Source organism: Pseudomonas soli (genome assembly GCF_900110655.1).
Taxonomy (GTDB): domain Bacteria; phylum Pseudomonadota; class Gammaproteobacteria; order Pseudomonadales; family Pseudomonadaceae; genus Aquipseudomonas; species Aquipseudomonas soli.
The window spans coordinates 224,857-282,527 of the sequence record NZ_FOEQ01000002.1 but is presented as its reverse complement, the minus strand read 5'-3'; the positions used below and the strand labels follow the sequence as shown (position 1 = coordinate 282,527).

40 protein-coding genes and 1 tRNA gene (2 of these 41 only partly in view) are annotated in these 57,671 nt (G+C 64.9%); 16 read left to right on the top strand and 25 right to left on the bottom strand.

Annotation, left to right across the window (positions count from 1 at the left end):
- A protein-coding gene (locus BMY03_RS05865; protein WP_094010516.1) for an ABC transporter ATP-binding protein/permease crosses the window boundary here: on the top strand, window positions 1–856 show its final stretch. Its footprint begins 956 nt before the window's first position; the window shows 856 of its 1,812 coding nt (coding positions 957–1,812); its start codon lies beyond the left edge, outside the window; the stop codon is at window positions 854–856.
- Window positions 857–898: 42 nt separating this feature from the next.
- On the opposite strand, the gene zapE is transcribed toward BMY03_RS05865, so the two are convergent.
- Complete coding sequence (gene zapE / locus BMY03_RS05860; RefSeq protein ID WP_094010515.1) at window positions 899–1,972, bottom strand: cell division protein ZapE; 1,074 nt, start codon at window positions 1,970–1,972, stop codon at window positions 899–901.
- Between the two features lie 106 nt (window positions 1,973–2,078).
- Window positions 2,079–2,321, bottom strand: a complete 243-nt coding sequence (locus BMY03_RS05855; RefSeq protein ID WP_023630739.1) for a hypothetical protein — start codon at window positions 2,319–2,321, stop codon at window positions 2,079–2,081.
- A 346-nt stretch (window positions 2,322–2,667) separates the two neighbouring features.
- On the opposite strand from BMY03_RS05855, the gene BMY03_RS05850 reads away from it, so the two are divergent.
- Window positions 2,668–2,742: transfer RNA gene (locus BMY03_RS05850), tRNA-Gln, on the top strand.
- 53 nt (window positions 2,743–2,795) lie between these two features.
- Here the strand turns inward: BMY03_RS05850 and BMY03_RS05845 are convergent.
- The 3 genes from BMY03_RS05845 to BMY03_RS05835 are packed head-to-tail and all read right to left on the bottom strand — an operon-like array spanning window position 2,796 to window position 7,919.
- The gene (locus tag BMY03_RS05845; RefSeq protein WP_023630738.1) at window positions 2,796–5,180 is read right to left on the bottom strand and encodes a response regulator; all 2,385 of its coding nucleotides are present in this window, start codon (window positions 5,178–5,180) and stop codon (window positions 2,796–2,798) included.
- Between the two features lie 11 nt (window positions 5,181–5,191).
- Complete coding sequence (locus BMY03_RS05840) at window positions 5,192–5,653, bottom strand: response regulator (protein WP_023630737.1); 462 nt, start codon at window positions 5,651–5,653, stop codon at window positions 5,192–5,194.
- Window positions 5,654–5,669: 16 nt separating this feature from the next.
- Window positions 5,670–7,919 (bottom strand): ATP-binding protein, encoded by a 2,250-nt coding sequence (locus BMY03_RS05835; protein WP_425311892.1) that lies wholly within the window; start codon window positions 7,917–7,919, stop codon window positions 5,670–5,672.
- Window positions 7,920–8,243: 324 nt separating this feature from the next.
- Between BMY03_RS05835 and BMY03_RS05830 the strand changes: the two genes are divergently transcribed.
- The 7 genes from BMY03_RS05830 (at window position 8,244) to BMY03_RS05800 (ending at window position 14,565) form a co-directional block, all read left to right on the top strand.
- Window positions 8,244–8,771 carry a Csu type fimbrial protein gene (locus tag BMY03_RS05830; protein ID WP_094010513.1) on the top strand — a complete coding sequence of 176 codons (528 nt, stop codon included), beginning with the start codon at window positions 8,244–8,246 and terminating at the stop codon, window positions 8,769–8,771.
- A 24-nt stretch (window positions 8,772–8,795) separates the two neighbouring features.
- Window positions 8,796–9,329, top strand: a complete 534-nt coding sequence (locus BMY03_RS05825) for a Csu type fimbrial protein (RefSeq protein ID WP_038707477.1) — start codon at window positions 8,796–8,798, stop codon at window positions 9,327–9,329.
- Between the two features lie 17 nt (window positions 9,330–9,346).
- Window positions 9,347–9,880 (top strand): Csu type fimbrial protein, encoded by a 534-nt coding sequence (locus tag BMY03_RS05820; protein WP_023632357.1) that lies wholly within the window; start codon window positions 9,347–9,349, stop codon window positions 9,878–9,880.
- Between the two features lie 3 nt (window positions 9,881–9,883).
- Window positions 9,884–10,387 carry a Csu type fimbrial protein gene (locus tag BMY03_RS05815; protein WP_023632358.1) on the top strand — a complete coding sequence of 168 codons (504 nt, stop codon included), beginning with the start codon at window positions 9,884–9,886 and terminating at the stop codon, window positions 10,385–10,387.
- Between the two features lie 34 nt (window positions 10,388–10,421).
- Window positions 10,422–11,198 carry a fimbrial biogenesis chaperone gene (locus tag BMY03_RS05810; protein WP_038705773.1) on the top strand — a complete coding sequence of 259 codons (777 nt, stop codon included), beginning with the start codon at window positions 10,422–10,424 and terminating at the stop codon, window positions 11,196–11,198.
- Between the two features lie 68 nt (window positions 11,199–11,266).
- Window positions 11,267–13,600, top strand: coding sequence for a fimbria/pilus outer membrane usher protein (locus tag BMY03_RS05805; protein ID WP_177182893.1), 2,334 nt, complete (start codon window positions 11,267–11,269; stop codon window positions 13,598–13,600).
- Window positions 13,597–14,565 carry a Csu type fimbrial protein gene (locus tag BMY03_RS05800; RefSeq protein WP_094010511.1) on the top strand — a complete coding sequence of 323 codons (969 nt, stop codon included), beginning with the start codon at window positions 13,597–13,599 and terminating at the stop codon, window positions 14,563–14,565. The genes BMY03_RS05805 and BMY03_RS05800 overlap by 4 nt, the downstream gene beginning before the upstream one ends.
- A 13-nt stretch (window positions 14,566–14,578) precedes the next feature.
- On the opposite strand, the gene BMY03_RS05795 is transcribed toward BMY03_RS05800, so the two are convergent.
- From BMY03_RS05795 to BMY03_RS05785, 3 genes are all read right to left on the bottom strand, one after another.
- Entirely contained in the window at window positions 14,579–15,727 is a 1,149-nt protein-coding gene (locus BMY03_RS05795) for a M14 family metallopeptidase (protein WP_023632070.1), read from the bottom strand.
- Between the two features lie 103 nt (window positions 15,728–15,830).
- On the bottom strand, window positions 15,831–16,346 hold the full coding sequence (locus BMY03_RS05790; RefSeq protein WP_094010749.1) for a DUF4880 domain-containing protein: 516 nt from the start codon (window positions 16,344–16,346) through the stop codon (window positions 15,831–15,833).
- A gap of 432 nt (window positions 16,347–16,778) precedes the next feature.
- Window positions 16,779–17,093: a DUF6124 family protein gene (locus BMY03_RS05785; RefSeq protein ID WP_023632873.1), complete on the bottom strand. Its 315-nt coding sequence runs from the start codon at window positions 17,091–17,093 to the stop codon at window positions 16,779–16,781.
- 89 nt (window positions 17,094–17,182) lie between these two features.
- On the opposite strand from BMY03_RS05785, the gene BMY03_RS05780 reads away from it, so the two are divergent.
- Window positions 17,183–17,890, top strand: a complete 708-nt coding sequence (locus BMY03_RS05780; protein WP_031316878.1) for a S24 family peptidase — start codon at window positions 17,183–17,185, stop codon at window positions 17,888–17,890.
- A 133-nt stretch (window positions 17,891–18,023) separates the two neighbouring features.
- On the opposite strand, the gene BMY03_RS05775 is transcribed toward BMY03_RS05780, so the two are convergent.
- Genes BMY03_RS05775 through BMY03_RS05760 form a run of 4 tightly spaced genes read right to left on the bottom strand, consistent with a single transcriptional unit; the run spans window position 18,024 to window position 23,579 of the window.
- Window positions 18,024–19,979, bottom strand: coding sequence for an acetyl/propionyl/methylcrotonyl-CoA carboxylase subunit alpha (locus tag BMY03_RS05775; protein WP_094010510.1), 1,956 nt, complete (start codon window positions 19,977–19,979; stop codon window positions 18,024–18,026).
- Complete coding sequence (locus BMY03_RS05770) at window positions 19,976–20,785, bottom strand: gamma-carboxygeranoyl-CoA hydratase (RefSeq protein ID WP_094010509.1); 810 nt, start codon at window positions 20,783–20,785, stop codon at window positions 19,976–19,978. Before BMY03_RS05770 ends, BMY03_RS05775 begins: the two co-directional genes overlap by 4 nt.
- 3 nt (window positions 20,786–20,788) lie before the next feature.
- Window positions 20,789–22,396: a carboxyl transferase domain-containing protein gene (locus tag BMY03_RS05765; protein ID WP_094010508.1), complete on the bottom strand. Its 1,608-nt coding sequence runs from the start codon at window positions 22,394–22,396 to the stop codon at window positions 20,789–20,791.
- A gap of 19 nt (window positions 22,397–22,415) precedes the next feature.
- Window positions 22,416–23,579 carry an isovaleryl-CoA dehydrogenase gene (locus tag BMY03_RS05760; protein ID WP_023631987.1) on the bottom strand — a complete coding sequence of 388 codons (1,164 nt, stop codon included), beginning with the start codon at window positions 23,577–23,579 and terminating at the stop codon, window positions 22,416–22,418.
- A 279-nt stretch (window positions 23,580–23,858) separates the two neighbouring features.
- Between BMY03_RS05760 and BMY03_RS05755 the strand changes: the two genes are divergently transcribed.
- Window positions 23,859–25,532 (top strand): AMP-binding protein, encoded by a 1,674-nt coding sequence (locus BMY03_RS05755; protein ID WP_094010507.1) that lies wholly within the window; start codon window positions 23,859–23,861, stop codon window positions 25,530–25,532.
- 84 nt (window positions 25,533–25,616) lie between these two features.
- Here the strand turns inward: BMY03_RS05755 and BMY03_RS05750 are convergent, their stop codons facing one another.
- The 4 genes from BMY03_RS05750 to BMY03_RS26310 form a co-directional block, all read right to left on the bottom strand.
- The gene (locus BMY03_RS05750) at window positions 25,617–25,820 is read right to left on the bottom strand and encodes a cold shock domain-containing protein (RefSeq protein WP_158659538.1); all 204 of its coding nucleotides are present in this window, start codon (window positions 25,818–25,820) and stop codon (window positions 25,617–25,619) included.
- A gap of 97 nt (window positions 25,821–25,917) precedes the next feature.
- Window positions 25,918–34,053, bottom strand: coding sequence for an RHS repeat-associated core domain-containing protein (locus BMY03_RS05745; RefSeq protein ID WP_177182886.1), 8,136 nt, complete (start codon window positions 34,051–34,053; stop codon window positions 25,918–25,920).
- Window positions 34,054–34,150: 97 nt separating this feature from the next.
- Window positions 34,151–34,417 (bottom strand): acyl carrier protein, encoded by a 267-nt coding sequence (locus BMY03_RS05740; RefSeq protein WP_094010504.1) that lies wholly within the window; start codon window positions 34,415–34,417, stop codon window positions 34,151–34,153.
- Window positions 34,418–34,578: 161 nt separating this feature from the next.
- Window positions 34,579–34,740, bottom strand: a complete 162-nt coding sequence (locus BMY03_RS26310; RefSeq protein ID WP_167388392.1) for a hypothetical protein — start codon at window positions 34,738–34,740, stop codon at window positions 34,579–34,581.
- Window positions 34,741–34,878: 138 nt separating this feature from the next.
- Here BMY03_RS26310 and BMY03_RS05735 point away from each other — a divergent pair, with 138 nt between their 5' ends.
- The 3 genes from BMY03_RS05735 to glgB are packed head-to-tail and all read left to right on the top strand — an operon-like array spanning window position 34,879 to window position 42,474.
- Entirely contained in the window at window positions 34,879–36,897 is a 2,019-nt protein-coding gene (locus tag BMY03_RS05735) for an alpha-1,4-glucan--maltose-1-phosphate maltosyltransferase (RefSeq protein WP_094010503.1), read from the top strand.
- Window positions 36,898–36,945: 48 nt separating this feature from the next.
- Entirely contained in the window at window positions 36,946–40,263 is a 3,318-nt protein-coding gene (treS, locus tag BMY03_RS05730) for a maltose alpha-D-glucosyltransferase (RefSeq protein WP_094010502.1), read from the top strand.
- The gene (glgB, locus tag BMY03_RS05725; protein ID WP_094010501.1) at window positions 40,264–42,474 is read left to right on the top strand and encodes a 1,4-alpha-glucan branching protein GlgB; all 2,211 of its coding nucleotides are present in this window, start codon (window positions 40,264–40,266) and stop codon (window positions 42,472–42,474) included.
- A 100-nt stretch (window positions 42,475–42,574) separates the two neighbouring features.
- On the opposite strand, the gene BMY03_RS05720 is transcribed toward glgB, so the two are convergent.
- From BMY03_RS05720 to BMY03_RS26305, 9 genes are all read right to left on the bottom strand, one after another.
- Entirely contained in the window at window positions 42,575–43,651 is a 1,077-nt protein-coding gene (locus tag BMY03_RS05720; protein WP_094010500.1) for an autotransporter domain-containing protein, read from the bottom strand.
- Window positions 43,652–43,971: 320 nt separating this feature from the next.
- Window positions 43,972–44,766 carry an endonuclease/exonuclease/phosphatase family protein gene (locus tag BMY03_RS05715; RefSeq protein ID WP_094010499.1) on the bottom strand — a complete coding sequence of 265 codons (795 nt, stop codon included), beginning with the start codon at window positions 44,764–44,766 and terminating at the stop codon, window positions 43,972–43,974.
- Window positions 44,767–44,852: 86 nt separating this feature from the next.
- The gene (gene glgX / locus BMY03_RS05710; protein WP_023632104.1) at window positions 44,853–47,006 is read right to left on the bottom strand and encodes a glycogen debranching protein GlgX; all 2,154 of its coding nucleotides are present in this window, start codon (window positions 47,004–47,006) and stop codon (window positions 44,853–44,855) included.
- A 155-nt stretch (window positions 47,007–47,161) separates the two neighbouring features.
- A complete protein-coding gene (locus BMY03_RS05705; RefSeq protein WP_038705784.1) occupies window positions 47,162–47,431 on the bottom strand; it encodes a DUF2934 domain-containing protein in 270 nt (89 codons plus the stop codon).
- Between the two features lie 17 nt (window positions 47,432–47,448).
- Window positions 47,449–50,223, bottom strand: coding sequence for a malto-oligosyltrehalose synthase (locus tag BMY03_RS05700; protein ID WP_094010498.1), 2,775 nt, complete (start codon window positions 50,221–50,223; stop codon window positions 47,449–47,451).
- Window positions 50,220–52,289, bottom strand: coding sequence for a 4-alpha-glucanotransferase (malQ, locus tag BMY03_RS05695; RefSeq protein ID WP_094010497.1), 2,070 nt, complete (start codon window positions 52,287–52,289; stop codon window positions 50,220–50,222). The genes BMY03_RS05700 and malQ overlap by 4 nt, the downstream gene beginning before the upstream one ends.
- A complete protein-coding gene (gene treZ / locus BMY03_RS05690) occupies window positions 52,286–54,028 on the bottom strand; it encodes a malto-oligosyltrehalose trehalohydrolase (protein ID WP_038705787.1) in 1,743 nt (580 codons plus the stop codon). Before treZ ends, malQ begins: the two co-directional genes overlap by 4 nt.
- 14 nt (window positions 54,029–54,042) lie before the next feature.
- Complete coding sequence (glgA, locus tag BMY03_RS05685; protein ID WP_094010496.1) at window positions 54,043–55,602, bottom strand: glycogen synthase GlgA; 1,560 nt, start codon at window positions 55,600–55,602, stop codon at window positions 54,043–54,045.
- Window positions 55,603–56,092: 490 nt separating this feature from the next.
- Window positions 56,093–56,260, bottom strand: coding sequence for a DUF6026 family protein (locus tag BMY03_RS26305; RefSeq protein ID WP_023632543.1), 168 nt, complete (start codon window positions 56,258–56,260; stop codon window positions 56,093–56,095).
- 161 nt (window positions 56,261–56,421) lie between these two features.
- On the opposite strand from BMY03_RS26305, the gene gnd reads away from it, so the two are divergent.
- Together gnd and zwf are read left to right on the top strand one after the other, a co-directional pair.
- Complete coding sequence (gene gnd / locus BMY03_RS05680; protein WP_267302229.1) at window positions 56,422–57,441, top strand: phosphogluconate dehydrogenase (NAD(+)-dependent, decarboxylating); 1,020 nt, start codon at window positions 56,422–56,424, stop codon at window positions 57,439–57,441.
- Window positions 57,442–57,671, top strand: the beginning of a protein-coding gene (gene zwf, locus BMY03_RS05675) for a glucose-6-phosphate dehydrogenase (protein ID WP_023630066.1). Its footprint extends 1,279 nt past the window's final position; 230 of the gene's 1,509 nt are visible here — the first part of the coding sequence; the start codon lies at window positions 57,442–57,444; its stop codon lies beyond the right edge, outside the window.

The following is a 57,671-nucleotide window of genomic DNA, read 5'->3' as shown; positions in this document are numbered from 1 at the left end:
CCAGGCACCGCGCTTTTTCAGTGGCGCGATCAAGCTCGGCGACGTGATGCAGACCGCCCAGGCCTTTGGCCAGGTGCAGGATTCATTGTCGTTCTTCCGAGAGTCCTACGACACCTTCGCCCAGTATCGCGCCACCCTCGACCGCCTTACCGGGTTTCTCGAGGCCAACCAGCAGGCCAGCGATTTGCCACGCGTGGCCACGGTGGACCAAGCGCTCGCGCTGGGCATTCATGGTTTGCAGGTGCGCCGGCCCGACGGCCACGCGCTGATCGCCGATCTCGACCTGAACCTGCACAGCGGCCAGGCGCTGCTGATCAAGGGACCTTCGGGCAGCGGCAAGACCACCTTGCTGCGCGCCCTGGCGGGCCTGTGGCCCTATGCCGACGGTGAGGTCAGGCGCCCTCTGGGGACACAGGCGTTATTCCTCTCGCAACGTCCGTACCTGCCGTTGGGGGACCTGCGCACCGCCATCGCCTATCCGGCGCCGGGCGAGTCTGGGGATGATGCGCGCATGCAACAGGCCTTGCGCCAGGTGAATCTTGCTCACCTGGCTGAGCGACTGGACGAGCCGCGTGACTGGTCGCGCATCTTGTCGCTGGGCGAACAGCAGCGCCTGGCTTTCTCCCGGGTGCTGTTCAACCGGCCGCAGGTGGTGTTCCTCGACGAGTCAACCTCGGCGATGGACGAAGGGCTGGAGCATGCGTTGTATTCGCTGCTGCGTGAGGTGTTGCCGGCGACGCTGCTGGTCAGCGTCGGGCACCGCAGCACCCTGGCGGGGTTCCATTCCCATTGTCTTGAGGTGGACGGGCAGGGGGGCTGGTTGCTGGAGGAGCAACAGCCGGCCGTGCCGGCCTAGCGGGCGCGGTCTCATCGCCGCCAAGCGTCGCCGTTGAAGCGCTCAGGCTGGCCCTTGCTGGTGCAACTGACCCAGGCGGCTGCGTGTCCGCATCAGGTCGGCGATGGCGCCGCCCAGGCTCTTGTCCAGCGCCTGCTTGCCGATCACCAGCACCTCCCGGTCCTGGTCGTAGAGCACATCCACCAGGTTGACGAAGCGCTGCTGGGCCGCCAGGGAGCACGCGGCCAGGTCATCCAGGCCGTCGATGATCCAACGATCATAACGCTCGGCCAGGGCCAGATAATCAATCACTGCGGTCGGTTGTTCGCACAGATCGTCAAAGCTGAACATCACTTGACGCCCCTCGCTGGCCAGCGCCCGCAGGGGCCGTTGGTTGATCTCCAGCCGCACCCTCTGCGGTGTGGGCACCCGCAGCGCCGTACGTTGCCGCGCATCGCCCGGCCAGACATAGTGCCCCTGGGTAAAGCGCTGGTGTTCGCGATTGGCCGGCAGGCTGCGAAAGTCGGTATCCCCAGCTACCTCCAGCACCTGCATATGGCGGTTGATCAGGCGGATCACCGGCAAGAAGCGCGCGTGGTACAGCGGGTTGGGCAGTAGCCCTTCAGGGGCATAGTTGGAGGTGAGCAGCAAGACCACGCGTCGGGCGAACAGCGCATCGAACAGCCGGGTGAGCAGCATGGCGTCGCCGATGTCATGGACATGGAACTCATCGAAACACAGGACCTGGCAGTGGCCCAGCAGTGCGTCGAGAGTGGCCCCCAGGGCATCGGCCTGGGCCCGGTGATGGTGCGTGCCCTGATGCAGGCGGGCGAAGAAATCGTGAAAGTGCAGGCGGCGCTTGGCCGCCGTCGGCACTGCCTGAAAGAAGCCATCGAGCAGCCAGCTCTTGCCGCGGCCGACTGCACCGTGCAGGTACAGGCTGCGCGGCGGGCCTGCGTCGAGGCTGCCCAACAGACCGGCCATTGCCTCGATCACCTGAAGCTGCCCGTCGCTCAGGGCATAGCCACGCGCGGTGGCCATGTTCTGGAAGTGGGTCAACAAGGTGGGGGCCTTGGCTGGGGCACAGCGCAGGCGCTGGCGAATCTGGCGCAAGGGCGCGGGAATCCAGGTAGGCAATTGGCAGGCTCCTCGGGCCGAGTCTGGGGCAGGGCGCAGCTTGCGCGATGCCAGGCATTTTGACCAATCGAGAATGTGTCGGGCACCGATCGCGAAAGGCGATAGGTCAGGACGTTTGCTCGAGTTGCCGCTCGATCAGGTACTTCACCGCCAGGCGGCGTTCCTTGAGGTGACGCAGGTCTTCGTCCACAAAGTTGCCTGCCGAGATCGACTCGGCTGCCAGCACCTGGTTGTCGATGTCCATGTATTCGTCCAGCAGGCGGTCGAGTTTTAGGTCGTGCTGCCGCCGCTGCTGGACGATTTCGCGCGGGTAGTGCAGGTCCTGGTAGAGGTCATGGGAAACGGGCATGGCGTCCTCCTTGTAATGCGCCGGTGGGATCTATCTGATTGGAATGGCGGAACGCGATTGTGTTGAGGCGAAGCGGCGCAATTACGACGAGTGGTTGTGTATCCGTATTCGCGAGGCCACTGCAGTACCCGGGGAGGACCTGGGCGGGCGGTCCCAAGCCCCCTCCGTGGAAGCGCGCGAACAGCTGGGTGACTGACTAACTTGCTGTTTTTCTGCGTTTTTTTTAAAAAAAAGCTTTGCACTTGGGAAAAAGCTTGTTAAAGTGCCGGCCATTCCAGAGCGACGACACACGGAGTTGCCAGGGATTGTCAGCCAGGCAGTGCCAGTCACTTGCCACAGCCGATATAGGGGCGTCGCCAAGCGGTAAGGCAGCAGGTTTTGATCCTGCCATGCGTTGGTTCGAATCCAGCCGCCCCTGCCATCACCAAGCTATTTATCCCCCAAATCGCCTTTCGGCGATTTTTTCGTTTCTGCCTACCTCTTTTCCAGCAGATCGGCCAGTGCCTGGGCCAATACCTGTTCGCTCACCGGTTTCTGAATGACCAGGCTGCCGGGCAGTTCCAGCCCCTGCAACTCGGCATAACCGGTCAGAATTACCACGGGCAGGCCAGGGAAGCGCTGGCGCGCCGCATGCGCCAGTTGCGCGCCATTGAATTCCGGCATGGCGAAATCGGTGAGCAGTAGCTCAACCTGATCGTCGAGCAATGCCAGCGCCTGTTCGCTGTTCTGCGCCTGGCGCACCTGATAGCCCTGACGAAGCAGGACGTCACTCATCATTTCACGTACCAGGTGGTCGTCATCCACCAGCAGTACGCTGCGCACACCGCCCGGTTGCGTGAACACAGGCGGCGCGCTCTGTTCATGGGTTGTCAGCGTCTCTGCTTGATGCACCGCAGGCAGGTAGACACTGACCTGGGTGCCGCGACTCGGAGCGGTATCGATGCGCACGCCGCCGCCAGACTGCTTGGCGAACCCGAACACCTGGGCCAAGCCCAGGCCTGAACCTTTGCCGATGTCCTTGGTGGTGAAGAATGGCTCGAAGACCTTGGCCAGTACCTCCTCACTCATGCCGCAGCCGGTATCGCGGATCGACAGCACCACGTATTCGCCCGGTTCCGGGTCCTCGGGGCGCAGTGGGCGATTGCTGACCCTGTCGTTGCGCGTGGCCAGCGTCAGTTGGCCGCCATCGGGCATTGCGTCTCGCGCATTGATGGCCAGGTTGAGGATGATCATTTCGGTCTGGGTCAGGTCAGTCAGGGCTTGCCACAGGAGGGGATCGAGGTCCAACCGCACCGAGATATTGCCGCCCAGGGTGCGTCGCAGTAGCTCTTCCAGCCCGGACAGGGTGCGGTTCAGATTGACCGCTACCGGCTCCAGCCGCTGCTTGCGAGAGAATGCCAGCAATTGCGCGGTCAGCTTCGCGCCACGCTCGCCCGCTTCGCGGATATGCTGCAAGCGCGTGCTGGCCTTGTCCAGCGAGCCTTTTTCCAGGTCCCGCTGGAGGAAGCTGGCGCCGGTGAGGATGACCGTCAGCAGGTTGTTGAAGTCGTGCGCGACACCCGCGGTGAGCTGGCCGACCGCCTCGAGGCGCTGCATCTGCTGCAACGTCGCTTCTATACGTTCACGTTCGGCAATCTGTTGGCGCAGGGATTCGTTGGCCTTGGCCAGTTCGAGCGTCGCCTCGCGCTCGCTGGTGATATCGCGTGCGACCACGTACAGCAGCCTGTCGTCGGGAACCACCACCCAGGAAAGCCAGCGAGGGTGGCCATTGGCGTGCAGGATGCGCCCGACGAAGCGGGCGCTGGTATTGCCCGACGACAAGGCCGCCAGTTCGCCGAGCAGGGCAGGCTGATCGGACTCGGGGACCAGATGCAGCAACGACGTCTGGCCCAGGCGCTCCCGGGTGAAACCCAGGCTGGCTTCCCACGCCGGGTTCAGAGTGACGGGGGTAAGGTCGTGGTTCAGCACTGCCAGCAGGTCCTGGGACAGTTCCCAGGCACGATCGCGCTCACGGGTACGCCGCTCGACCCGTTCGCCCAGCATCTCGTTGAGCTGTTCCAGGGCGCGGGTGGCCTGACGTTGCTGGTGGATGTCCTGCAGTACGCCGGAAAAGCGCACGCAGCGCTCATCGACGAACTGGGTCTGACCGCTGGAAAGCAACCAGCGCGGTTCCAGGCCATTGGGTTGGGCGATACGGAACTCGACGCGGTACAACCCGTCGCTGTCCGGGCGCATGGCTTGCTCCACGGCCTCGCGTACCTGAGGCACGTCTTCGGGAAGAATACCCTCGTAGAATACCTCGAGGCTCATCTGCGTATCGGTGGGCAGGCCGAACAAGGTTTTGCAACGGTCATCCCACAGTAGCAGTCCATCCTGGGGGCGAAACTCCCAGGTGCCCATGCCCGCCGCGTCGATGGCGATGCGTGCGCGGGCTTCGACGTCGGCCAGTGCCTCCTCGGCGCGGCGCCGGCGCTGGCGCTCATGCACTTCTGTCAAGGCACGGCGCACTGCCTTGGGCAGCAGGGGCAGGTTCTTCTTCAGCACATAGTCGGTGGCGCCCAGGCGGATCATCTCGACCGCGTGTTCTTCGCCATAGATGCCGGAGAGGAAGATGAACGGCAGGTCGGGGGACAGGCGCTGGGCGATGGCCAGTACGTCGGTGCCCGATGACCCCGGGAGCACGCAGTCGCACAGGATCAAGTCGTAGCTGCCTTCGCGCAGGGCATGTTCCACGCCGACATGGTCGTACACCAGACGCGACTGGACCTGCAGCCCGCTGCGCTCCAGGCAAAGCACCGTGAGTTCGGCGTCCATCGAGCTGTCTTCGACCAGCAGCAGCCTCAGGGGTGCGCCTTGCATCGTCGGATGTCTCAATTGCTGCCGCGCCTGTTCAGGCGCAGGGAACCCGGCGGTGGCTCGTTGAGCACTGCCCAGAACACGCCAAGATCAGAGATGGCGGCGACGAATTCCTTGAACTCGACGGGCTTGACCACGTAGGCGTTGACACCCAGTTCGTATGCACGCAACAGGTCCGGCTCCTCTCGCGAGGACGTCAGCATGACCGTCGGGATACTGCGCAGTTCGGCGGTGTCGCGCACTTGCTTGAGTACTTCCAGGCCGTCGACCTTGGGCAGTTTCAGGTCCAGCAGCAATACGGCCGGATTGCCATCGTCACGTCCGGCGTAGCTATTGCGTCGTAGGAGGTAATCCAGCGCTTCGGCGCCATCACGAAGCACGATGACTTCGTTGGCCAGTTGGCTGCGTTCCAGCGCCAGGAGGGTCAACTCCAGGTCTCTGGGGTTGTCTTCGACCAGCAGAATGGGTTTGAGCATGATACGTGCAAGTGCCTCAGGAATGCGGTTGATGGCGAGGGAGGGTGAAATGGAAGCTGGCGCCCTGGCCGACCTGGCCCTCAGCCCAGACCCTGCCGTCGTGGCGCTCGATGATGCGGCGCACGCTGGCCAGGCCGATGCCGGTCCCTTCGAACTCTTCCATGCGATGCAGGCGCTGGAACACACCGAACAGCTTGTTGGCATAGGCCATGTCGAAGCCCACGCCATTATCGCGCACATACACCTCGGTTTCCTGCTCGTGTTGCATGGCGCCAATCTCGATTCGCGCAGGGGCGCGTCCGCGGGTGTATTTGATGGCGTTGGCGACGAGGTTGTGCAGGGCCATGTTTATGAACGCCGGATCCCCGATGACGACTGGCAGTGGAGCGATAGCCCAGACGATGTCGCGCCCCTGGTAATCGGGCTCGAGCTCTTGGCGGATGGCGTGCACCAAGGTGTTGAGATCGACGTCCGCCAAGCGCAGCGCCGAGCGCCCCATTTGCGAGAAGTTTAGAAGATTGTCCACCAGCGAGCCGGCGAATCGTGCCGCCTCATCGATATGGGACAGGAAGCGTCGACCACGTTCGCTGAGATGCTCGCCCTCGATCTCGTTCAGCAGTTCGGTGTAGCCGGCAATGTGGCGCAGGGGCGCGCGCAGATCGTGGGAAACGCTGTAGGAAAAGGCTTCGAGTTCCTTGTTGGACCGCTTGAGCTCTCCAGTCAGCTGTGCGAGCTCCTCGGCCTTGCGCAAGACGATACCCAACACGGCCATGCGCAGTTCAAGCACGCCATCGATGACGAGTGAGTCCCACGGAGCGCTGAACCCACGTACTTCTTCCTGCCAACGGTCGAAACTATGACGTGGACTCAGATGCCCCTGCGGACTGATGGCTTTTTCCGGCTGCCCGGCCCAGTTGACCAAGCGTGCCTGTTCCGGGCGGAACCATACCAGGTAATGCGAATGGAGTTGCGAGATGGCGACCGCCAGGATACCGCCGACTCGACTTGCGAGCTCCGGCAGTTCTTCGATGTCACGGCCCACGTTGTCGGTGTGGAATATCACCTCGTCGCCGCGTCGCCCCAGCCAGTGCACCAGGGCATTGACCTGCGCCGCTGTAGGCGTCTCGCCGATCAGGTCGCAGCGTTCAGCGCTGATGATGGCCGCGCCGTTGGCCCCGGCGAACGCGAGCAATACCTCGGGCTGTTCGAGCAGGCCCAGGCTCACGCTGTCATGGTCAGCCATCGCTGCCAACATGCGCACGATGCGTTCGCGCAGGTCGAGCAGGGTACGGGTGCGCTCGTGGGACTCGCGCGATTCGAGCTGCAGCGACAGGACACTGGCCAGCAATTCGCAGGCTGTGCGGGTCTGGACATCCACTTGCCGCGGTCGTTCGTGGTGGCAGGACACCAACCCCCACAGTTGTCCGTCGACCACGATCGACAGCGACATGGAGGCCAGGGTGCCCATGTTGCGCATGTACTGCAAATGAACGGGCGACACGCTGCGCAACGCGGCGAAACTCATGTCCAGCGGCTTGCCGGTCAGGGGATTGAGCGCAGGGAGCAAGGGTGAAGGCTGATAGTTGGCATCTTCGATCAGGCGGATACGGTTGATGCGGTAGAGCTCCCGGGCCTGGCGAGGGATGTCGGAGGCCGGGAAGCTCAGGCCCAGGTAACTCGGGTAACCGGGGTCGACTGATTCGGCCAGGACGGTGCCATTGCCTTCGCTATCGAAGCGGTAGGCCTTTACCCGGCCGAATCCTGTAATGCGCTTGATCTGGCGTACCGAGTGCAGCAGTAGTTCCTCGATGCTGGTCGCCTGGTGCAACGAGCTGACGAACGCACGCACCAACGGATAATAGTCGCCTTTGTAGACCCCATCGGCTTTCTGACTGGGCTCGAATTCCAGGATCAACACCTGGTCATGGCGATGGGCGAGCACGCGCAGGGGGGGCTGGTCAGGTGCGCCTTGGCGCAGCCGCACGTCGCCGATATGAAAGGGGAAGACATCCGCCTCCGGCAGGTAGTCCAGTTGGCCGCGCAGGTCGAAGTCCGCGCTGACCAGTTCGGCGAACGATTGCCCCAGGATTTCACTGGCGGGCAGGCCGAACCATCGATCGACGTTTTCGCTCGCCTGGAGAACGCGCAATGTGCTGTCGTCGACAGTCAGGAGGAAGCCTTGTGGCTGAATGCTGCCTGGAATCTGGATCGGCTCCTGGGCACAGCGTTCGATCGCCTGGTCAAGAGGGTTATGGTCGGTCGTCACGGGACTCTCCTGTAGGGCCCGTCCACGCATGGTGCATGCGTTTGCACAGGATGTGGCGGATGAACGGTACCAGAATGGCGGCCGCTTTGCCGGAATCTGGTTATTTGAACGGTGGCGGGCGCCAGGGTTTCATTGCTGCGTCTGAATTTTCCCGGTAGCGCGGTTGTGCGCGACCTGTGCCCAGCAGCCCGGAATGCGGCAATCGCCAGGCATTTTGCCAGCCCTGGCCTTTTCATTAATGCCAAAGAGGGATAGGCCTGGCCCGGCTGGGATCCAATCGCGCTGCTACGCTCAAGCTCAATCTATACGCACAAGGATCGACCGGTGACTGAGCGCTGGCTGGCCATGCTGTTGGGCCTGTGGTTGAGTGGCAACGCCATGGCAGCGGATTTTCTCGTCGAAGTGCAGGTACGCGTGCAGCGCGGGTGCATGCTGGTCAACCAGCAACGCGATGCCGGCCCGCAGGCGCAGGGGCGCATCGACCTGGGCAGCGCGGCGCGCCTGGATGGCCCCGATGCGCCGTTGAGTGGCGTGCTGCTGGCCCGGCGCCCGCCGCGCCTGGAGTGCAACCCCGATACCCCCTACCAGGTGCGTGTGGATGGCGGCCAGCACGGCGGTGTCGGCGAGCTGCGCTATCTGGCAAGCCATGACGCCCAAGCTCGAACGATTCCCTACCGGCTGTACCGCGACGCCACCTGGCGCCAGCCGCTAGCGGTGGACGTTGCGCAATCGGCGCGGGTGCCGGACAGCGGCTCGGTGGAGCTTCCCCTCTACGCACGCATCGACAAGCTGGCCTGGGTGCCCCGCGCTGGCCTGTATGCCGATCTGCTCAAAGTCACGGTCACCTGGTAGGGAGGCTTCATGCTAATGGACGCGCTGCACCGTGGTTCGATCCTGCTGCTCACCCTTGGCCCGCTGCTGCTGCCCAGTGGCGCGGCCCACGGCACCACCACCGGTTTCATCCAGGCGCGCCTGGTGATCAGCGCCGCCTGCCAGATCAGCAGCGACCCGCAACCGGCCACCCTGGGCAACCCGGGGTTGATGGACTTCGGTGCGCGGGGGCCGACCTGGGACCAACCCCTGACCAGCCGGGTTGACGAGGCCGGCGGCGAGGGCAGCCTGCAGATCAGCTGTTCGCCCCAGGTACGCGCGTTCAGCGTGCGCATCAATGCCGGGCAGAACGGCAGCGACGGCGTGCGCCGCCTGAGCAACGGCCGCGAACTCATTCCCTACCAGCTGGCCATCGACCCGGGCGGCAACAGCCGCTACGGCATCGGCCAGGCCCGTACCTTCACCATCAGCAGTACCCAGCAAGTGCCCGTGCCCATCTACGGCGTGGTGGTCGCGCAACCGCGCGCGCTGCCCGCTGGGCTGTATCGCGACACCCTCAGGGTGACCCTGGACTGGTAACACGCAAGGAGATTCTGATGCCCAAGCACCTCACCCGCTGCATCCTCGCCAGCCTTGGCCTCGCCCTGGCTGCCCAGGCCCAGGCCGCCACCGTAACCGGCACCATCAGCTCGACCCTGACCCTGACCGCTGCCTGCCAGGTCAACGGCAGCGGTGGCACTTCCGGGCTGAATTTCGGCAGCCTCAACTTCGGCACCCAGGATTCACTGTTCACCACCGCCAATGGCCAAGTGCTCGGCGGTGGTGGCGGGGCCATGAGCATTCTCTGCTCGGCAGGCACGGTGCCGACGATCAAGGTACGTGCCGGCGCCCATGACTCGCAGTCCGCCGGCGGGACCCGGGCCTTGGCCGATGGCGCGGGTAATTTCGTGCCCTACGACTTCTACACCGACGCCGGGCACACCCAGCTGTTGGCGATCGACGGCACCATCACCCTGCCGACCAGTACCGGCGTGGCGCAGACCGTCAACCTGTATGGCCAGGCCCGGGGTAAAGCCGGCCTGCCGGCCGGGGTGTACACCGACACGGTGGCGGTCGAGCTGAGTTTCTGAGCCATGCCAGGCACTGCGCGGCTACTGGCGGTCGGCTTGTGCCTGACATTGACCCAGGGCGCCCACGCGGTCACCACCAGCACCTTCCAGGTGACGGCACAGATCGTCGCCGGCTGCCTGGTCGTCGGCGGCGTGACGGCCTATGGCGTGCTCGACTACGGCACCAGCTCGGCACTGTCCACGGCCACCCTGAGCACTTCGCTGGGCGGCAGCACGGTGACGTTTCAGTGCACCCCCGGCGTGGCCCTGAGCATGAGCCTGGACGGCGGCCAGAACAGCGCCAGCGGCACGCGCAACCTCAAGCGTTCGGGCGGTACGCAATTGCTGGCCTACCAGCTATACCGCGATGCCGGTTTCAGCCAGAGCCTGGGTATCGGCAGCAGCGTGGCGGTGAGCTACAGCGACCCGACCGCAATCAAACTGCCGGTCTATGGCCGTACCACCCTGACCGGCACCTTGCCGGCAGGGACCTACACCGATGTCGTGCAAGTGACGGTGACCTGGTGAAAGGCTACTGCGGATAACAGAGAAGGAGAGGGGCATGGGGGCAGGCGTTAACTGGGCGCGTGGGATCATCGGGCTGCTGCTGTTGGCCAGTGCACCGGCTTTCGCGGCCACTTCGGTGTTGATCTGGCCGATCGACCCGGTGCTGGAGGCCGACCAGAAGGCCGGTGCGCTGTGGCTGGAAAACCGTGGCACGGCGCCGGCCAGCCTGCAGGTGCGGGTGTTCGCCTGGCGCCAGGGCGAGTACCAGGAGCAGTTCCAGGCCCAGCGCGAGATAATCGGCAGCCCGCCGGTGGCCAATATCCCGGCGGGCCAGAAGCAACTGATCCGCCTGACCCGCACGGGCAGTTCGCCCGCGGGCCAGGAGCAGGCGTACCGCATCATCATCGACGAAATCCCCTCGCCGTTGCCGGCTGATGCCGCCAGCGAAGGGCCGAAGGCGGCGATCCGCCTGCAGATGCGTTATTCGGTGCCGCTGTTCGTCTACGGCGAAGGGCTGTGGGGCAAGCCCGACCCGGAGGGCAAGCGCAGCGCCGAAGGCGTGGGCAAGCCGCAGCTGAGCTGGCGCGCGGTCACGGTGCAGGGCAAGCCCTATGTCGAGCTGCGCAACACGGGGCCTGTGCATGCGCGCCTGACCGACGTGGTGCTGCAGCAGGCTGGCCAGGACAGGCCATTGGTCGAAGGGCTGCTCGGCTATGTGTTGCCCGGCGCCAGCATGCGCTGGCCGGCACCGGCCACGCCGGGTGCCGCCAGCGTGCTGAAAGGGCGGGTCAACGGCCAGGAGGTGGCGCAGGCCATCAAACAGGGGCAATGACCCACGCTTGAACGGATCACAGGGGCCAGGGAGGACCCGGTAATGGTTGGAAATCGTGTGTGAGCTGGGTGCGGGTGGCAACGCACCGGTTGTGGCTGGGCCTGGCGGTGCTGGGGCCCGGCCTGGGCGTGGCCGACGAGCTGCCGCCGCCGCCCTCGGAACATGCCGCCATCGCCGACGCCACGCTGTACCTCGACCTGCTGGTGAATCAGGTGGCAAAGGCTGAGCTGGTGCCGGTCCAGCAGCGCGCCGGGCGGCTGTACCTGGCCAGCGAGGTGCTGCGCGAGGCGGGCGTCAGGCTGCCGGGCGAGCCTCAGGGCGAGGTGGCCCTGGACGATATCCCCGGCCTGCACAGCGACTATGACAGCCAGAACCAGCGCCTGCTGCTGCAGGTGCCGCCAGCCTGGCTGCCCGACCAGCAGGTCGGTGATCGCAACCTCTACCCCGCCAGCGACGCCCGCAGCAGCTTCGGTGCCTTGCTCAACTACGACGCCTACCTCAACGACACCGATGAGGGCGGCAGCTACCTGGCCGCCTGGAACGAGCTGCGCCTGTTCGACGACTGGGGCACCTTTTCCACCACCGGGCAATGGCGCCAGTCGTTCAATGGCGCCCAGGCCCAGGGCCGGCAGGGCTTCCTGCGCTACGACAGCACCTTCCGCTACACCGACGAGCAGCGCCTGCTCACCTATGAGGCTGGCGACCTGGTGACCGGCGCGCTGCCCTGGACCACCTCGGTGCGCGTGGGTGGCCTGCAACTGTCCCGCGACTTCGGCGCCCGTCCCGACTTGGTCACCTATCCACTGCCTGCCTTTGCCGGCGAAGCCGCTGTGCCGACCTCGCTGGACCTGTTCATCAACGGCTACAAGAGCAGCAGTACCGAGTTGCAGCCTGGCCCTTACACCCTGACCAACGTGCCGTTCATCAACGGCGCCGGCGAAGCGGTGGTGGTCACCACCGATGCCCTGGGCCGGCAGGTGTCGACCACCTTGCCGTTCTATGTCACCAGCAGCCTGTTGGCCAAAGGCCTGTCGGACTTCTCGGTGGCTGCCGGCAGCCTGCGTCGCGACTACGCCGTGCGCGATTTCGCCTATGGCCCGGGTGTGGCCTCGGCGACCCTGCGCCACGGGTTGTCCGATTACTTCACAGTGGAAACCCATGCCGAGAGCGCCGAGTCGCTGATGCTCGGTGGCCTGGGTGGCAACCTGCGCCTGGGTACCTTCGGCGTGCTCAATGCGGCCGTGACCCAGAGCCGCTTCGAAGGCGATACAGGCCAGCAGCTGGCGCTGGGCTACCAGTACAACAGCCGGCGCATCGGCTTCAACTACCAGCGCGTGCAGCGCCATGGCGACTACGCCGACCTGTCGCGGGTCGACAGCCCCTACACGCGCCTGAGCCAGCGCAGCGAGCAGGCGACCCTGAGCCTGAACCTGGACAGTTACGGCAGCCTCGGCGCCGGCTACTTCGATGTGCGCGCTGGTGACGGCACGCGCACGCGGCTGATCAACCTCAGCTGGAGCAAGCCGCTGTGGCGCAACAGCAGCCTGTACCTGTCGGCCAACCGTGAGGTCGGTGACAGCCAGTGGGCGGTGCAGGCGCAACTGGTGATCCCCTTCGACCTGCACGGCACGCTGGCCTTCAGCGCCGAGCGCGGCAAGGACGGCCAGGACCTGCAGCGGGTCAACTACAGCCAGGCGGTGCCGGTGGGTGGTGGGCTGGGCTACAACCTGGGCTATGCCACTGGCGGCAACCGCGACGACTACCGCCAGGCCGACCTGACCTGGCGCCTGCAGTCGGTGCAGTTGCAGGTGGGTGCCTACGGCAGCAGCGGCGAAATGACCCGCTGGGCCGACGCCAGCGGTTCGCTGGTGCTGATGGATGCGGGGCTGTTCGCCGCCAACCGCATCGACGACGCCTTTGTGGTGGTCAGCACCAGCGGCTACGCCGACGTGCCGGTGCGCTACGAGAACCAGCAGATCGGCCGCACTGACCGCAATGGCCACTTGCTGGTGCCCTACAGCAGCGGCTATTACCGCGGCAAATACGAGATCGACCCCATGGACCTGCCCGCCGATGTGCTGGCGCCGCAGGTGGAACAGCGAGTGGCGGTGCGCCGTGGCAGTGGCTACCTGCTGGAGTTCCCGCTCAAGCGTGTGATGGCGGCGAGCCTGGTGTTGGTCGACGGCAATCAACAGGAGCTCAAGCTGGGCAGCCGTGTACGCCACCAGGAAAGCGGCCTCGAGGCGGTGGTGGGCTGGGACGGGCTGGTCTACCTGGAAAACCTGGCGCCGCACAATCGCCTGCAGGTGGACAAGGCCGACGGTGGGCAGTGCCAGGTGGCGTTCGACCTGCCTGAAGGGGAGGGGCCGATCCCGTTGATCGGTCCGCTGGTGTGCCAGTGAATGTTCAACGGCACGGCCTGCTGTTTGGCCTGTTGCTGGCGCCATGCCCGGCCTGGGCACTGTGCTCATCGGTGGCCACCACGCCAGCAGCGTTCGGCACCGTCAACTCGACGCTGGTACGTACCACCGTGCAGACTGCCTCTACCACCAATTCCGGCTTGCAGTGCACCGGCTCGCTGCTCAGCCTGCTGTCCAGCAATGACCACTTCTACGCAACCATCACGCCCGCCTCCGGTGGCCTGGTCGGCCCGACCGGCGATGTGATCAACTACACCCTGTACGCCGACAACAGCGTCAACTACCCGATCACCCGGGGCGTTGCCTTCGACTTTGCCCGCAATGGCATCATCGACCTGCTCGGCCTCCTCAATGGCACGACGCCCAAGGCAGTACCGATCTATCTGCGTACACAGATCGGCAGCAACGTCGCCGCCGGCCTGTACCAGGAAACGCTGACCGTCGCCTGGAGCTGGAACTACTGCTCGGGTATCGGCATCGGCAGTATCTGCCTGGGGCGCGATATTGGCAGTGGTAGCAATACCCTGAATGTCAGCCTGACGGTAAGCAACGACTGCCAGATCACCACGCCCAACATCAGTTTCGCCAGCGCCCCGGTGGTGGCCGGGTTCGGCACGGTGAACCAGAGCTTGAGCGTGTCGTGCACCAAGGGCAGCAACTACACGGTGGGGCTGGATGACGGGCAGAATGGTGCGGGCGGGCGGCGGCGAATGAAGTCCAGTGCCAGTAACTACCTGGCCTATGACATCTTCAAGAGCGCCGGCGCGGTGCGCTGGGGCTCGGTGGGCGCGGCGCGGCGTTCGAGCAGCGATGCCGAAGTGAATCCGGGGGCGGGGACCGGCACGGGCAGCCAGGTGTTCAACTACAACGCCAAGGTGTACACCGACCAGGCCACGCCGCCGGCGGCGACCTATACCGACAGCGTGATTCTGGATGTGCAGTTCTGAGTGCTGGCGTAGCTCAGCGCAGATCGCCGACCATCTTCAGCAACGTCTCAAGCACCGCCCCGGCCAGCGCCTTGGAGCGCTCACCCGACCAGCCGGTGCGCGGGTTCGGCGCATCGTCGTGGTCCTTGAACGGCATCTCCAGGGTCAGCGACAGGCAGTCATGGGCCTGGCCCACGGCATTGCAGGCCAGGGTCATGTTGGCTTGGCCTGGCTCATCGCGGGTGTAACCGTACTTCGTCTGGAAGTCCGGGGTCAGGCTGCACAGGGTGCCGCGGAACTGCTCCTCCAGCTTGGCGATGCGCGGCGTGTAGCCGGGGTTGCCCTCGCAGGCCGCGGTGAACACATGGGGGATCTCTTCGTCGCCATGGGCATCGATGAAGGCGTCCACGCCATGCAGCTTCATCTGGCTCTGGGCAAAGAACACCTCGGGGCTCAGCTCGACGCTGGCGTCCTGCCAGGCGCGGTTGAGGTCCTTGCCCTTGAAGTTGGTGCGCAGGTGTCCGAGGAAGGCACCGTCCGGGTTCATGTTCGGGATCAGGTACAGGTCGGCCTTGGCCAGCAGTTGCTGGATGACCGGGCCATTGGCCTCGAGGGCGTCGATCACACCTTCCATGAACCATTCGGCCATGTGCTCGCCCGGATGCTGCTGGGCGATGATCCACAGCTTGCGCTTGCCGGCCGCGCCGTTGCCTGCGCGCAGCAGCGGAATATCCCGACCCTGCACGCTGCGCCCGCTGGCCAGCAGTTCGACGCCGGGGATCTGCTTGGCGCGTTCGATCAACTGGTTGTGGCGTGCACGGGGGTAGGGCTCGAAGTAGGCGAACCAGGCTTGTGGCTGTTCGGCCTTGACGTCGAAGCTCAGGGCCTTGCCGTCAAACTGGCTGGGCACGCGGAACCAGGTCTGCTGGTCGTACGAGGCCACGGCGTGGTAGCCGGTCCAGGCGTTCTTGTAGGAGGACTGGTGGGCGTTGTCCAGGCTGAAGCGATGGACCTGGCCCGGAGTCAGGCCGCTGGCCTTGAAATGGAACCACTGGAAGTGGTCGCTGTGACTGTCCTTGCGGATGTTCAGGTGGACGTGGGCAGGGTCGCTGGCGTCCAGGACCAGGATGTTGCCGGAGTCGAAATCGCAGTCGATGTGCAGCGGGGAGAGCGTCACGGTCATTGCCAGCCTCCTGTTGGCGTTGTTGTGACCGTACTCTACACCGCCTGGTGGTGCGGGTGCGCAGGTTAATTGACGCAGTCGTGGATGAGTCCGCCCCTGCGAATCAGGTCAGCAGCCCCAGCGCCACAAGCGCAGCAACACCAAGCCCGACGGCAATCGAGCAGCCACCCAGCGACAGCGCCGCGCGCCCTTGCCGGTACCAGCCGTCATGGCCCAATTGCCGCGCCGGGGCGAGCAGGCTGCGCCAGCGCAGTTCGGTTTCGTGGAAGGCGCGCAGGTGGTCGGGGTCGGCATCCAGCCAGCGGCGGAAGTCGATGCGTTCGCTGGCGGTCACCTGCGGGCTTTGCAGGCGCACGTACCATTGGCCGGCGATGCTGGCCAGCGCGTCGCCGGGGGCGCGGGCGGTTTGCAGGGCCTGGTTCATGTGGCGCTCGATGCTGATCAGTGGCAGGTCCAGGCGCTCGGCGATGGCGGCAAAGCCCTGTTGGTCGAGGCGGTTGAGCAGGAAAACTTGCTGGACCCGGCGCGGCAAGCGCTTTAGTGCATGCAGTAGCGCGTCTTCAGCGTGCAGTTCGGCAGGGCGCGGATCGTGCTCGAGGGGCAGCAGCAGGCGGGTCATGGACAGCTCCTTGCTCATAAGGAAAGGGGTGGGGGCATCTTCCTTGATGCAGAGCCAGCTTAGGCTAAACGAGATTGATTCTCAAGTGCTGATTCCGCAAAGATTTGTAATGAGCATTCACGTGCTGACACACTTTTGCTATCATCGCTGCCATTAAACGATCTTCATTAGCCTGAAGAGCCAAAAAAAAATGACCCGGCAAAAAGCCGGGTCAAAAACCGTGATTAGCCTGATGAGGAGATAATCTGAGCGTCCGACCTGAGGACGTTGCAGGTTATCCAGCGGGTCTCGCGACCTGCTGAGTGCAATAATAATCGTTATCATTTGCCAGTCAAATGATTTTTCAGCGATTGACTAAAAAATTCTTCCTGACGCACTCCTCGTCCCCGGCAATCGGGGCTTTTGCCGTTCGTCGGCTATCACGTTCTCCCTTCAGATCGTTGCCTTTTCCGTGGCGTGGCACTGCTCCAGCAGGGCGCGGGCCATGTTGATCATGTGCATCAGCGCAAACACCACTTCCCGCGTCGTGCCCTGCAAATGGTTGCCGGTTTCCTGTGCCGTGGCTGCAGCGCATCGCAGCAGGGCCATGGCGTGTTCGCTGGCCTGCGCGTTGCTGACGCCTTCGCGCAGGGTCCACAGCGAACGTTCCAGGTCGCGGGGCGTGGGCGTGGGGTTGAGGTAGAAATCGAGGGCGCGGCGAGCAGCTTCTTCGTCGAGATCTGTTTCCGTTTCTTTCGAGATGTTCATCCTGATTACCTGCGAATACCAGTAGGTGAAAGGTGAAGCTCGATTCTAATACCTAAAGTATTTAAATGTGTTTGGGCAAATACTACTTGATGTGTATTGAACGCAAGGAGTCAGTCCGTATCGTGCCTGCGATGAATATGGACAAATGGATAGCCCTGGTTCGGGAACGGATCGAGGAGCTCGATATCTCCCAGGAGCAGCTTGCCGAGCGCGTTGGGGTTTCCCAAGGCAGCATCGGCCATTGGCTGAAGAAGCGCCGTCAGCCTCGGGTCGACTCGATGAACCGTACGTTCATCGAGCTGGGCATGCCGCATTACCAGGTCAGCATGCAGCTGCGTGTGTTGGGGCAGGTGGGTGAGGAGCCGGCGCGTTACGGCCTCGAGGAAGAGGACGATGACGACGGGCAGGCGAAATACTTCGTGTGTTTCCGCTATCCGCTGCGTGAGTGGGCCGCGTTGGGTCAGGAGCAGGAGGAGGCATCCGATGTCTTCGAACAGACCGACTACCTGGCCCAAGGCAAGGCGTTCTGGCTGAGGGTCGAGAACGACACCATGAGCGCGGCCAGCGGCAGGAGCGTGCCCGAAGGGGTTCGAATCCTGGTCGATGACGGCGTGGCCGTCGAGCCGGGGCGTCTGGTGATTGCCCGGCTGCCTGGCAAGTCCGCGATCTTTCGGCAGCTGACCGAGGAGGGTGGGCAGCGGTATCTGAAGGCGCTCAACAATGCCTATCCAACGCTAGTGTGCGAGGAAGGGTGCGAGTTCATTGGCGTTGTGGTGCGGATGCACGGGGTGCTTTAGGTGCCCGCGCAGACCGTGTTAGGGCTGCGAGGTGCCAGGCGGGGGGCTTGCAGCGCTCTCTAGATCGAGCGCCGCCCGCGCGGCGCTCGATCTCATAGGCGAAACAACCCTTTCGGCGAACACATTGCCGCCGTTACGCCTCCTCCAGCTCGACCAACACTGTCCCCTCGCTGACCATATCCCCCTCCTGGCAGAACAGCGCCTTTACCGTCCCATCATGGGGCGCCCGAATGCTGTGCTCCATCTTCATCGCCTCGAGCACCACCAGCGCAGTGCCGGCCTCGACCACTTGTCCCGGCTCGACCAGCACCCGCACGATGCTACCGTTCATGGGCGCGCCCAGGCCGCCCTGGTGGCTGTGGCTGGCTTCCGCCGCAGCGATCGGGTCATGGGCACTGACGGCGTGCAATTCGCCCTGCCACTGTACGTACAGCGTGCCGCCCCGGCGAACCGCCAGGTAACGACGGCGCAAGCCGTCCTGCTCATGGCACAGCTGCTCCCCCTTCAGGCGATAAGTCGAAGGCGCACTACGCTCCAGCGTCACCGCCTGCTCATTTCCGTCGCATTGCAGGTGCAGGCTGCTGCGTGCCGGCAGCCCCAGGCGCAGGCCATCGCGCAAGGTCCAGGGCGAGGCGGGGTCGTCCTGGCGCAGTTGCGCTGGCTCACCTTGCAGCCAGGCTTCGGCGGCGGCCTCCCAGAACTGCGCCGGTAGCGCCTGTGGCGGGGGTAGCAGCACATCCTGGTGACGCGGGATGAAGCCAGTGTCCAGCTCCGCCTCGGCAAACGCCGGGTGCGCCAGGATGCGGCGCAGGAAGGCAATGTTGGTCTTCAGCCCGCCAATGGCGAACTCATCGAGCATCGCCAGCAGTCGCAGGCGCGCTTGCTCGCGGTCCTGCCCCCAGGCAATCAGCTTGCCCAGCATCGGGTCGTAGAACGGCGATACCACATCGCCCTCGCTGACACCGCTGTCCACCCGACGGCCTTCGCCCGGCGCCGACTCGCGGTACAGCGCCAGGGTGCCGGTGGCCGGGAGGAATTCGTTGGCCGGATCCTCCGCGTACAGCCGCACCTCGATGGCATGGCCGATCAGCGGCACCTGCTCTTGAGTCAAAGGCAGCGGCTCACCGCAGGCCACGCGGATCTGCCAGGCCACCAGGTCGAGCCCGGTGATGGCCTCGGTGACCGGATGCTCCACCTGCAGGCGAGTGTTCATCTCCATGAAGAAGAACTCGCCGCGGGCATCGAGCAGGAACTCCACGGTACCGGCGCCCACATAGCCGATGGCCTGGGCGGCGCGTACCGCAGCCTCGCCCATGGCCTTGCGCAGCTCGGGGGACAGGCCCGGCGCCGGGGCTTCCTCGACCACTTTCTGGTGGCGGCGCTGGATCGAGCAGTCACGCTCGTTGAGGTACAGGCAGTGGCCGTGCTGGTCGGCGAACACCTGGATCTCCACATGGCGTGGCTTGAGCACGTACTTCTCGACCAGCATCCGCGCATCGCCGAACGACGACTGCGCTTCACGTTGCGCCGAGGCCAGGGCGTCGGCCAGCTGGCTTTCCTCCTCGACCACCTTCATGCCCTTGCCGCCACCGCCGGCGCTGGCCTTGAGCAGCACCGGGTAGCCGATGCGCTCGGCGGCGGCGCGGAAGGTTTCCAGATCCTGGGCCTCACCGTGGTAGCCCGGCACCAGCGGCACCCCGGCGGCTTCCATCAGCGCCTTGGCCGCCGACTTGCTGCCCATGGCGTCGATGGCGCTGGCCGGTGGGCCAAGGAAGATCAGCCCGGCCTGTTCGATGGCGCGGGCGAAACCGGCGTTTTCGGACAGAAAGCCATAGCCCGGGTGGATCGCCTGGGCGCCGCTGGCCTTGGCCGCGGCGAGCAACTTGTCGATCACCAGGTAGCTGTCGGCGGCCTTGCTGCCACCGAGGTCGACGCGGATATCAGCCTCGCGGCTGTGGCGCGCGTCGCGGTCGGTGGCGCTGTGCACGGCCACGGTGGTCAGGCCCATGGCCTTGGCGGTGCGCATCACCCGGCAGGCGATCTCGCCGCGGTTGGCGACCAGCAGGGTGGTCAGCGTGGGTCGGCTCATGGGCGCGGTTCCTTGTTGTCTTGCCAGGCAGGGCGGCGTTTTTCCAGGAAGGCGCGCAGGCCCTCCTGGCCTTCGGCGCTGACGCGGATGCGGGCGATGGTGTTCTCGCAGTAGCGGCGCAGGGCCGGGCTCAGCTCGCCGTCATCCACTTCGCGCAACAGGTCCTTGGTGGCGCGCAGCGCCTGCGGGCTGTTGTGCAGCAGGTTATCGACCCAGGCCTCGACCTGGGCGTCCAGTTCGGCGGCCGGGTACACCTCGGCCAGCAGGCCGAGGTCGCGGGCGCGCACGCCGCTGAAACGCTCGGCGGTGAGGGCGTAGCGGCGGGCGGCGCGCTCGCCGATGGCCTTGACCACGAACGGGCTGATCACCGCCGGCGCCAGGCCGATGCGCACCTCCGACAGGCACAGCTGCGCGTCTTCGGCACCGATGGCCATGTCGCAGCAACTGATCAGCCCCAGCGCGCCGCCAAAGGCCGCGCCCTGGACCACGGCCAGGGTCGGCGCCTTGAGCCGATGCAGGGCGTACATCAGCTCGCCCAGCTCATGGGCGTCGTCCAGGTTGGTGTTGAAGTCCAGCTGCGCCGACTGCTGCATCCAGGCAAGGTCCGCACCGGCGCTGAAGTGCCGGCCACGGCCGCGCAGCACCACGAAGCGCAGGCTGGCGTCCTCGCCCAGTTGGTCGATGGCGACGATCAGCTCGCGGATCATCTGCGCGTTGAAGGCGTTGTTCTTGTCTTCCCGGCTCAGCCACAGGGTGGCGAAGCCGCGAGGGTCCTTGACCAGTTCAAGGGTGGCGAATTCGCTCATGGGTCACATCCGGAAAATGCCGAAGCGGCTTTGTTCGATCGGGGCGTTCAGCGCGGCGGACAACGCCAGGCCGAGCACGTCGCGGGTCTGCGCCGGGTCGATGACACCGTCGTCCCACAGCCGGGCGCTGGAGTAGTAGGGGTGGCCCTGGCGTTCGTACTGGTCGAGGATCGGCTGCTTGAGCTTCCTCTCGTCTTCGCTGCTGAAAACCTCGCCGCTGCGCTCGCTCTGCTCGCGCTTGACCTGGGCCAGCACGCCAGCGGCCTGCTCGGCGCCCATCACGCCGATACGCGCGTTAGGCCACATCCACAGGAAGCGCGGTTCGTAGGCGCGGCCGCACATGCCATAGTTGCCGGCGCCGAAGCTGCCGCCGATGATCACCGTGAACTTCGGCACCTGGGCGCAGGCCACCGCGGTCACCAGTTTGGCGCCGTGCTTGGCGATGCCGCCTTCCTCGTACTTCTTGCCGACCATGAAACCGGTGATGTTCTGCAGGAACAGCAGCGGGATACCGCGTTGGCAGGCCAGTTCGATGAAGTGCGCGCCTTTCTGTGCAGCCTCGGCAAAGAGGATGCCGTTGTTGGCCAGGATTGCCACCGGGTAGCCGTGCAAGTGGGCGAAGCCGCACACCAGGGTGGTGCCGAACAGCGCCTTGAACTCATCGAAGACCGAGCCATCGACCAGGCGGGCGATCACCTCGCGCACATCGAACGGTTGCTTGGCGTCGGCCGGAACCACGCCGTACAGCTCTTCTGCGCCATACAACGGTGCAATCGGCTCCTGGCATTGCAGCTTGCCCTGCTTGTGCCAGTTGAGGTTGGCGACACTGCGTCGGGCGATGGCCAGGGCGTGCTCGTCGTTGTCGGCATAGTGGTCGGCCACGCCGCTGGTGCGGCAATGCACGTCGGCGCCGCCGAGGTCCTCGGCGCTGACCACTTCACCGGTTGCGGCCTTTACCAGGGGGGGGCCTGCGAGGAAGATGGTCGCCTGCTGGCGCACCATGATCGCTTCGTCGGCCATGGCCGGCACATAGGCGCCACCGGCGGTGCACGAGCCCATCACCACGGCAATCTGCGGGATGCCCAGGGCACTCATGTTGGCCTGGTTGAAGAAGATCCGCCCGAAGTGCTCACGGTCGGGGAACACCTCGTCCTGACGAGGCAGGTTGGCGCCGCCGGAGTCCACCAGGTAGATGCATGGCAGACGGTTCTGCAGGGCGATGGTCTGGGCGCGCAGGTGTTTCTTCACGGTCAGCGGGTAGTAGGAGCCGCCTTTGACCGTGGCGTCGTTGGCCACGATCATGCATTCCACGCCTTCGACGCGGCCGATGCCGGCGATCACGCCGGCGGCCGGCACGTCTTCGCCGTACACCTCATGGGCGGCCAGCTGGCCGATCTCGAGGAACGCCGAGCCCGGGTCGAGCAGGCGGTCGATACGCTCGCGAGGCAGCAGCTTGCCCCGCGAGGTATGCCGCTCCTGAGCCTTCGGCCCGCCGCCCTGACTGACCTGGGCAAGCAGGCCGCGCAGGGCCTGGACCTGTTCGAGCATGGCCGCGCTGTTGGCGGCGAATTCCGCCGAGCGCGGGTTGATCTGGGTGTGCAGGGTAGCCATGTGCGCCCGTTCCTTATGCTCAGCGGGTTTCGTTGAACAGTTCGCGGCCGATCAGCATCCTGCGGATCTCGCTGGTGCCGGCGCCGATCTCGTACAGCTTGGCGTCGCGCAACAGGCGGCCAGCCGGGAATTCATTGATGTAGCCGTTGCCGCCGAGGATCTGGATCGCTTCCAGGGCCATCTGCGTGGCGCGCTCAGCGGTGTAGAGGATGACCCCGGCGGCGTCCTTGCGAGTGGTCTCGGCACGATCGCAGGCCTGGGCCACGGCGTACAGGTAGGCGCGGCTGGCATTGAGCTGGGTGTACATGTCGGCGATCTTGCCCTGGATCAGTTGGAACTCGCCGATGCTCTGGCCGAACTGCTTGCGGTCGTGGATGTACGGCACGACCAGGTCCATGCAGCTCTGCATGATGCCGGTCGGGCCGCCCGACAGCACCACGCGCTCGTAGTCCAGGCCGCTCATCAGCACGCGCACGCCGCCGTTGAGCTGGCCGAGGATGTTTTCTTGCGGCACTTCGACGTCATCGAAGAACAGCTCGCAGGTGTTGGAGCCGCGCATGCCGAGCTTGTCGAACTTGTTGCTGCGGCTGAAGCCTTTCCAGTCGCGCTCGACGATGAACGCGGTAATGCCGTGGGGGCCCTTGTCCAGGTCGGTCTTGGCGTAGATCACGTAGGTGTTGGCGTCGGGACCGTTGGTGATCCAGGTCTTGCTGCCGTTGAGCACGTAGCGGTCGCCGCGCTTTTCAGCGCGCAGTTTCATCGACACCACGTCGGAGCCGGCGTTGGGCTCGCTCATGGCCAGGGCGCCGATGTGCTCGCCGCTGATCAGCTTGGGCAGGTATTTGAGCTTCTGCTCGTGAGTGCCGTTGCGGTTGATCTGGTTGACGCACAGGTTGGAGTGGGCGCCGTAGGACAGGGCCACCGACGCCGAGCCCCGGCTGATCTCTTCCATCGACACCACGTGGGCCAGGTAGCCCAGGCCGGCGCCGCCGTATTCCTCCGGCACGGTGATGCCCAGCAGGCCCATGTCGCCGAACTTGCGCCACATGTCGGCAGGGAACAGGTTGTCATGGTCGATCTGCGCGGCGCGCGGCGCCAGCTCGGCGGCAACGAAGGTGCGCACCTGGTCACGGAGCATGTCGATGGTCTCGCCCAGGGCGAAGTTCAGGCTGGGGTAATGCATGGGGGCACCTTGTTGTTCTTGAAATTCGAGGTACTGCACCGACCCTGTGGGAGCGGGCTTGCCCGCGATGCCCGTCAGAACGGCCAGCGATGTTGTCTGGTCCGGCCTCATCGCGGGCAAACCCGCTCCCACAGGGTCGGTGCTCGTGGTTGACGTTAACGTAAACCTGCCGTCCGGGGCTGTCAATCGCATCGTCACCTTTACGTAAACGTAAATCTGCGCCAGAGTATTTGCCGCCTGCTTCAGTCATGCCCAGAACAACCACAAGAAGGGATCACCATGCCTCAACCAAGCTATACCCGCGGCCGTCAGGACCACCCCTTGCTGACCCTGACCATCGGCCAGGCCTTCGATGCCACCGTCGCCCGCCACGGCGAGCGCGAGGCGCTGGTGGTGCGCCACCAGGGCCTGCGCTACAGCTGGCGCGAGCTGGCCGCCGAGGTCGATGTGCAGGCCCGGGCGCTGATGGCGCTTGGGGTGGAGGAGGGCGAGCGGGTCGGTATCTGGGCGCCCAACTGCGCCCAGTGGTGCATCCTGCAGCTGGCCACCGCCAAGGTCGGCGCGATCCTGGTCAATATCAACCCGGCCTACCGGGTGGGTGAGCTGGAATACGTGCTGCGTCAGTCCGGTTGCCGCTGGCTGGTGTGCGCCGATGCCTTCAAGACCTCCGACTACCACGCGATGGTGCAGGAACTGGTGCCGGATCTGGCGAGCCACGCATTGGGCGAACTGGCCAGTGAACGCCTGCCCGACCTGCGCGGCGTGATCAGCCTGGCCGCCGAGCCGCCTTCAGGCTTCCTGCCCTGGGCCGCCTTGGCCGGGCGGGCAGGGGCAGTCGATGTTGACGCCTATCAGGCGCGACAGCAGGGCCTGCAGTTCGACCAGCCGGTGAACATCCAGTACACCTCCGGCACCACCGGCGCGCCCAAGGGCGCGACCCTGAGCCACTACAACATCCTCAACAACGGCTACATGGTCGGCCAGAGCCTGGGCCTGACCGAGCGCGACCGCATGGTCATCCCGGTGCCGCTGTACCACTGCTTCGGCATGGTCATGGCCAACCTCGGCTGCATCACCCACGGCAGCACCATGGTCTACCCCAACGACGCCTTCGACCCGGAGCTGACCCTGCGCGCCGTGGCCGAGGAGCGTGCCAGCATCCTCTATGGCGTGCCGACCATGTTCATCGCCATGCTCGACCATCCGTCACGTCAGGCCATGGACCTTTCCAGCCTGCGCAGCGGCATCATGGCCGGCGCCACTTGCCCGATCGAGGTGATGCGCAAGGTGATCGACCAGTTGCACATGGCCGAGGTGCAGATCGCCTACGGCATGACCGAGACCAGCCCGGTGTCGTTGCAGACCGGCCCCGACGATGGCCTGGAGTTGCGCGTGACCACCGTGGGCCGCACCCAGCCGCATCTGGAGACCAAGCTGGTGGATGCCGACGGGCGCATCGTCGCGCAAGGCGAGATCGGCGAGCTGTGCACCCGCGGCTACAGCGTGATGCTCGGCTATTGGGACAACTTCCAGGCCACCCATGACGCCATTGACCCGGCCGGCTGGATGCACAGCGGCGATCTGGCGGTGATGGACGACGACGGTTATGTGCGGATCGTCGGGCGCAACAAGGACATGATCATTCGCGGCGGCGAGAACATCTATCCGCGCGAGCTGGAGGAGTTCTTCCATACCCACCCGGCGGTGGCCGAGGCGCAGGTGGTGGGGATTCCGTGCAGCAAGTACGGCGAGGAGGTGGTGGCGTGGATTCGCCTGCACCCGGGGCACAGCGCTACGGCGGATGAGTTGCAGCAGTGGTGCAAGGCTAGGCTGGCGCATTTCAAGGCGCCAAGGCACTTCCGCTTTGTCGATGAATTCCCGATGACGGTGACGGGGAAGGTGCAGAAGTTTCGCATGCGCGAGATCAGCGTCGCGCAAATCGGCGGCAGATGATCTGGCGTGCGAGGGCACTGGTCGATGCTTTCGAGTGAACGTGCCCCGCGCCTTGAAGCGGGGCACGCTACAGCACGCCGGGGTCTATTTGCGCCTCACATTGATGGCGTACGGCTTGTTTCCCACCAGTCTGATGTCGAAAATCACCTCGACGTCATCCTCCAGGCCCGCGGCCTGATCCTTGGGCAGGTACACCCGTGTGCCTTGATGTTTGTAGTCGATGTAACCGTAGCCCTCGTGGTCATCGAACTCCACCACTTTTCCGGTCTTGCCCTTTGTATCGCTCATGATTGCCACCTTCGTTGGCATTGCCTACGGATGCGCTTCCCCAGCGCGGGGCTGGGAAAACGCTGCTGCGCGGGCTACTGTCAAGCCGCGGGCAAGCTCACCACCAGAATCTCACGCCCTGCGTGGCCGGTGGCACCCTGTGCCGTACTGTACCCACGTATGGAAGTCGGGGGACCCGCGCGGATGTTGAATCCCCAGCGTTCCGTACACTGATCGGGCCCCCAGCCCCCCGCTCGGGCTGTTCCTCCGCCAGCAGCGCCAGGCGCTGTTCTTCCAGGCCGGTGCTGGACAGGATCGTGCCTTGCAGGAGGTTGGCGTCAAGTACGTTGCCGACAATGTCGGCCGCGTAGACGGCAGACTGCGAGAGGTGGGTCGGCAGGTGGCGGCTAACCAGGGGGAGGTGCATTCCCTTGGCTTGCATATAGCTGCCAATTTTTCCAATGGCGCCTGCATTTGCGAAGTTGGTCTTCGTATAGATTTCAACAGTCCCTGTCAGGTGAGATTTCGCCCGCCGCCAAAGGCCACCTACCTCCCCGGACACCCCACTTCCCCGCAGCAGTTCATCGGCATAAGTACTCACTCGGCCGCCCGCCCGGGCCGCGCGTCTGGCGCCAGACAACCCCTTGAATCCGTAGCGGGCAAAGGTCTTGCCAGCGTTCCACACCACCTTGGCGCCTTTGCCGAGCAGCTTGGCCCCCCTTGCCATGAGTTTCAGCCCATTAAAGCCAAGCTTGAACAACCCGGAGAAGCCCAAGGTACTCAGCACCCCTGTGGCGACCGAAACGATGCTCAATTTCCTGGATAGTTCAGGGTTCGTGTCTGCTGTGAACACCGCCGCCACTTCGAAGGCGAACGACAGCACGCTCATCGCCGTGACGAACCCCAGCACGATCGCCGACATGCCCCCGGTGAAAAGGGTCAGCACCGCGCCCACCACGGCCACCAATGCCGAGAACGCCAGGCCTCGCCAGCGGCCGCCGACCGGCATTTTCTGGGTGTCCTGCAGCGCCTGTTGATACGACGCAAGTTGTTTTCCCTGGTCCCAACGACTGAGCATGATGGCGCCGCTGGGGTCGTGCAGGTTGACGGGGTCCGGGCAGTGGGCGTAGTCGTTGACGCCTCCTTCACCAAACGGGCTGAGCCAGTCAGGCTGGGCATAGCGGCGCAGGGCCGGGTCGTAGGTGCGGTAGCCGTTGCCGGCGTGGTAGTGGCCGGTTAGGGGGTCGCGGCGCATGCCGTTGTAGCCGTTGACAAGGCCGGTCACTGCCTTGCCCTCGCCGAACGGCAGCAGCGGAGCCAGCTCCAGCTTACCGTCCTTGACCTGCCCGGCGACACCGACCTGGGGATCGTCGATCAGCCAGCGCACCTCGTTTTCATCATACTGCGCCAGGCCGCGGCTCAGGCTTGTGCGTTGGCTGACCTTGCCGGCCTGGTCGTAACGCAGCTCGCCAATCAGTTCATCGCCGTCGTAGCGCAGCTCGTGGGTGCTCTTGTCGGCCTCCAGGTACTGCGCCGCCAGGCGCTGGCTGCCGTCGTATTCGTACCGGGCCAGGAGCTTGTTCTCGCTGTCGTGGACTTTGTCGAGCTGGCCGGCGGCGTTATAGCTGAAGCAGTGCTGGCCTGCGTCGGTCAGGTAGCCATTGCTGTTCCATTTCACCTCTTGGGGGGCCTTGCCGCGGGTGACGCCTGTCAGCTGGGTCGGATCGGCCTCGGCATAGGCCAGGTCCTCGGTGTGCTTCTTGTCGTCAAAGCCGGTGGTAACGCACTGGGTCAGGTTGCTCATGGCATCCCAGGTGAAGTCCTGGGCCTTGACCGCCGTGCCCTGGCAGTCTTGCGGGCAATGCTCGGCGGCGCTGGTCTTGCATTCATACTTCTGCAGGCGGTCAAGCGCGTCGTAGGTGAAGTGCTCGGCGCGCAGTTGGGTGCCTTTTTCATAGCTGGTTTTGCTCGCCAGGCGGCCATCGCCGCGCCAGGTCAGGCACTGCTTGAAGCATTCGATGCCGTTGCTCAGGAAGCGCCGTGTCACTTCCTGGCCAAACCCATCGTATTCGCTGAATACCTGCCAGCGGCCGCCAGCCTTGAGTGCCTGGGCTTGACGCGACTGCAAGCGCCCCAGTGCGTCATAGCGATGCAGTACTTCCTCGTGGTCCTGGCACGTGCGCAGCACCCGGCCCAGGCGATCGGTGAACTCCCGTTGCCAGTGGCCGTCGGCGCGCAGCGAAGCCAGTGTCTGGCCACGCAGGCTCTGCCAGCGGTAGCCCTGGCGCGTGGCGCGTGGCGAAGTTTGCTCAACCTGCTGCCGACCGGGCAGGTTTTCGTCACGGTAGGCCTGCGTCCAGCCGCTGGACATCGCGGTGTCGCTGGCGTCCGAGGACAAGGTCAGCGTGTTGTCCTCGTGAGTAACGCTGGAGAGGGCCCGCTTCTGGTCTTTAAAACTCATGCCCTTGGCGTCTTGTGCAGTGGTGAGGATGGTCTTGTCGGGCAAGGTAACCGTCGTGTCGGTGAAACCATAGGCGCGCTTGCCCACGGTGCGCGACGTCAGCGTACTGACGTTGCTCACTTTCTGTGTTGCTACCACCTTGCTGTCTACCTTGAGCTGCGTGGCGTGGTTGCTCAGGCCATGGTAGCTGTACGCGACGGTGGAGTTGTCGGGGCGCGTGAGCTGGGTAACCCGGCCCAAGGCGTCCCGTTCAAGGTTATAGGTATCGGTCTGCTTGCCCAGAGTGCGTTGGTACTTGATGACGTGCCCCGAACTGTCGAAATGCCGGAGCAATTGCATCTTGGTGTTGCCAGCAGGGTCGGTCAGGCGATCCACTTGCTCGAAGGTGCCATCCTTGCGGTAGGAGTAATCGGTTTTGCGTTGGAACAAGCACTGATCATCCAGCCCCTGTTCGACCAGGCACTGGCTGGTGATGTTCTGGGTTCCCGGCGCTTCAAATACCAGAGCGCTTTGCGTTGCGGGGGCCTTGTCCTTGGCCATGGCTTGCAGCAGGCTACGCATGCCAGGCCCATCAAGACCGCCTTGTGCCCGCGTCCAGGCTTGAGGCCCCATGGCCCACACCTCTGGGGTCATCTCTATCACGGCCTGGCCGCCAGGCAGGTAGTCCCAGCTGCAACTGGCCAGCAACTGCGATGCATCCAGGCCTTGCAGGCTGCATTGCTCCAGCGGGACATAGTGCTGGGTGCCGTGCTTGCGCCACTCGCGGCGCCAAACCCGTTGCAAGCCATCCAGGTAGCTGCGGCTGACGTCCTTGCTGGCATGGGTGTGGGTGGCGATCTTGCCGTCATCCGAATAGGTGGTGGCAGTCTGCTCGTCAGCTTTCTGGTCCTTTTCCTTGCCCTTGCCGCCTGCCTTGAGCAGGTAGTGCGTCTCCTGGGTCACGCGGCCCAGCGCATCGTATTGCCAGTGCACTTCTTTGCCTTGCTCCACCTGTTCCAAGCGCCGCCGGGCATGGCGTGAGCGCAGTTCCTTGCTGAGCGTTTCGGTGCCGGCCTCGGTGGTGGCGCTTACGCTGACCACGATGCCAGCGTTATTCGGGTTGTCCTCGAACGCCTGGAGGTTCTTCAGCTCGAACTTCAGTTGGCCAAGGTGAGTGACCTGGGTATCTTTGACCGACCACTGCATGACTTTGCTTTGCGCTGTCTTGGCGCTGACTACCGAGACCTCGGTGCTGCGCTGGCGCCACAGTAGCGGTGAGGAGGCGCCGACAAGCGTCCAAGTGGCGTCGGCGTCGAGCCGGTCGTCCTTGAGCTGAGCCTTGACCCCCTCGATCACGACCACCTCGGCCTGCTCCAGCATGTCACGAGTGCCACGTTGGACCTTGCGGTAGCCGAACAGGCGCAGACCCTTGGGATTGCCGAATGGATCGCACTGGTACTCCGCCATGACCGGCGCGGCGGCATAGTCCGGAATGAAGGGGCATTTTAGCGTGGGGAGGTCTTTCAACCCTGCCAGTTTGCTGAGCGTGATCAGGTTGTCGCCGGCCTTGGTGTAGTAGCAGCGGTAAAGCGTGTGCTCGTCGCTCTTGTGCAGGCGCTGGATGTTGCCGTTCAGGTCTTCTTCCTGCGTGGCTACTTCCACCGTGCGCCCCAGTGCCTCGCGTTCGGAGTGGGGAATGTTGGCCAACAGCCGGGTGATGCAGCCGGCCAGTTTCGGGCGATCGGCGTTATCTGACTTATTGAAGAACCACGCCAGCAGTTCATGTTGGCGTTCGATCAGCACTCCCCCCCCTCTCACCACAGGCTCGTCGCTGTCAGCGCCGGCCGTCATGGCGTATAACAGTTCGGCAAACTCATCCCCAGCGCCCGTATAGCGGTAGCCTTTGGTCAACCGATGCGTGTCGCTTTTTTTCTGGTCACTGCGGGTGCTGAAGGCCAGCCAGTGATCCTGCTCAGAGGCTACGCCGCGCAGCAGTTCGAAACGCTCGACACGCTTATCGTGCTTGACACGACCGTGCACCAGCAGATGCTTCTCCCGGGCCCCATGCGCGCCGGATTCGTACTCGACGCTGACGATCCGCTGGTCGGTTTCCAGAAATTCCCCATCGTAGCGGTAGGTCGTCACCTGGTTCTCATGCCCATCCCCTGGCAGCAGGGTGTGCAGATTGACGCGGGGCAGGCCAGGGCGGCCGTTGTCCTGCGTGGCAGCTTGGTACTTCACGCATTCGACCGATCCATCCAGCTCTCGCAGGCCGCACAGCACTCGGTCCAAGGCCAGGTCGTCATCGTAATCACAGTCAACCTGCTGCAGCACCTTGCCATTCTGCAGGCGTTTGAGGGTGCGCAATAGATAACCTTGGAGGTCCAGGTTCACCTCGTATTTCTCGGTCTCGCTGTCCGGCCAGACCTGCATCTTCACCTGCGAGGCCTTTTTCTCCTGAGGCGTGACGTACTCGGCCTTGAACAAGGCTTCATCGCCACTGTTGATCGCCAACAGCAGGAACTGACCTTTCTGGCGCTTCCACTCCAGTGTCAACTGTTCACCATAGGGCGATTCGAGGGTCGAGGGCAGCAGCAGCACGAAGGGCTTTTCGTAGTCGGCGATGCGCTTTTTAAGTTCCTTGATGTTGTCGTCCCCCTCCCACGCTTTGACTGCCTCGTCGTAATCGATGGCTGCTGTCGCATAATAGAACCAGGGCACGCACATCAGTAGCCACTGCTGCCAATTCGTCGGTTTTGCCGGGAAGTCAGGTTTGGATTTGTCCCGAATGGCTTTCAACGTCTTGACGACCAGGTCATGAAACTCTTTGTTCGGCTCCTCGTCGTCGCTGCCTTCGGCTGCAGGCGCCTTCAGGGTTTCCTGGCGGCCGCTGGGCAGGTCAAGCGTGAATTCGCTGTGATCCTTGTTGCTGCGCACCACGCATGAGGCCAGCTTGAGCGCCTCGCCTTTACCCAGGTCGTCCCATTGTGCGTCGGTGAACTTGACCTGATTGCCATCGGCCAAGGTCAGCAGCCTGTCGCGTACCTGCACGCTGGAAAAGCGCCAGGCCCAGCCATCTCCCAACCCGGCCTCGTTGGCGCGCAGTGCCGAATAGTGCAAGGTCAGGTCGCACGCTGGCCCTTGGCCTTGCAGGCCCTGCAGGCTGGCCACCGGGTAATGGGCGTGGAACAGGCCCGTGCGCGGGTCCACACCCGCTTCGCTGTGGCCTGTGGTGTCGAACAGTTCGGAGCGGTTGGTTTGGCTGTAGTCCTCGCAGAGGAAACTGATTTCATCCCACTTCTTGAGCTTCTTCGGTGGTTCGAAGGTAACAGCCTCTGGAGCGTGCCAAAACCCGGTGGCGTGCAAGGTACCGATATGGCCAACGGTCAAAGCCTTCTGGCCACGCTCGGACTGCGGGAAATCCAGGTAAATATCGTATCCCTGGTTGGCCAGCGGCCCTTGCCAGATGATCGTGTCGGCAGTGACAGACAACGGCCAGACTGGTAAGGGGGTACGTTGAGCAATACTAATTAAGGATAAGAGTTTAATGGTTTCGACGAGCGTGCAGTCATCCTCATCCTCGACCATATTTAATACATCCGGGTGCCCGCCAGATACATCAAGGACCGCTCGCCTGACGGCGGCCTTTGATTTCATCAACTCCTCCATTAATCCTTTAGTAGAGATTTCTCTAAAGATTTCGGTGTAGCTATCAACAAGGGCAAGGAAGTCGGCATTGGGATCATATTTTTCAATGAAAGTCGCAGCGAGTCTGCAAGCTACCTTGAGTGTCTTGTCTACGGCCGTTATGACGGCGTCCTGTGTTTTAGCGAGATCAAAAACCTTATCCCAGGAAGAAATTGAGAAGGAGAAGTCGGCTAGGCGCTTGATAGAATTGGCATTTTCAATAGCGATAGGCTCAATAGATTTCAAGTCGTAATCGAGTGTTCGCATAGGGTAGAGCGGCACTAGAACTTTATGGAGGGCACTTAGGTAAATGGATTCATAGATCTCTTCGTCAAAATCTTTCCAGTAGATTTCGGCGGTGCCAGCGTCGCTTGCCGCATAGGCGGCTTTGAGAGCAGCCCGTTTGATATCGAGGTGTGCAGCGAAGCAGATTGCCCTTACCCAGCCAATGGTGTCTTCGCTCTTATAACTCGTGGTGTCGAGATACTGCCAAGCGGCCATGGCAATTTTGGCGGTGCCCTCCAAGGTCGTGAGTTCGGCGAATGGTACGTCGAGGGTGCCACCCGCCGCGACTGTCGCAGCAGCCCAGCTATTGTAGGCATCTCTGAGGTCCAACTCGTTCTGCCACGGCACACATGCCATCACCCGGTAGCCTTTGTCGCGTGCAGCTTTATTCAGGCGAAACGCCAGTTCTGTGCCCAGCGACTCGACCATCAGCCTCGTCACGCCTGGTTCAGAATAGGTGTCCAGCTTCCCCGGCTCGGCTGCAGCGGTCCGTGGCCACTCATCGGCGCTCAGCAGTTCGAGCCCATAGGTATCGCCGTTCCAGCCGTGACCGTCGCCAACGTTTGCCAGCGCAATTGCCAGTTCTGCATGCCGTGGCAGCCACAGCTGCTTGCCATCCTTGACATTCAGCTGCGGCCATTTTTGCGCTTCGATGAAGTCGGCCAAAGCCTTCACCCAGGTTGCCTGGTCATTGGGGACTGTCTTGCAGTCCTGAGGCCTGAACAGCGCATGGTGCAGCAACGCCTGGTTGCCGGGATGCCGCACGGTCACCAGTACGGCATCTTCCGGTGCCTTGAAGGCGGTCTTCAGCAGTGGGCCTTCGACCGTGTGCTCATCACCCGGCAGCGTGGCGAAGATGCGCAGGCCGTCGCCGCGCTGTTCGAGCAACGCCGTGGTGGTATCGATGCGCAGGTAGGGGGCAACGTCAGATCCTGCCAGCGCTGTGGACCAAGGCTCCAGCCATTTGCCACTGGCTCGCTGCGCCTTGGCCGGGGTCCAGGCATGGTGCCCGAGCAGGCGCTGGGAGAACGCGTCGTAGACCCAGGCATGCAATGTGCCGCCACTGGGTACTGCGGTGCCGTCGAGCGTATCGCTGGCCCACCAGTCTACCTCGGTGATGGTCACGCACAGCTCGGCGTGCTGCGGCCCCCAGAAGGCATTGCCTTTGTCGCCGGGTGTCACGGCGCAGGTTGCCGCGTCCAGCACGCCAGCCCGCAACAGGTGGCTGCCAGTGTTGATCTGCTTGCACAGGGCCTTGCTCCAGCCGCTGTCCTCTTTGGCGGTGAAGAAGTGCTGTTCGTGCAGCGCCTGGGTCTTGAGGTCGCGCACTTGCAGGCTCAGGGTCTTGCCCTTGGCCAGCGAGAAACTGTCGTCACAGGCCAGCACCTGGACGATGTTGCTGCTGAACGGCGCAGTGCTGAACGCTCGGTAGTCGGCCTGGCACCACAGGCGCGGCGCCTCGTGGCTGCTGGAAAACTCATTATCGTCGCTCCAGCCCCCCGCAGTGATCGGCTTGCCGGCTTTGGCGACCTGTTCGGCGAAGTCTGCGAGCCACTTTGTAGCGTCCAGCTTGTCGGCTGTCGCTGTGTAGTCGACCCGAGTCAGTTCGCCGGTGCGACGGTGCACCAGGCACGCGCTGATGGTTTCGCCCTTGGTCAGGGCACGACCGGCCTTGATCGGGCACAGGCTGTACCATCCGCCTTCGACGCTGCCCACCCGCTCCAGGCCGAAGTCCTGCATGTCGGGCAGGCTACCATCTGGTTGGTTGCTGATCTGGTAGGGCACCGGGAAGGTGTTGGTATCCGCGGCTGGCTTGAGGTCAACGGAAGATTTGGCAGCCATTGCGTTTTGCTCCATGCGTAAGGGTCTTGAAGTTACTTTTTAAAATGTGCCGTCAGCGCCCACAACTGGCAGAAATGCCAGGTACGGCAGGAGCAATTCAGCTGGTCGATGGGGCTTTGCCCTGGGGCGGCAGCAAGCGGTACACCAGCTCCACCAGCTCGGCAAAGGTGGTGTAGGTGCGAATTGGCTGGGGAATGAGGATGTTGAACGTCTCTTCGACGATAGCCTGCAGTTCGACCACGTCGAAGCTGTCGGCGCCCAGTTCGTCCAGGGCGGCGCCGGGGCGGATGTTGTGCAGGCTCTGTTCCAGGAAGCAGGCGAGGAGCCATTGCAGGTGGAAGGCGATGTAGAGGCGTGAGCGCATGCCAGAGGATCGTCAGAGGGTGAGGCCTCTCTGTACGTGGCTTTGCGGGCAGGTGCTACTGGTAGAAATGCCAGGTGCGGTTTCGTCAGCTTTGTGCTGTCAGTGCCGGCCCCGCGACAGGGCCGGCCCAGGTGGTCAGATTTCCGCGGCCTTGTCTATCCTCAAGCTTTCACCGGCGGCTCCTGGCTCGGCGGGTCGCCTACGGTTGGCGGCACGGTCGGCTTGATCGGCAGCTCGTCCGGGTCCTCCTCGGGCACCGGCGGCGGCAAGGTCGGGTCGTCGATGTTCGGGTCGGGTGTCTCCGGTGGAATGGGAATGTTCATGGGCCTGGCCTCGCGTGATGAATGAAGGGGTGTCGCAGGCTTTGACCCGGGCCTGCGCCCTGCGCTCATTTTTTTTGAACCCTCGCGCTTGCGCACGGCTCTGAACCCTTACCGCCACCAGCCCAGGGAGCAAGGTCGATGTCTGGTAACGAGCCGTTCGAAAGCGTGCCGATGGCAGGTGATCACCCGGACCAGGCCATCAGCCTGTCCCAGGCCCTGCTGGCGCCGCGTATCGTGATCGAGGACGCAAGCCCGGTGCTCGACGGCGGCACCTTCGCCGCCAAGGCCGTGCGCGGTCACAAGGTCGAAGTGGGCGCCAAGGTCTACACCGACGGTCACGATCGCCTGGCCGTGACCCTGCACTGGCGCCAGGCCCACAGCCGGCGCTGGCACTGCGTGGCCATGCATTCGCCGGGCAACGACCTGTGGCTGGCCGACTTCACGCCTGCCGAGCTGGGCCTGCACCTGTTCAGCATCGAGGCCTGGATCGACCCCTGGGCCACCTATTGCCACGACCTGGAGAAGAAGTATGCCGCCGGCGTGGAGGTGAAGCTGGAGCTGGAGGAGGGCCGCCTGCTGCTGGGCAAGGGCATCGAACGCAGCGACGGCCTGCTGCGCGAGCAACTGGCGCAGTTGCAACAGCGCTTGCCTGGCTTGCCGGTGGATGAACAGGTGAAATTGTTGCTGCACCCCGACGCCGCACGCCTGATGGGGGAGGCGGAACATCGCAGCTACCTCACCCGCAGCCGCGAATTCCCGCTGGACGTCGACCGCGAGGCGGCCCAGTTCGCCAGCTGGTATGAGCTGTTCCCGCGCTCGGTCACCGACGACCCCGAGCGCCACGGTACCTTCGATGATGTGCACCAGCGCTTGCCGATGATCCGCGACATGGGCTTCGACGTGCTGTATTTCCCGCCGATCCACCCCATCGGCATGAAGCACCGCAAGGGCCGCAACAACGCCTTGCAGGCCGACCCCGGCGACCCCGGCAGCCCTTATGCCATCGGCAGCCCCGAAGGTGGGCACGATGCCATCCACCCGCAGCTGGGCAGCCGCGAGGACTTCCGCCGCCTGGTCGCCGCCGCCGCCGAGCACGGCCTGGAAATCGCCCTGGACTTCGCCATCCAGTGCTCCCAGGACCATCCCTGGCTGCAGGAGCACCCCGGCTGGTTCAGCTGGCGCCCTGACGGCACCATCCGCTACGCGGAAAACCCACCGAAGAAATACCAGGACATCGTCAACGTCGACTTCTATGCCCCCGAGGCGGTGCCCAGCCTTTGGCTGGCGCTGCGCGACGTGGTTGTCGGCTGGGTCGAGGAGGGGGTGAAGACGTTCCGCGTCGACAACCCGCACACCAAGCCGCTGCCGTTCTGGCAATGGCTGATCGCCAATGTGCGCAGCCAGCACCCCGAGGTGATCTTCCTCGCCGAAGCCTTCACACGCCCGGCGATGATGGCGCGCCTGGGCAAGGTCGGCTACGCGCAGAGCTATACCTACTTCACCTGGCGCAATACCAAGCAAGAGCTGCGCGAATACTTCGAGGAGCTCAACCAGCCGCCGTGGAGCCAGTGCTATCGACCCAATTTCTTCGTCAACACTCCGGACATCAACCCCTTCTTCCTGCAGACGTCCGGGCGAGCGGGCTTCCTGATCCGCGCTGCGCTGGCGACCATGGGTTCGGGATTGTGGGGCATGTACTCGGGCTTCGAACTGTGCGAGGGCACGCCGCTGCCGGGCAAGGAGGAGTACCTGGACTCGGAGAAATACGAGATCCGCCCCCGGGACTTCACCCAGCCCGGCAACATCGTTGCCGAGATCGCCCAGCTCAACCGCATCCGTCGGCAGAACCGCGCCCTGCAGACCCATCTGGGGGTGGTGTTCCTCAATTGCTGGAACGACAACATTCTGTACTTCGCCAAGCGCACCCCCGAGCGCGACAACTTCATCCTCGTTGCCATCAGCCTCGACCCGCACAACGCCCAGGAGGCCAGCTTCGAGTTGCCGCTATGGGAGCTGGGGCTGGACGACAGCGCCGATACGCAAGGCGAGGACCTGATGAACGGCCAGCGCTGGACCTGGCATGGCAAGACCCAGTGGATGCGCATCGAGCCGTGGCACCAGCCGTTCGGTATCTGGCGCATCGAGAAATCGCGCTAGCCCCGCGATGGGCTTCAAGCTGAACCCTCGGACACAAAGGAGTCCCCAATGGCCAAGCGTTCCCGCCCGGCAGCCTTCATCGACGATCCGCTGTGGTACAAGGACGCGGTGATCTACCAACTGCACGTGAAATCGTTCTTCGATGCGAACAACGACGGCATCGGCGATTTCGCGGGCTTGATCGGCAAGCTCGACTATATCGCCGAACTGGGCGTCAACACCCTCTGGTTGCTGCCGTTCTACCCCTCGCCACGGCGCGACGACGGATACGACATTGCCGAGTACAAGGCCGTGCACCCGGACTACGGCAGCATGGCCGACGCCAGGCGCTTCATCGCCGAGGCGCACAAGCGCGGCCTGCGGGTGATCACCGAGCTGGTCATCAACCACACCTCCGACCAGCACCCCTGGTTCCAGCGCGCCCGGCATGCCAAGCCCGGCAGCAAGGCCCGGGACTTCTACGTGTGGTCGGACGATGACCAGAAGTACGACGGCACGCGGATCATCTTCCTCGATACCGAGAAGTCCAACTGGACCTGGGACCCGGTGGCCGGCCAGTACTTCTGGCACCGCTTCTACTCGCACCAGCCGGACCTCAACTTCGACAACCCGCAGGTGCTCAAGGCGGTGATCGGGGTGATGCGCTTCTGGCTCGATATCGGCGTTGACGGCCTGCGCCTGGACGCCATCCCCTACCTGATCGAGCGCGACGGCACCAACAACGAGAATCTCCCCGAGACCCATGTGGTGCTCAAGGCGATCCGCGCCGAAATCGACGCCAACTACCCCGACCGCATGCTCTTGGCCGAGGCCAACCAGTGGCCCGAGGACACCCGCCCGTACTTCGGCGAGGGCGATGGCGACGAATGCCACATGGCCTTCCACTTCCCGCTGATGCCGCGCATGTACATGGCCCTGGCCATGGAAGACCGCTTCCCGATCACCGACATCCTGCGCCAGACCCCGGAGATCCCGGCCAACTGCCAGTGGGCGATCTTCCTGCGCAACCATGATGAACTGACCCTGGAGATGGTCACCGACCGCGAGCGCGACTACCTGTGGAACTACTACGCCGAGGACCGCCGCGCCCGCATCAACCTGGGGATTCGCCGGCGCCTGGCGCCGCTGCTGCAACGCGACCGGCGGCGTATCGAGCTGCTCACCAGCCTGCTGCTGTCGATGCCCGGCACGCCGACGCTGTACTACGGTGACGAACTGGGCATGGGCGACAACATCTACCTGGGTGACCGCGATGGCGTGCGCACTCCCATGCAGTGGTCGCCGGACCGCAATGGAGGCTTTTCCCGCGCCGACCCGCAGCGCCTGGTGCTGCCGCCGATCATGGATCCGCTGTACGGCTACCAGACGATCAACGTCGAGGCCCAGGCCCACGACCCGCATTCGCTGCTCAACTGGAACCGGCGGCTGCTGGCGGTGCGCAAGCAGCAGAAGGCCTTCGGTCGCGGCAGCCTGAAGATGCTCACGCCGAGCAACCGGCGGGTGCTGGCCTATACCCGCGAATACACCGATGCCGAGGGCAACGTCGAGATCGTGCTGTGCGTGGCCAACGTCTCGCGGGCCGCCCAGGCCGCCGAGTTGGAGCTGTCGCAGTATGCCGACAAGGTGCCGGTGGAGATGCTAGGCGGCAGCGCCTTCCCGCCCATCGGCCAGCTGCCGTTCCTGCTGACGTTGCCGCCCTATGGCTTCTACTGGTTCCTGCTGGCCAGCCACGACCGCATGCCCAGCTGGCATATCCAGCCCAGCGAGGGGCTGCCCGAGCTGACCACCCTGGTGCTGCGCAAGCGCATGGAAGAACTGCTCGAGTCACCGGCGCGCGAGGCATTGCAGACCGCTATCCTGCCGCAGTATCTGCCCAAGCGGCGCTGGTTCGCCGGCAAGGAAGGGCCGATCGACCAAGTCCGCCTGCGCTATGGCGTGCGCATGGCCACCTCGGCGTTGCCGGTGCTGCTTGGCGAGCTGGAGGTGCACAGCGAAGGCGTGGTCACCCACTACCAGCTGCCCTTCGGCCTGTTGCCGGAGGAGCAGATCAATGCCGCGCTGCCGCAGCAGCTGGCGCTGTCGCGGGTACGCCGTGGCCGCCAGGTGGGGCTGATCACCGATGCCTTCGTGCTCGAACCCTTCATTCGCGCCGTGCTCCAGGGCTGCCAGGACGGCCTGCGGCTGGCCTGTGGCGATGGCCTGGGCGAGTTGCGCTTCCACAGCACCGAGCAGTTGGCCGCGCTGCAGCTCGATGAGCAGAGCGAGGTGCGCTACCTGAGCGCCGAGCAGTCCAACAGCTCGGTAGTGGTGGGCGGCAGCCTGGTGCTCAAATTGATTCGCCGGGTCAATCCGGGTATTCACCCGGAGCTGGAGATGAGCGCCTACCTGACCGCCGCCGGCTTTGCCAATATCTCACCGTTGCTGGCCTGGGTCAGTCGCGTGGACGACAGCGAGCAGTCGCACCTGCTGATGATCGCCCAAGGCTACCTGAGCAACCAGGGCGATGCCTGGGACTGGACGCAGAACACCCTGGAACGGGCGATCCGCGACCAGATGGAACCCGCCAGCACTGAGCAGGAGGCGCACACCGATGCCCTGGCCGAGCTGACCGGTTTTGCCGCCTTGCTCGGCCAGCGCCTGGGCGAGATGCACCTGCTGCTGGCCGCGCCGAGCGACGACGAAGCGTTCCGTTCACGCCCGAGCGACGCCCGCGACAGCGAGCGTTGGAGCCGCCAGATCAGTGCCGAGCTGAGCCATGCCCTCGACCTGCTCGCCCAACACCGTGACACCCTCGACAGTGACAGCCAGGCTCTGGTCGACGACCTGCAGCAACAGCGCGAAGGGCTGCAACAGCATGTCGACAATCTCGCGCGCCAAGCCCAGGGCGGGCTGCTGATGCGGGTGCACGGCGACCTGCACCTGGGCCAGGTACTGGTGGTACAGGGCGACGCCTACCTGATCGATTTCGAGGGCGAGCCGGCGCGGCCGCTGGACGAACGCCGGGCCAAACACAGCCCGTACAAGGATGTCAGCGGTGTGCTGCGATCCTTCGACTATGCTGCTGCGATGATCCTGCGCAGCGCCTCGGCGGTAGACCTCTCCGAGGCGGCGCGCCAGGCCCGGCAGCGGGTCGCCCGGCAGTACCTGCACCAGTCGCGCCATGCCTTCGTCGAAGCCTACGGGTTGGCCACCGCCGCCATGCCCCACGCCTGGCAGCAGGCCGAGGGCGAGCGCGCCGCGCTGGAGCTGTTTTGCCTGGAGAAGGCCGCCTACGAAATTACCTATGAAGCCGAGAACCGGCCAAGTTGGCTGGCCGTGCCTTTGCATGGCCTGCATGGATTGATCAGTACCTGGGGAGAGTCATAGATGAATGCAACCACGCGTGACAACGGCGGCCTTCGGCAACGGGACCTCGATGCCCTGGCCCGCGCCGAGCACGCCGACCCGTTCGCCGTACTCGGCCCGCACCCCGATGGTGCGGGCGGCCAGTTCATCCGGGCCTTCCTGCCCAGTGCCCTGAGCGTGCGCGTGCTGGCCCGCGACGACGGCCGGGTACTCGCCGAGATGCGCCAGGGTGGCGTGCCCGGCCTGTTCACCGCGCACCTGGACCAGGCTGGCCCGTATCTGCTGCAGATCGGCTGGGCCGGCGGCGAGCAGGTCACCGAGGACCCCTACAGCTTCGGCCCGCAGTTGGGCGAGATGGACATGTACCTGTTCGCCGAGGGCAACCACCGCGACCTGTCCGGGCGTTTCGGCGCCCAGCCGACCGAAGTGGATGGGGTTGCCGGGGTGTGCTTCTCGGTTTGGGCGCCGAATGCCCGACGGGTGTCGGTGGTGGGCGAATTCAACAACTGGGATGGTCGTCGCCACCCCATGCGCCTGCGCCATGGCGCCGGGGTGTGGGAGCTGTTCGTGCCGCGCCTCGGCGTGGGCGAGACCTACAAGTTCGAAGTGCTCGGCCAGGACGGCGTGCTGCCCCTCAAGGCCGACCCCCTGGCCCGCGCGACCGAACTGCCGCCGAGCACCGCCTCCAAGGTGGCCGGCGCCCTGGCCCACGAATGGCGCGATGGCCAGTGGCTGGAACACAGGGCCCAGCGCCACGCCTACAGCGCGCCGCTGTCGATCTACGAGCTGCACGCCGGCTCCTGGCGCTGCGAGCTGGACGACGCCGGCGAGGTCGCGCGCTACTACAACTGGCGTGAACTGGCCGAGCGCCTGGTGCCTTACGTGCAGGAACTGGGCTTTACCCATATCGAGCTGATGCCGATCATGGAGCACCCCTTCGGCGGCTCCTGGGGCTACCAGCCGCTGTCGCTGTTCGCCCCGACCTCGCGCTACGGCAGCGCCGAGGACTTCGCCTTCTTCATCGACGCCTGCCACCAGGGCGGCATCGGCGTGATCCTCGACTGGGTGCCGGCGCATTTCCCCACCGACGAGCATGGCCTGGCGCGCTTCGACGGCACCGCCTTGTACGAATACGACAACCCGTTGGAAGGTTTCCACCAGGACTGGAACACGCTGATCTACAACCTCGGGCGCAACGAGGTGCGCGGTTTCATGCTGGCCTCGGCGCTGCACTGGCTCAAGCACTTCCACATTGATGGCCTGCGCGTGGACGCGGTGGCTTCGATGCTTTACCGCGACTATTCGCGCAAGGCCGGCGAATGGGTGCCCAACCGCCATGGCGGGCGCGAGAACCTCGAGGCCATCGACTTCGTCCGCCACCTCAACAGCGTCGCCGCCCATGAGGCGCCGGGCGCGCTGATCATCGCCGAGGAGTCCACCGCCTGGCCTGGGGTCAGCCAGCCGGTGCAGCAGGGCGGGCTGGGCTTTGCCTACAAGTGGAACATGGGCTGGATGCATGACACCCTGCATTACATCCAGAACGACCCAATCCACCGCACCTACCACCACAACGAGATGAGCTTCGGGCTGATCTATGCCTACTCCGAGCATTTCATCCTGCCGATCTCCCACGACGAAGTGGTGCATGGCAAACATTCGCTGATTGACAAGATGCCCGGCGACCGCTGGCAGAAGTTCGCCAACCTGCGCGCCTACCTGGCTTTCATGTGGATGCATCCAGGTAAGAAGCTGCTGTTCATGGGCTGCGAGTTCGGTCAGTGGCGCGAATGGAACCACGACCAGCAACTGGACTGGTACCTGCTGCAGTATCCCGAGCATCAGGGCGTGCAGAAGCTGGTGGCCGACCTCAACCGCCTGTACCGCGACCTGCCCGCGCTGCACGAGCAGGACTGCCAGCCCCAGGGCTTCCAGTGGCTGATCGGCGACGATGCGCACAACAGCGTGTATGCCTGGTTGCGCTGGAGCAGCCAGGGCGAACCGTTGCTGGTGGTGGCCAACTTCACCCCGGTGCCGCGCGAGGGCTACCGCATCGGCGTGCCGTTCGGCGAGCACTGGGTGGAACTGCTCAACAGCGATGCCGAACTGTATGCAGGGTCGAACGTGGGCAATCTCGGGGCGGTGGTCGCCGATGAGGTCGCCAGCCATGGCCAGCCATTGTCGCTGGCGCTGAACCTGCCGCCGCTGGGGGTATTGGTGATGAAACCGGCCTGAGGCGGGGGCTGTACCGACGCTATCGCGGGGCAAGCCCGCTCCCACGCCTTTACCTAGCCCTCGGCGTGGGAGCGGGCTTGCCCCGCAATGGGTTACCCGGCTACCAGCGCATCCGCACTCCAAGGCTGCCGATCAGCCCATTGAGGTCATTGTCATCCACATCGGAGCTGTAGTCGGCGCTGACGAACAGCGCCACGCTCGGCGTTACCCGGGCTACCAGACCCAACCCCAGTTCAACCGTCGCGGCGCTGCGCGAGCTGGAGATCTTGTCCACCTGATCCAGCTTTACCGGGTCAGCGTTGCTGAAGTCATACCAGACGTTGGTACGCACATAGGGTTCGATGGGCATGCCACGCACCTCGTAACGCGCCGACAGCTTGGCGCCGACCCGGCCACTCCAGCTGGGCTGGCTGTCGAATGCCTGCAAGGTCTCTTCCTGCACCTGGCTGCCAGGGAAAAACTGCTGGTTGATCAACTGTGCCTGAGGCTCGATCACCCAGCCCGCGCCCAGGCCAATGGGATAGCCACCCTCTACTGAGAAAGTCATCGCGTGGCCGCTGTCGTCCAGGCGCTGGCCCGCCTGGGAGCGGCCATTGACGTCGATGCGCGTGCCCATCGCCACGGCGTCCACGTGCCAACCCTGCGCGTGGGTCATGCTCCAGTACACGCCCAGGCTCTCGCCGCTGAGGTTGACCGCGTCACGCTGTTTGTCGCCGAGCAGCGGGCGCATGCCGTTGAAACTGCTCTGCAGGTTGTTGTGGCCGACGAAGATGCCGGCGCGGTGGACGTTGCCGGCGCTGGTTTCACGCACGAACAAGTCCGGGCCGATCATCATCTGCTGGCTCGGCGCTTCCACTTGCGCCGGCGGCTGGGCACCTGGGCGCGGCCCGCCGGGAAAGAACTGCGCCCACTGGCTGGCGATGTGGTTGCTGTCAAGCTGGCCGTGGCGTTCACCCATGCGCTCGGAAAAGGCGCTGAGCATACCCTGGCTCAGGCCGCCAGCGCTGACCGGGTCGAGCGATAATCGCGGCACCTCCGGTTGCGCCAGGTAGGGGGCGAAGGGCTCGCCCTCCTGCAGTTCGAAGGCGAAGGTTTCCACCGGGGTTGCCAGGAGCAGCGACGTGGAAACCGCACAGAAAAAAGCGTCGAAGCGCGAGGGATTCGAGGTGCTTTTCATGGCGGATCTCCTGTTGACGTGTGAATTGAACAGCCCGATACCTGGCCTGATGTCACGAGCTGTACGACAAGAACAGGGGCGACCCAAACCAGCGCGCCAGCTTCTTGGAACGCGCACGAGGGCGCGAGCTAGAGGCCCGGCACGAGATTTTCCATCTGGTGATTACTGTTCAGCTAAGGAGAGGACGGCGGTTGCGTCAAGAAAGCGTGAAATAATCGAGAAATGCCTGTTTGTCTATTTAACTTGTTGAATAATGACAAGTTTCAATTCGGTATATCGACAATGGTGATTTCCCGTCGCGTGGCTATGCCGAATCGTTGCTACAACCGCACTTCCACCGCCAGCGGGAGGTGATCGGACAGGTGGGTCCAGGGCTTGTTGCCGAGGATTCTCGGCGTATGGCTGTCGGCATTGCGCAGGTACACGCGGTCCAGGCGCAGCAGGGGCAGGCGGGCGGGATAGGTGCGGGCGAGCAGGCCGTGGTGGCGCTCGAACGCCTCGTGCAGGTCGCGGTGCAGGCGCAGGGTCCGGTTGCCGCGCAGTTGCCAGTCGTTGAAGTCGCCGGCGATGATCACCGGGGCGCCGGCGGGCAGGGCGTCGAGCAGTTGGCGCAGCAGATGCAGCTGCTTCTGCCGGTGCCGTTCGAGCAATGACAGGTGCACGCAGATCGCATGCACCTGGCGCTGGCCGGGTACGTCCAGCACGCAGTGCAACAGGCCGCGGCGCTCGGGGCCGGTGATCGACACGTCGAGGTTGCGATGCTCGATGATCGGGTACTTGGACAGCAGCGCGTTGCCGTGGTGGCCGTCGGGATAAACCGCGTTGCGGCCGTAGGCGAAGTCGCTCCACATGCTGTCGGCGAGGAATTCGTACTGCGAAGTCTGGGGCCAGCCGGGGTAGCGCGCGGCGTGGCGGTCGTGGCTGCCGAGCACCTCCTGGAGGAACACGATGTCAGCCCCGGTGCTGCGCACCGCCTCGCGCAGCTCCGGCAGGATGAAGCGCCGGTTGAAGGCGGTGAAGCCCTTGTGGGTGTTGACCGTCAGCACCTTGACCCGGTGCACGGCCGGGGCCTGGCTGACGCTGGCGAAACCTGGACTGCCGGCTTCGAGGTTCACGACCGCTCCTGTTCAATGAGGGCTGCGCAGCAGCCCCAGGTTCAACTGGCTCGACACAGTCTAGGACAGGACTTCCTGTTTCGGGTTCAGTCCTCCTCCCGCTGCAACACCATCAGCAGCAACGACCGCCCCTTGACCTCGAACACGGTGTCGAACGCCAGGTGCTGCGCCTTGCGCAGCTCGGGCCGGTCGGTGTCGACCAGGCAGCTCCAGTAGTCGCCCTCCGGCACCGCCGGCAGGGTGAATGGCACGACGTCGTGGTAGGCGTTGACGATCAGCAGCATGGTTGCCTCGGCGCCTGGGCGGGCGATGCCACTGACCTGGGCGCGGCCATCCATCAGCATGCCCAGGCAACGCCCGTGCGGATCCTCCCACTGCTCGACGGTCATCTCGCTGGCGTCCGGAGCCAGCCAGGTGACGTCCTTGACGCCGATCGCCTCGTTGTAGTCGCCGACCAGGAAGCGCGAACGCCGCAGGATCGGATAGGCCAGGCGCAGCCGGGTCAGGCGCTTGACGAAGGCCATCAGCGCCAGACCGTCTTCATCCAAGTCCCAGTTCACCCAGCCGATCTCGCTGTCCTGGCAGTAGGCGTTGTTGTTGCCGTGCTGGGTGCGGCTGAATTCGTCCCCGGCGACGATCATTGGCGTGCCCTGCGCCAGCAGCAGTGTCGCGAAGAAGTTACGCATCTGGCGCATGCGCAGGGCGTTGATTGCCGGGTCGTCGGTGGGCCCTTCGACGCCGCAGTTCCACGACAGGTTGTTGTCGGTGCCGTCCTGGTTGTTCTCGTCATTGTCCTCGTTGTGCTTGTCGTTGTACGACACCAGGTCACGTAGCGTGAAGCCGTCGTGGGCAGTGACGAAGTTGACCGAAGCGTAGGGGCGCCGGCCGCGGTTGTTGAACAGGTCGCCCGAGGCGGTGATGCGCGCGGCGAAATCGGCGAGCATGCCTTCGTCGCCTTTCCAGAAACTGCGCACCGTGTCGCGGAAGCGGTCGTTCCACTCTGCCCAGCCTGGGGCGAAGTTGCCCACCTGGTAGCCGCCCGGGCCGCAGTCCCAGGGTTCGGCGATCAGTTTGGTCTGGCTGAGCATCGGGTCCTGGCGACAGGCCACAAGGAAGCCATGGCGCTCGCTGTAGCCGTCGTGGTAGCGGCCAAGGATGGTCGCCAGGTCGAAGCGAAAACCATCCACGTGCATCTCTCCGGCCCAGTAGCGCAGCGAGTCGGTGACCAGTTGCAGGACACGTGGATGGCTCATGTCTAGGGTGTTGCCGGTACCGGAATCGTTGATGTAAAAGCGCCGGTCGTCGGGCATCAGGCGGTAGTACGAGGCGTTGTCGATACCGCGCATCGACAGGGTCGGGCCGCGTTCGTTGCCTTCGGCGGTGTGGTTGTAGACCACGTCAAGGATCACCTCCAGGCCTGCGTCGTGCAGGTGCGCGACCATCTCCTTGAATTCGGCGATCTTGCCGCTGGCCAGATAGCGCGGGTGGGGGGCAAAGAAGGCGATGCTGTTGTAGCCCCAGTAGTTGTTCAGGCCCTTGTCCAGCAGATGCTGATCATTGACGAAGGCGTGGATCGGCAGCAGCTCGATGCTCGACACGCCCAGCTCCTTGATATGGCCCAGCAGCTCGTCGTTGGCCAGGCCCGCGAAAGTGCCGCGCAGGTGCTCGGGCACCGCCGGATGGCGCATGCTGATGCCGCGGGTGTGGGCCTCGTAGATGATGGTGCGCTCCCATGGGATCGACACGCGCTGGTCGCGGCCCCAGGTGAAGGCGGGGTCGATGACCTTGCACTTGGGCACGAACGCCGCGCTGTCGCGCTCGTCGAACGACAGGTCGCCGTCGGGGTGGCCGATGGTGTAGCCGAACAACGCCTCGGACCATTTCAGCGTGCCCACCAATTGCTTGGCGTAAGGGTCGATCAGCAGCTTGTTGGGGTTGAAGCGGTGGCCGTTCTCCGGCTCGTAGGGACCGTGCACCCGATAGCCGTAGACCAGGCCAGGGTGGGCGTCGGGCAGGTAGCCGTGATAGATCTCATCGGTGTATTCGGGCAACTCGATGCGCTCAAGCTCGGTTTCGCCGCTGGCGTCGAACAGGCACAGCTCGACCTTGGTGGCGTTGGCTGAGAACAGGGCGAAGTTGACCCCAAGGCCGTCCCAGGTGGCGCCGAGGGGGAAAGGCAGGCCTTCGCGGATGCGCGATGGGGCGACGGAGCGGGTTTTCTTCGGGGTGCGGGGGCTCATGGCGTTCCTTTAGTGCGTGAACAGAGAATGCGTGAACAGAGGGATCGCGGGGCACGCCCGCTCACACCCACGAGCACTCAGTGACTGAGGCGTGGGAGCGGCGGTGCGCCGATGCGACTTGCCCCGCGATGAGGGCGGTACAGGCTGCAGAAGGCTCAACCAGCGGCAGGTTTCTTCGCCGCTCGCGGTTTTTTAGCCGCCGCAGCCGGCTTCACACCCGGCAACGCCGCCACTTTGGGGTCTGCAGGCGGCTTGGGCTTGGCCGCTGCCTTTTTGCGCGGGGGGGCCTTGGGGGCCAGCGCCTCGGCTTCGGCCAGCTTGCGCGCCTTGTCCCAATGTTCCTCCTCGCGACCCTCCGGCTTACCCTCCGATTCCCAGATCTGATAGGCGAACTCGCGAATACGCTTTTCATCGACACTCATCACGACGCTCCTGAATACAGTTAGGCATGATCAATCAACACATTGACCGGAAACTCCGCCAGCACGGTGCTTAACATCAGCTCCCTTGAAGGGCTGACCGCACCGCCGCCGAAAAGTCCCGAACAGTTGGCAGGCGACAGGGCAAACGGCAGTACAAGCCGGGTATCGTCCCAGTTCTGTGCCGGGATCAACGGAGTGGCGGCCGCGCCCAGCAGGGCGCTGGCCAGCCGTGGCACGACGATGACGGCGCGCTCGCCCTGGCCGAGGCGGGCAAAGGCCAGCACCTGGTCGGCGTGGCGGCCCTGCACGGTCAGTGGCAGGTAGGCGCCGCGCTGGAACAGCTCGGGATGGGCCTGGCGGGCGTCCAGCACGCGGGCCACCAGGACCTGCTTGATGCGGCCATCGCGCCAGTGGGCGAGCAGCTCGGCGAGTGGCGTACCGTCGTCGAGGCTGGCGCGCCTGGCCGGGTAGTCCACCGGGCGGCGGTTGTCCGGGTCGACCAGCGAGAGGTCCCAGTATTCGTTGCCTTGGTACAAATCCGGCACGCCGGGGGTGGTCATGCGCAGCAGGCACTGCACCAGGCCATTCAAGGCGCCGGGACAGGCCAGGCGCTGCGCGGCCTCATGCAGGGACTGGCGCAGCTGCTGGTTTTCCTCGGCCAGCAGCAGGCCGTCGACATAGGCCGCGCAAGCCGCCTCGTAGCGTTCATTGGGCGCCGCCCAGCTACTGCGCAGCTTGGCCTCGCGCAGCGCCTTGCATTGCCATTGGCGAATACGCTCGGCGTAGCGCTGCAGGCCTTGCGCATCCTCCAGGTCGAGCTCCAGCGGCCAGCTGCCGAGCAGCGTCTGCAACAGCAGCAGCTCGTCGCCGGGGCTTGGCGCCTGCCCATCGTCCAGTGTTTCGCGCAACGGCGCGGCCAGCTCGCGCCAGTGCTCGACGCGGCTGGCCAGCCAGGGCGCGCGTTCGCTGAGCACGGCCAGCCGCGCGCGGCAGTCTTCGCCGCGCTTGTGGTCATGGGTGGCGGTCGCCAGCAGGTTGTCGGGAAAGTCGCGCAGGCGGCGCTGTGCTTCGTTGTGGAACCAGGCGGCGTCGGCGCTGAAACGCTCAGCGTCGAAGCCCACGTCGTTGCGCGACAGCAGCCGGGCGGATCGATAGAACGCGGTGTCTTCCACGGCCTTGGCGGCGCTGGGGGCGGTCAGTTGCTGGAAGCGCACACAGGCGTGGCGCAGATGCTTGCGCGGGCGGCCTGGCGGCAGGTGCCGCCAGGGTTGGCCGCCGAGCCAGCGTTCGAGTTGCTCGAGCAGCGGCCAGTCGGCTTCACCCAGCGACTGGCGCGCCCCGGCCAGCGCCTGCTGGAAGAACGCCTCGTCCTCGGCGGGCCGGCCGCAGGCGTTGATGTAAGTGCGGTACACCGGGTAGTACTCGACCAGCGCCTGCAACGCCCGGCGAATCGCGCCGAGGGTGAGGTCGCGGGTCATCAAGTCGTCGCGGGCCACTTGCAGCAGGGCCTGGGCCACCGATTCGCAGTCGCCGGCCAGGCTGGCGTTGAGCACCAGGAGTCTGGCAATGCGAACCTCCTCGGGGAATTCGGGACGCTCGCTGGTACTGCGCCATAGTTCCTCCAAGGTGAGCTCGCCCGCAGGGTCGTGCTGCAGCAGCGACACCTGGTTCATGAACTCGTAGCCGGTGGTGCCGTCGGTGAGCCAGTCACGGTGCAAGTGCTCGTCCGTGCCAAGGATTTTCTCGACGTAGATGGGGAAGTGCGCCAACGCGGCATCGACGGGGCGTCGCGCCAAGAGCGAGTCGACTCGGCGGCGCAGGTTGCGGCAGTAGCGGCGTGGATCGGCCAGGCCGTCGATATGGTCGATGCGCAGGCCATCGACCAGGCCGCGCTCGATCAGCTCGAACAGCTTGGCGTGGGTGGCCTCGAACACCACGGCACGCTCCACGCGCAAGCCGCCGAGTTCGTTGATGTCGAAGAAGCGCCGCCAGTTGATGTCGTCGGCGGCGGTGCGCCAGCTGGCCAGGCGGTAGGTCTGGCGCTCGAGGAGTAGGTGCAAGCGCTTGAAGCCTGCTTCTGCGCGGCTGTCGAAGGCGGCGAGGGCTGATTGCGGATCCGCGCCGGCAGCGGCCAGGCGCGCCAGTTCACGGTGCAGGGGCTGGACTTCGCGCAACGGCTCTGCCGCTTCGCCGAGGGCGCTGAAATGCGCCGCCAGCGCTTGCAGGCGCGGGTCCTCGGCCTGGCCGAGAATTCGGGGATAGTCCAGGGGGCAGATCGGGAAACGGTGCTCATGGTGGGCAACTTCGAAGCGCCCGTGGTGCGCATCGAAGGTTAGCGGAATCTCGCCGTTGTGCAGGGCGGCGCCATAGTCGCTGCCCAGGAACGGCAGCAACAGTTGCCCGGCCAGCAACGGATCGCTGGAGTGCCATTGGATATCGAAGAACTCCGCGTAGGGGCTGCGCCGGCCCCAGGCCAGCAGGCTCTGCCACCAGGGGTTGTCGGCGCCGCCTACAGCCATGTGGTTGGAAACCGTGTCGACGATGAGCCCCATGCCATGCTGGCGCAAGGCCGCTACCAGGCGTTCGAGCGCTGCCTCGCCGCCGAGTTCGGGATTGACCCGGGTCGGGTCGACCACGTCATAGCCATGGCGCGAGCCTGCGCGGGCAGTGAGGATCGGCGAGGCGTACAAGTGGCTGATTCCCAGCCGGGCAAAATAAGGTACCAGCGGCACCGCGTGGTCGAGGGTGAAGTCGCTGTGCAGTTGCAGGCGCAGAGTGGCGGTCAAGGGTTTCATCGGTCACGCTCCCAGGCTTGTTCGCGGGCCTGGGCCAGCAGTTCCAGACGCCGGGCGGCGTCCTCGTCGTCCAGCAGTTCGCGCACCGACGCCTTGAAGCGGCGGCGCCAATTGGGATGGCCGGTGGTGGTGCCGGGCAGGTTGGGTTGCTCGTCGTTGCCCAGCAGGTCTTCCAGGGGCACCAGTACCAGCGGCGCGCGGGTATGGCCGACAAAGCGGATCGCTGCGTCGATCAGTGCCGAATCGTCGCGCAGTGGCCCGTAGTTCTGTTCCAGGGTGCGGCGCAGGCCGTCGCGCTCCAGCGCCCGGGTATGGCGCCAGTGCAGCTCGGTGGCGGCATCGATCAATTGCAGGCGGTGGCTCCAGTCGATATCACGGCCGCTCAGCCAGCCGGCGAGTGGGGCCAGGTCATGGGTGCCGGTGGTGGCCAGGGCGTTGTCCGGCCAGTCGAGGATCGGTGTGAAGCGTCCGGGGGGCTGCTGCTCGAATGGCAGCACCCGCATGCCCAGCACGGCCTTGTCGGCCAGGCGTTCGCGCAGGCCCTCGGGCACGGTACCCAGGTCCTCGCCGAGGATGATCGCCTGGTGCCGCGCCGACTCCAGCGCCAGCAAGCGCAGCAGGTCGTCCAGTGGATACTCCAGGTAGGCGCCTTCGCTGGGCTTGGCGCCACGCGGGATCAGCCACAGGCGGCGCAGGCCCATCACGTGATCGATGCGCAGGCCGCCGGCATGGGCCAGGTTGGCCCTCAGCATCTCGATGAAGGCGCGGTAGCCGTTGCGTCGCAGGCCTTCGGCGGAGAACGCGCAGATGCCCCAGTCTTGCCCGGCGCGATTGAGTATGTCGGGCGGCGCGCCGACGTTGAGTTCCGCCAGCAGTTCGTCCTGGCGGCTCCAGGCCTGGCTGCCGGCACCGTCCGCGCCCACTGCCAGGTCGGCGATCAGGCCCACGGCCATGCCGTTGCCGCGTGCCGCGTCCTGGGCCCGCTGCAGGCTGCGCTCGGCCAGCCACTGGCAGAAGGCATGGAACTCGACCCGCGCCGGATAGGCGTTGGCGAAGGCTTCGACCTCGGGATCGTAGGGGTCGTGCCAGGCCTTGGGCCAGTTGCGCCAGTCCGCGCCCAGGCCGCTGCTCACCGCCTCGGCCTGCAGCACTTCGAAGCGGCAGTGGTGTTCCAGTTGCTCGCCGGCGTTGGCGCGGAAACTGTCGAAGTCTGCGCGCAGGGGGTGCTCGCCCTGGCTGAAATGTCGGTAGAGCGCTTCGAGCAGGCGCAGCCGGGCCTCGGCGGCCCTGGGCCAGTCCACCAGCGTGTGCTGCTCCAGCGCTTCGAGGGTCGCCTCCAGTTCACAGGCCTCGGTGGCCATGCGCACTTCGCGTTCGCCGAAGACCACGCCGGGGCTGGCATAGAGCACATTGAGCAGCAGGCGGCTGGACGGCGAATAAGGGCTGTAGTGGTGCTGGTCGAAGGCCGACAGGGTGTGGATCGGGCTGATCGCCAGGGCATCGGCACCGCGCTCGGCGGCGTGGCGCGCCAGTTGTTCCAGCGCCAGACAGTCGCCAAAGCCGCCGTCGCCGGGGCGCCGCAGGCTGTACAGCTGCACGGCAAGGCCCCAGCAACGGGGCGGGGGTTGCTCCACGCAGTCTTGCAGGGCATGGCAACGCGCCGGTGCCACGGCCACGGTACAGGTCCGGCCATCGATATCCAGGCGGTGATAGCCCAGGGGCAAGCCGGCCGGCAGCCGCGCCTGGGCGTCCAGGGTCAGACTGCGCTGGCTGCCGTCTTCCAGACTGCAGCGGACCTGGCTGGCGGCGCTGAAGTAACGCTGCAGGTCCAGGGGCTGGTCGATGTCGACGGTCAGCAGCGGTGGCAGGTGCTCGCTGTCTTCGGCCTGCTCCACGGCGCGCAGGCTGGCGTCGATCTCGGCAGCGTTGCCGGCCGGGTGGCCAAGGCCGGCGAGCACCTGGCGCAGCACGTCATCGCTGACCTGCTGCGGGCGGTTGTTGGCATCGATCCAGTCGCGGGCCAGGCCCACCCGGGCGGCCAGGCGGTGAAGGGGCTCTGCGCTCATGGCATCTCCTGGTCGGGGGGCAGCAGGCTCACCACGCAGCTGTGCGCGGCTAGCATCGAGTCGGGGTGGGCGTTGTCGCTGCTGTCGAACAGGCGGCGGGGCAGGGCCGGCAGGGTGACCGGCTGGGGCTGGGCCTCGAGGTTCAGGTCGATGCGCAGCTGCTGGCCGTCGCCCAGGCGCCAGCGGGCGGTCAGCGCCTTGGCGCCGAGTACCTCGCAGCCCTCGGCGCGGGTGCCGGGCAGGTGCGGGATGACATGGCGCCTGCGCAGTTCGAGCAGTTGCTGGTACAAACCGTGCCATCCGGCCAGCACCTCCTGTTGCCTAGGTTTGGAGGTCTCGAAGGTGGTCTCGGCGTTGGGGTCGGGTATCTGCTCGCGCTTCTGCGGGTCGGCGAAGGCCTCGAAATGGGCGAACTCGCCACGCCGGCCTTCACGCACGGCATCGGCCAGCGCGTCGTGGAAGTCGGTGAAGAACAGGAACGGCTTGCGGCTGCCGTCGTCGTCGCCCATGAACAGCAGCGGGATCATCGGCGCCAGCAGCAGCAGGGTGGTGGCGGCCTTCAGTGCCTGCGGCGGGCAGAGCCGGGACAGCCGTTCGCCCAGGGCGCGGTTGCCGACCTGGTCGTGGTTTTGCAGGAACAGCACGAACGCGCTGGGCGGCAGGTGGCCGCTGGGCTCGCCGCGCGGCCTGCCGTGGCGGTCGGGCTGGCCCTGGAACACGAAGCCCTCGGCCAGGCAGCGCGCCAGCTGCTCGATCGGCCGGTCCTTGTAATCGGCGTAGTAGCCTTCGGTTTCGCCTGTCAGCAGTACGTGCAGGGCGTTGTGGCCGTCGTCGTTCCACTGCGCGTCGAAGCCTTGCTCGAGCAGCGTCGCCTGGTTGTGCTCGTTCTCCAGAACCAGCCAGACCTGCCGCCCGGGCTCGACCGTGGCGCGTACGCGCTGGGCCAGTTCGACGAGAAAGTCCGGCTGGTCGATGGCGTGCACCGCGTCCAGGCGCAGGCCGTCGCAGCGGTAGTCGCACAGCCACATCAGGGCGTTCTGTATGAAAAACTCGCGCACCTCGGCGCGACGGAAGTCGATGGCCGCGCCCCAAGGTGTCTGGCGGTCTTCACGGAAAAACGGGCTGGCGTAGCGGTGCAGGTAATTGCCGTCCGGGCCGAAATGGTTGTACACCACGTCCACCAGCACCATCAGACGCTCGGCGTGGGCGGCGTCGACCAGCGCGCACAGGTCTTGTGGGCGGCCATAGCTGTGCTGCGGGGCGAATGGCAGCACCCCGTCGTAGCCCCAGTTGCGCTCACCTGGGAACTGCCCCAGGGGCATCAGCTCGATGGCGCTGATGCCCAGCTCGGCCAGGCGCGGCAGCTGCTGGGCCACGCCGGCGTAGCCATCGAGCAGGCCTACGTGCAGCTCCTGGATCACTGCCTCGTGCCAAGGCCGCCCCTGCCAGGGATGGCGCCAGGGATAACCGCTCAGGTCCACCAGTTCGCTGGGGCCCTGTACCCCCTCCGGCTGGCAGCGCGAGGCCGGGTCGGCCACCGGCAGTTCATCGTCGATCAGAAACCGATAGCGTTCGCCCGCTTGGCAGGGGGCGACGCCGGTATACCAGCCCTCGTCGTCGGGCAGCAGTGCCACAGGTGGCCGCTCCCCGATCGTCACGCTCACGCTGCGCGCATCCGGCGCCCACAGGGCGAAGCGCGCCGACGTGGCGTCCAGTAACTGTGCGCCATGCTTGTGCATCGTCGGCTCTCCGCTCAGTAGTAGGCGTGCTGGGTCTGCTTCACCAGGTCTTCGTACAGCCGCGCGTAAGGTTCCACCGCCTGGCACCAGTTGAATGGCTGGGTCATCGACAGGCAGCGCATGGCATTGAGCAGGTGCTTCTTGCCATACACGTAGAAAGCGCGGCTCAGGGCCTCGCGGTAGCTGTCCACGGTGGAGTCGTCGAACAGGAAGCCGGTCACGCCGTTCTCGATGGTGTCGGCCAAGCCGCCCGTATTGCGTGCCACCGGCAACGAGCCAAAACGCTGGGCGTACATCTGGCTCAGGCCGCAGGGCTCGTAGCGCGATGGCATGAGCAGGAAGTCGCTGCCTGCGAACATGCGCCGGGCGTCGGTCTCGTTGAAGCCGATGCGCACGCCGATGCGGCCGGGGTGACGCAGGGCCAGGTCGCGCATGGCCTGTTCTTCCTCGGGTTCACCACGGCCGATGATGGCGATCTGGCCGCCTTGCTCGACGATGTAGTCGGCCACGCCCAGGGTCAGGTCCAGGCCTTTCTGGTAGACCAGTCGCGAAACCACGGCAAACAGTGGTCCCTCGCTCGCTTCCAGGCCGAACAGCGCACGGACCTGGTCGGCATTGCGTGCCTTGCCCTCCCAGTCGTTGATGCTGAAGTTGTAGTCCAGGTGCTGGTCGGTGGCCGAGTCCCAGCTTTCGTCGATACCGTTGGGGATGCCGCCGAGCAGGCCTTGCTGGGCTTTGCTGGCAAGAAAACCGTCCAGGCCACAGCCGAACTCGGGTGTGGTGATTTCCTTGGCGTAGGTGGCGCTGACCGTGGTGATCTGGCTGGCGTATGCAAGCCCGGCCTTGAGGAACGACAGCTTGCCGTAGAACTCCATGCCTTCCTGCTGCATGGCGTGGTCTGGGATCGCCAGCTCCGGGCTGCAGCCACGGCTGTACACGCCCTGGTAGGCCAGGTTGTGGATGGTGAACAGGGTCGGGGTGCTCAGGCCGCGCCAGTGCATGTAGGCCGGGGCCAGCCCGGCCGGCCAGTCGTGGGCGTGCACCAGGTCGGGGCGCCAGTGGGCCATTCCTTCGCCGGCGGCTATTTCTGCAGCCGCCAGGCCCAGGCGGGCGAAACGAATGTGATTGTCGGGCCAGTCGCGACCGTTGTTGGCGCCGTAGGGCGTGCCGTCGCGCTGGTACAGCTCGGGGCAGATCAGCACATAGATAACCAGGCCGTCGGCCAGATCCATGCGGCCGATCTTGCACGGCGGCAGCGCGGCGTGGCCGCCCAGTTCGCCGACAATGTGAATGGGGTTGTCGCTCTCGACCACCTGGCGGTAACCGGGGATCAGCACGCGCACATCGTGCAGGTGCGCCAGGGCACGGGGCAGGGCAGCGGACACGTCGCCCAGTCCGCCGGTCTTGACCAGGTCGGCGATCTCCGAGGTGACGAACAACACCTTGCGCTTGTTCGGGTTATGCTGGCGCTGCGCGCCGGGTGCCTTGCCTGTCGGGGCGAGGGCCGCAGGCAGCGGCTCGCGGTTATCCGGGTTGAATGACTCTACGTGAGGTTCGACAGCGGCACTGATCATACTTCTCTCCGTCCCTTGTTCTGTGTACTTGGCGTTGGCTCGTGGGTCTGCTCTCTGATCGTTGTTGCATCTTCGTAGTGCGTTCCTTGCCCCAGATTCGTGCGCGCAGGCACGGCACGCTCGGCATTCCCGCCGAAAAACGTATGGACTGGTTGGGGGTGTGGGCCTGGCGTGAGGCAGTCCTTTTGCTTCGGCCCTACTTAATTCCTGACCTGCCCGGGTTTTGGAAAGTTCGACTTTTTTACCTGACTTTTTCCGAGCAAAACGCGGGCCGAAACTGGAGTGTAGGAGACGAAGCGGTATGAAAGTGACCCATTGGTCATTTTTGTGGCGATGCTTTGCCCGCGCAAACGTTGGCGAGTTGTTGCAAAATATGAGGGTAGACGGCGTAGGCGATCCGGATTCGCCACAGGCGCGGCACAAGGTGAGCACAGCGGGAAACTGTGAAGAGGTGGGAGCCTGGCAGCTCCCACGCAGATGGGGCGTTGATTCAGAGGCCGGCGGCCTTGCCTTGCAGGCGGGCCTGTTCAAGCAGCAGGTTCAGCTCGGCGACCTGCTGGCGCAGGTCATCGCGCTCATCCTTCAACTGGCGCAGCTCGTCGCGGCGCACGGTGACATAGAGGGTCTGGGTGGGAGTGGCAGGCATCAGGGTACCCATGGACACACCTCGCATGGCTGGTGACATTTTGAAGCGTAGACGCTTCACGCGGCGCGCATTCTGAATTCTTTGCAGGCCCTTGGGAACTTTTTTGTTTATCGTTGTCGCCCCGTTCGTCGGTGAACCCTACGCCAGAACGCTGGACTAATCTGAAATCTTCAATTGTTGTAAAGCAAAACCAACGGGAGCGTCGGCACATGCAACTGGGAATCATCGGGCTTGGCCGCATGGGCGGCAATATCGCAAGGCGCCTGATGCGCGCAGGTCACAGCACTGTGGTCCACGATCGCAACCGCGAAGCCATCACTACCCTGGAAAGTGAAGGGGCCGTCGGCGCCCACGACCTCGGGGCGCTGGTGCAGAAACTCAAGGCGCCGCGCGCGGTGTGGGTCATGCTGCCCGCCGGCGAAATCACCGAGCAGACCATCGCGCAACTGGCCGACCTGCTCGAGCCGGGCGATGCGATCATCGATGGTGGCAATACCTTCTACAAGGACGACGTGCGCCGCGCCGCCGAGCTGGGCAAGCGTGGCCTGCACTACCTCGACGTCGGCACCTCCGGCGGCGTGTGGGGCCTGGACCGTGGCTACTGCATGATGATCGGCGGCGAGAAAGAAGTGTTCGAGCGCCTGGAACCGCTGTTCAAGGCGCTCGCCCCGGGCGTCGGTGACATTCCGCGCACCCAGGGCCGCAGCGGCGAGCACGAGCGCGCCGAACACGGTTACATCCACGCTGGCCCGCCCGGCGCCGGTCACTACGTGAAGATGGTGCACAACGGCATCGAGTACGGCCTGATGCAGGCCTACGCCGAAGGTTTCGACCTGCTGCGCAGCAAGGGTGGCCCGGAGTTGCCGCAAGAGCAGCGCTTTGACCTCAATGTGGCCGAGATCGCCGAAGTTTGGCGCCGCGGCAGCGTGGTCACCTCCTGGCTGCTGGACCTGACCGCCGACGCGCTGGTGGCCGACCCGCAACTGACCGAATTCAGTGGCTCGGTGTCCGACAGCGGCGAAGGGCGCTGGACCATCGACGCCGCCGTCGAACAGGCCGTGCCGGTGCCGGTGCTGTCCAGCGCGCTGTTCGCCCGTTTCCGCTCGCGCCAGCAGCAGGGCACCTACGGTGACAAGATCCTCTCCGCCATGCGCCTGGGCTTCGGCGGCCACGTCGAGAAAAAGAAGGACTAAATGACTAAACCGACCATCCCCGCGGCGCCGCCATGCACCTTGTTCCTGTTCGGCGCCAACGGCGACCTGGTCAAGCGCCTGCTGATGCCGGCGCTGTACAACCTCAGCCGTGACGGCCTGCTCGACCGCAACCTGCGTATCGTCGGGGTCGACCACAACCCGGCCACGGCCGAGGACTTTGCCGCGCGCCTGCATGCCTTCATGCAGGCGCGGGACAAGGGCGCGGAAGG

Coding starts and splice junctions, on each gene's coding strand:
- BMY03_RS05855 (WP_023630739.1), bottom strand. CDS start 2,321: ATGCCCGTTTCCCATGACCTCTACCAGGACCTGCACTACCCGCGCGAA.
- BMY03_RS05845 (WP_023630738.1), bottom strand. CDS start 5,180: ATGCAAGGCGCACCCCTGAGGCTGCTGCTGGTCGAAGACAGCTCGATG.
- BMY03_RS05840 (WP_023630737.1), bottom strand. CDS start 5,653: ATGCTCAAACCCATTCTGCTGGTCGAAGACAACCCCAGAGACCTGGAG.
- BMY03_RS05820 (WP_023632357.1), top strand. CDS start 9,347: ATGCCCAAGCACCTCACCCGCTGCATCCTCGCCAGCCTTGGCCTCGCC.
- BMY03_RS05815 (WP_023632358.1), top strand. CDS start 9,884: ATGCCAGGCACTGCGCGGCTACTGGCGGTCGGCTTGTGCCTGACATTG.
- BMY03_RS05810 (WP_038705773.1), top strand. CDS start 10,422: ATGGGGGCAGGCGTTAACTGGGCGCGTGGGATCATCGGGCTGCTGCTG.
- BMY03_RS05795 (WP_023632070.1), bottom strand. CDS start 15,727: ATGACCGTGACGCTCTCCCCGCTGCACATCGACTGCGATTTCGACTCC.
- BMY03_RS05790 (WP_094010749.1), bottom strand. CDS start 16,346: ATGACCCGCCTGCTGCTGCCCCTCGAGCACGATCCGCGCCCTGCCGAA.
- BMY03_RS05785 (WP_023632873.1), bottom strand. CDS start 17,093: ATGAACATCTCGAAAGAAACGGAAACAGATCTCGACGAAGAAGCTGCT.
- BMY03_RS05780 (WP_031316878.1), top strand. CDS start 17,183: ATGTGTATTGAACGCAAGGAGTCAGTCCGTATCGTGCCTGCGATGAAT.
- BMY03_RS05775 (WP_094010510.1), bottom strand. CDS start 19,979: ATGAGCCGACCCACGCTGACCACCCTGCTGGTCGCCAACCGCGGCGAG.
- BMY03_RS05770 (WP_094010509.1), bottom strand. CDS start 20,785: ATGAGCGAATTCGCCACCCTTGAACTGGTCAAGGACCCTCGCGGCTTC.
- BMY03_RS05765 (WP_094010508.1), bottom strand. CDS start 22,396: ATGGCTACCCTGCACACCCAGATCAACCCGCGCTCGGCGGAATTCGCC.
- BMY03_RS05760 (WP_023631987.1), bottom strand. CDS start 23,579: ATGCATTACCCCAGCCTGAACTTCGCCCTGGGCGAGACCATCGACATG.
- BMY03_RS05755 (WP_094010507.1), top strand. CDS start 23,859: ATGCCTCAACCAAGCTATACCCGCGGCCGTCAGGACCACCCCTTGCTG.
- BMY03_RS05750 (WP_158659538.1), bottom strand. CDS start 25,820: ATGAGCGATACAAAGGGCAAGACCGGAAAAGTGGTGGAGTTCGATGAC.
- BMY03_RS05745 (WP_177182886.1), bottom strand. CDS start 34,053: ATGGCTGCCAAATCTTCCGTTGACCTCAAGCCAGCCGCGGATACCAAC.
- BMY03_RS05740 (WP_094010504.1), bottom strand. CDS start 34,417: ATGCGCTCACGCCTCTACATCGCCTTCCACCTGCAATGGCTCCTCGCC.
- BMY03_RS26310 (WP_167388392.1), bottom strand. CDS start 34,740: ATGAACATTCCCATTCCACCGGAGACACCCGACCCGAACATCGACGAC.
- BMY03_RS05735 (WP_094010503.1), top strand. CDS start 34,879: ATGTCTGGTAACGAGCCGTTCGAAAGCGTGCCGATGGCAGGTGATCAC.
- treS (WP_094010502.1), top strand. CDS start 36,946: ATGGCCAAGCGTTCCCGCCCGGCAGCCTTCATCGACGATCCGCTGTGG.
- glgB (WP_094010501.1), top strand. CDS start 40,264: ATGAATGCAACCACGCGTGACAACGGCGGCCTTCGGCAACGGGACCTC.
- BMY03_RS05720 (WP_094010500.1), bottom strand. CDS start 43,651: ATGAAAAGCACCTCGAATCCCTCGCGCTTCGACGCTTTTTTCTGTGCG.
- glgX (WP_023632104.1), bottom strand. CDS start 47,006: ATGAGCCCCCGCACCCCGAAGAAAACCCGCTCCGTCGCCCCATCGCGC.
- BMY03_RS05700 (WP_094010498.1), bottom strand. CDS start 50,223: ATGAAACCCTTGACCGCCACTCTGCGCCTGCAACTGCACAGCGACTTC.
- malQ (WP_094010497.1), bottom strand. CDS start 52,289: ATGAGCGCAGAGCCCCTTCACCGCCTGGCCGCCCGGGTGGGCCTGGCC.
- treZ (WP_038705787.1), bottom strand. CDS start 54,028: ATGCACAAGCATGGCGCACAGTTACTGGACGCCACGTCGGCGCGCTTC.
- glgA (WP_094010496.1), bottom strand. CDS start 55,602: ATGATCAGTGCCGCTGTCGAACCTCACGTAGAGTCATTCAACCCGGAT.
- BMY03_RS26305 (WP_023632543.1), bottom strand. CDS start 56,260: ATGGGTACCCTGATGCCTGCCACTCCCACCCAGACCCTCTATGTCACC.